At 60.8% G+C, this 57,182-nt stretch carries 57 protein-coding genes and 1 pseudogene (2 of these 58 running past the window's edge); 40 read left to right on the forward strand and 18 right to left on the reverse strand.

What is annotated here, in order from left to right:
- A protein-coding gene (locus D8780_RS03465; protein WP_121644367.1) for a YciE/YciF ferroxidase family protein crosses the window boundary here: on the reverse strand, positions 1–12 show its start. Its footprint begins 483 nt before the window's first position; 12 of the gene's 495 nt are visible here — the first part of the coding sequence; its start codon is at positions 10–12; its stop codon lies beyond the left edge, outside the window.
- 187 nt (positions 13–199) lie between these two features.
- Here D8780_RS03465 and guaA point away from each other — a divergent pair, with 187 nt between their 5' ends.
- Both guaA and D8780_RS03475 read left to right on the forward strand, forming a co-directional pair.
- Positions 200–1,762, forward strand: coding sequence for a glutamine-hydrolyzing GMP synthase (guaA, locus tag D8780_RS03470; protein WP_121646336.1), 1,563 nt, complete (start codon positions 200–202; stop codon positions 1,760–1,762).
- Positions 1,763–1,778: 16 nt separating this feature from the next.
- Positions 1,779–3,119, forward strand: a complete 1,341-nt coding sequence (locus D8780_RS03475) for a glucoamylase family protein (protein WP_245412245.1) — start codon at positions 1,779–1,781, stop codon at positions 3,117–3,119.
- Between the two features lie 29 nt (positions 3,120–3,148).
- Here D8780_RS03475 and D8780_RS03480 read toward each other — a convergent pair whose 3' ends face one another.
- Positions 3,149–4,090 (reverse strand): LysR family transcriptional regulator, encoded by a 942-nt coding sequence (locus tag D8780_RS03480; protein WP_121644369.1) that lies wholly within the window; start codon positions 4,088–4,090, stop codon positions 3,149–3,151.
- A gap of 95 nt (positions 4,091–4,185) precedes the next feature.
- On the opposite strand from D8780_RS03480, the gene D8780_RS03485 reads away from it, so the two are divergent.
- The 14 genes and pseudogenes from D8780_RS03485 to D8780_RS03550 all read left to right on the forward strand — a co-directional run bounded on the left by D8780_RS03485 (position 4,186) and on the right by D8780_RS03550 (position 18,183).
- Positions 4,186–5,685 (forward strand): CoA-acylating methylmalonate-semialdehyde dehydrogenase, encoded by a 1,500-nt coding sequence (locus tag D8780_RS03485; protein WP_121644370.1) that lies wholly within the window; start codon positions 4,186–4,188, stop codon positions 5,683–5,685.
- 58 nt (positions 5,686–5,743) lie between these two features.
- The gene (locus D8780_RS03490; RefSeq protein ID WP_121644371.1) at positions 5,744–6,886 is read left to right on the forward strand and encodes an acyl-CoA dehydrogenase family protein; all 1,143 of its coding nucleotides are present in this window, start codon (positions 5,744–5,746) and stop codon (positions 6,884–6,886) included.
- Position 6,887: 1 nt separating this feature from the next.
- Positions 6,888–7,943 carry an enoyl-CoA hydratase/isomerase family protein gene (locus D8780_RS03495; protein WP_121644372.1) on the forward strand — a complete coding sequence of 352 codons (1,056 nt, stop codon included), beginning with the start codon at positions 6,888–6,890 and terminating at the stop codon, positions 7,941–7,943.
- The gene (gene mmsB, locus D8780_RS03500) at positions 7,940–8,827 is read left to right on the forward strand and encodes a 3-hydroxyisobutyrate dehydrogenase (RefSeq protein ID WP_121644373.1); all 888 of its coding nucleotides are present in this window, start codon (positions 7,940–7,942) and stop codon (positions 8,825–8,827) included. Before D8780_RS03495 ends, mmsB begins: the two co-directional genes overlap by 4 nt.
- Positions 8,828–9,213: 386 nt before the next feature.
- Positions 9,214–10,857: a BCCT family transporter gene (locus D8780_RS03505; protein WP_121644374.1), complete on the forward strand. Its 1,644-nt coding sequence runs from the start codon at positions 9,214–9,216 to the stop codon at positions 10,855–10,857.
- Between the two features lie 116 nt (positions 10,858–10,973).
- On the forward strand, positions 10,974–11,561 hold the full coding sequence (locus D8780_RS03510; protein WP_121644375.1) for an NnrU family protein: 588 nt from the start codon (positions 10,974–10,976) through the stop codon (positions 11,559–11,561).
- 103 nt (positions 11,562–11,664) lie between these two features.
- Positions 11,665–12,330, forward strand: a pseudogene (locus D8780_RS03515) (tetratricopeptide repeat protein); the annotation flags it as partial.
- Positions 12,331–12,585: 255 nt separating this feature from the next.
- A complete protein-coding gene (gene der / locus D8780_RS03520) occupies positions 12,586–14,013 on the forward strand; it encodes a ribosome biogenesis GTPase Der (RefSeq protein ID WP_121644377.1) in 1,428 nt (475 codons plus the stop codon).
- Positions 14,014–14,094: 81 nt separating this feature from the next.
- Positions 14,095–15,237, forward strand: coding sequence for a cell wall hydrolase (locus tag D8780_RS03525; RefSeq protein ID WP_158598433.1), 1,143 nt, complete (start codon positions 14,095–14,097; stop codon positions 15,235–15,237).
- Between the two features lie 201 nt (positions 15,238–15,438).
- Entirely contained in the window at positions 15,439–15,864 is a 426-nt protein-coding gene (locus tag D8780_RS03530; protein WP_121644379.1) for an AtpZ/AtpI family protein, read from the forward strand.
- 27 nt (positions 15,865–15,891) lie between these two features.
- Positions 15,892–16,656 carry a F0F1 ATP synthase subunit A gene (locus D8780_RS03535; RefSeq protein ID WP_121644380.1) on the forward strand — a complete coding sequence of 255 codons (765 nt, stop codon included), beginning with the start codon at positions 15,892–15,894 and terminating at the stop codon, positions 16,654–16,656.
- 95 nt (positions 16,657–16,751) lie between these two features.
- The gene (locus D8780_RS03540) at positions 16,752–16,976 is read left to right on the forward strand and encodes a F0F1 ATP synthase subunit C (protein ID WP_121644381.1); all 225 of its coding nucleotides are present in this window, start codon (positions 16,752–16,754) and stop codon (positions 16,974–16,976) included.
- Between the two features lie 116 nt (positions 16,977–17,092).
- On the forward strand, positions 17,093–17,692 hold the full coding sequence (locus D8780_RS03545; protein ID WP_121644382.1) for a F0F1 ATP synthase subunit B: 600 nt from the start codon (positions 17,093–17,095) through the stop codon (positions 17,690–17,692).
- Complete coding sequence (locus tag D8780_RS03550; RefSeq protein ID WP_121644383.1) at positions 17,692–18,183, forward strand: F0F1 ATP synthase subunit B family protein; 492 nt, start codon at positions 17,692–17,694, stop codon at positions 18,181–18,183. Before D8780_RS03545 ends, D8780_RS03550 begins: the two co-directional genes overlap by 1 nt.
- Positions 18,184–18,247: 64 nt before the next feature.
- Here D8780_RS03550 and D8780_RS03555 read toward each other — a convergent pair whose 3' ends face one another.
- Positions 18,248–18,949, reverse strand: coding sequence for a ribonuclease HII (locus tag D8780_RS03555; RefSeq protein ID WP_121644384.1), 702 nt, complete (start codon positions 18,947–18,949; stop codon positions 18,248–18,250).
- Positions 18,950–19,104: 155 nt separating this feature from the next.
- The gene (locus tag D8780_RS03560) at positions 19,105–20,259 is read right to left on the reverse strand and encodes a PA0069 family radical SAM protein (RefSeq protein WP_121644385.1); all 1,155 of its coding nucleotides are present in this window, start codon (positions 20,257–20,259) and stop codon (positions 19,105–19,107) included.
- 137 nt (positions 20,260–20,396) lie between these two features.
- Between D8780_RS03560 and D8780_RS03565 the strand changes: the two genes are divergently transcribed.
- On the forward strand, positions 20,397–20,912 hold the full coding sequence (locus tag D8780_RS03565) for a glycosyltransferase (RefSeq protein ID WP_121644386.1): 516 nt from the start codon (positions 20,397–20,399) through the stop codon (positions 20,910–20,912).
- Positions 20,913–20,924: 12 nt separating this feature from the next.
- Here the strand turns inward: D8780_RS03565 and moaB are convergent, their stop codons facing one another.
- The 6 genes from moaB to D8780_RS03595 form a co-directional block, all read right to left on the reverse strand.
- Positions 20,925–21,485, reverse strand: a complete 561-nt coding sequence (moaB, locus tag D8780_RS03570; protein WP_121644387.1) for a molybdenum cofactor biosynthesis protein B — start codon at positions 21,483–21,485, stop codon at positions 20,925–20,927.
- Positions 21,486–21,487: 2 nt separating this feature from the next.
- On the reverse strand, positions 21,488–22,405 hold the full coding sequence (locus D8780_RS03575) for a 4-(cytidine 5'-diphospho)-2-C-methyl-D-erythritol kinase (protein WP_121644388.1): 918 nt from the start codon (positions 22,403–22,405) through the stop codon (positions 21,488–21,490).
- A complete protein-coding gene (locus D8780_RS03580) occupies positions 22,402–22,581 on the reverse strand; it encodes a hypothetical protein (RefSeq protein ID WP_121644389.1) in 180 nt (59 codons plus the stop codon). The genes D8780_RS03575 and D8780_RS03580 overlap by 4 nt, the downstream gene beginning before the upstream one ends.
- Before the next feature lie 56 nt (positions 22,582–22,637).
- Positions 22,638–23,498, reverse strand: a complete 861-nt coding sequence (locus D8780_RS03585; protein WP_121644390.1) for a S49 family peptidase — start codon at positions 23,496–23,498, stop codon at positions 22,638–22,640.
- A gap of 72 nt (positions 23,499–23,570) precedes the next feature.
- A complete protein-coding gene (locus D8780_RS03590) occupies positions 23,571–24,350 on the reverse strand; it encodes a tRNA1(Val) (adenine(37)-N6)-methyltransferase (protein WP_121644391.1) in 780 nt (259 codons plus the stop codon).
- Complete coding sequence (locus D8780_RS03595; RefSeq protein WP_121644392.1) at positions 24,340–24,564, reverse strand: putative signal transducing protein; 225 nt, start codon at positions 24,562–24,564, stop codon at positions 24,340–24,342. The genes D8780_RS03590 and D8780_RS03595 overlap by 11 nt, the downstream gene beginning before the upstream one ends.
- 152 nt (positions 24,565–24,716) lie before the next feature.
- Here D8780_RS03595 and D8780_RS03600 point away from each other — a divergent pair, with 152 nt between their 5' ends.
- From D8780_RS03600 to glyS, 6 genes are all read left to right on the forward strand, one after another.
- Positions 24,717–25,703 (forward strand): polyprenyl synthetase family protein, encoded by a 987-nt coding sequence (locus D8780_RS03600; RefSeq protein WP_121644393.1) that lies wholly within the window; start codon positions 24,717–24,719, stop codon positions 25,701–25,703.
- Positions 25,704–25,803: 100 nt separating this feature from the next.
- Positions 25,804–27,627: a tetratricopeptide repeat protein gene (locus D8780_RS03605; protein ID WP_281004558.1), complete on the forward strand. Its 1,824-nt coding sequence runs from the start codon at positions 25,804–25,806 to the stop codon at positions 27,625–27,627.
- Between the two features lie 96 nt (positions 27,628–27,723).
- Complete coding sequence (locus D8780_RS03610; protein WP_121644395.1) at positions 27,724–28,659, forward strand: glycine--tRNA ligase subunit alpha; 936 nt, start codon at positions 27,724–27,726, stop codon at positions 28,657–28,659.
- Positions 28,660–28,747: 88 nt separating this feature from the next.
- The gene (locus tag D8780_RS03615; RefSeq protein ID WP_121644396.1) at positions 28,748–29,344 is read left to right on the forward strand and encodes a cysteine hydrolase family protein; all 597 of its coding nucleotides are present in this window, start codon (positions 28,748–28,750) and stop codon (positions 29,342–29,344) included.
- A gap of 10 nt (positions 29,345–29,354) precedes the next feature.
- Entirely contained in the window at positions 29,355–29,984 is a 630-nt protein-coding gene (locus D8780_RS03620) for a VOC family protein (RefSeq protein ID WP_199699549.1), read from the forward strand.
- A gap of 222 nt (positions 29,985–30,206) precedes the next feature.
- Positions 30,207–32,546 (forward strand): glycine--tRNA ligase subunit beta, encoded by a 2,340-nt coding sequence (gene glyS, locus D8780_RS03625; protein ID WP_121644397.1) that lies wholly within the window; start codon positions 30,207–30,209, stop codon positions 32,544–32,546.
- A 91-nt stretch (positions 32,547–32,637) separates the two neighbouring features.
- Here glyS and D8780_RS03630 read toward each other — a convergent pair whose 3' ends face one another.
- Positions 32,638–33,333 carry a hypothetical protein gene (locus D8780_RS03630; RefSeq protein ID WP_121644398.1) on the reverse strand — a complete coding sequence of 232 codons (696 nt, stop codon included), beginning with the start codon at positions 33,331–33,333 and terminating at the stop codon, positions 32,638–32,640.
- 122 nt (positions 33,334–33,455) lie between these two features.
- Between D8780_RS03630 and D8780_RS03635 the strand changes: the two genes are divergently transcribed.
- The 3 genes from D8780_RS03635 (at position 33,456) to D8780_RS03645 (ending at position 36,654) form a co-directional block, all read left to right on the forward strand.
- Complete coding sequence (locus D8780_RS03635) at positions 33,456–34,454, forward strand: L-threonylcarbamoyladenylate synthase (protein ID WP_121644399.1); 999 nt, start codon at positions 33,456–33,458, stop codon at positions 34,452–34,454.
- Positions 34,451–35,863, forward strand: a complete 1,413-nt coding sequence (locus tag D8780_RS03640) for an FAD-binding oxidoreductase (protein WP_121644400.1) — start codon at positions 34,451–34,453, stop codon at positions 35,861–35,863. The genes D8780_RS03635 and D8780_RS03640 overlap by 4 nt, the downstream gene beginning before the upstream one ends.
- 215 nt (positions 35,864–36,078) lie before the next feature.
- A complete protein-coding gene (locus tag D8780_RS03645) occupies positions 36,079–36,654 on the forward strand; it encodes a DUF6101 family protein (protein ID WP_245412246.1) in 576 nt (191 codons plus the stop codon).
- A 72-nt stretch (positions 36,655–36,726) separates the two neighbouring features.
- Here the strand turns inward: D8780_RS03645 and ubiA are convergent, their stop codons facing one another.
- Positions 36,727–37,800, reverse strand: a complete 1,074-nt coding sequence (ubiA, locus tag D8780_RS03650; RefSeq protein WP_121644401.1) for a 4-hydroxybenzoate octaprenyltransferase — start codon at positions 37,798–37,800, stop codon at positions 36,727–36,729.
- A gap of 135 nt (positions 37,801–37,935) precedes the next feature.
- On the opposite strand from ubiA, the gene purD reads away from it, so the two are divergent.
- Positions 37,936–39,210: a phosphoribosylamine--glycine ligase gene (gene purD, locus D8780_RS03655; RefSeq protein ID WP_121646339.1), complete on the forward strand. Its 1,275-nt coding sequence runs from the start codon at positions 37,936–37,938 to the stop codon at positions 39,208–39,210.
- Between the two features lie 40 nt (positions 39,211–39,250).
- Here purD and D8780_RS03660 read toward each other — a convergent pair whose 3' ends face one another.
- The gene (locus D8780_RS03660) at positions 39,251–40,843 is read right to left on the reverse strand and encodes a GH25 family lysozyme (protein ID WP_245412247.1); all 1,593 of its coding nucleotides are present in this window, start codon (positions 40,841–40,843) and stop codon (positions 39,251–39,253) included.
- 265 nt (positions 40,844–41,108) lie between these two features.
- Here D8780_RS03660 and D8780_RS03665 point away from each other — a divergent pair, with 265 nt between their 5' ends.
- Positions 41,109–42,932 carry an acyl-CoA dehydrogenase family protein gene (locus D8780_RS03665; protein WP_121644403.1) on the forward strand — a complete coding sequence of 608 codons (1,824 nt, stop codon included), beginning with the start codon at positions 41,109–41,111 and terminating at the stop codon, positions 42,930–42,932.
- Positions 42,933–42,945: 13 nt separating this feature from the next.
- Positions 42,946–43,707, forward strand: coding sequence for a crotonase/enoyl-CoA hydratase family protein (locus D8780_RS03670; protein WP_121644404.1), 762 nt, complete (start codon positions 42,946–42,948; stop codon positions 43,705–43,707).
- Between the two features lie 3 nt (positions 43,708–43,710).
- On the opposite strand, the gene pdxH is transcribed toward D8780_RS03670, so the two are convergent.
- On the reverse strand, positions 43,711–44,325 hold the full coding sequence (gene pdxH / locus D8780_RS03675; protein ID WP_121644405.1) for a pyridoxamine 5'-phosphate oxidase: 615 nt from the start codon (positions 44,323–44,325) through the stop codon (positions 43,711–43,713).
- 69 nt (positions 44,326–44,394) lie between these two features.
- Here pdxH and D8780_RS03680 point away from each other — a divergent pair, with 69 nt between their 5' ends.
- The 11 genes from D8780_RS03680 (at position 44,395) to D8780_RS03730 (ending at position 53,911) form a co-directional block, all read left to right on the forward strand.
- Complete coding sequence (locus D8780_RS03680; protein ID WP_121644406.1) at positions 44,395–44,850, forward strand: RT0821/Lpp0805 family surface protein; 456 nt, start codon at positions 44,395–44,397, stop codon at positions 44,848–44,850.
- 92 nt (positions 44,851–44,942) lie between these two features.
- Positions 44,943–45,920: a DnaJ C-terminal domain-containing protein gene (locus D8780_RS03685; protein ID WP_121644407.1), complete on the forward strand. Its 978-nt coding sequence runs from the start codon at positions 44,943–44,945 to the stop codon at positions 45,918–45,920.
- Between the two features lie 499 nt (positions 45,921–46,419).
- Complete coding sequence (gene fabI, locus D8780_RS03690; RefSeq protein WP_121644408.1) at positions 46,420–47,244, forward strand: enoyl-ACP reductase FabI; 825 nt, start codon at positions 46,420–46,422, stop codon at positions 47,242–47,244.
- Positions 47,245–47,275: 31 nt separating this feature from the next.
- Positions 47,276–47,881 carry a histidine phosphatase family protein gene (locus D8780_RS03695; RefSeq protein WP_121644409.1) on the forward strand — a complete coding sequence of 202 codons (606 nt, stop codon included), beginning with the start codon at positions 47,276–47,278 and terminating at the stop codon, positions 47,879–47,881.
- 81 nt (positions 47,882–47,962) lie between these two features.
- The gene (gene aroC / locus D8780_RS03700; RefSeq protein WP_121644410.1) at positions 47,963–49,069 is read left to right on the forward strand and encodes a chorismate synthase; all 1,107 of its coding nucleotides are present in this window, start codon (positions 47,963–47,965) and stop codon (positions 49,067–49,069) included.
- A gap of 64 nt (positions 49,070–49,133) precedes the next feature.
- Positions 49,134–49,565, forward strand: coding sequence for a pyridoxamine 5'-phosphate oxidase family protein (locus D8780_RS03705; RefSeq protein ID WP_121644411.1), 432 nt, complete (start codon positions 49,134–49,136; stop codon positions 49,563–49,565).
- Positions 49,562–50,566 carry a hypothetical protein gene (locus D8780_RS03710; protein WP_121644412.1) on the forward strand — a complete coding sequence of 335 codons (1,005 nt, stop codon included), beginning with the start codon at positions 49,562–49,564 and terminating at the stop codon, positions 50,564–50,566. Before D8780_RS03705 ends, D8780_RS03710 begins: the two co-directional genes overlap by 4 nt.
- Positions 50,567–50,608: 42 nt before the next feature.
- Positions 50,609–51,544: a histone deacetylase family protein gene (locus D8780_RS03715; RefSeq protein ID WP_121644413.1), complete on the forward strand. Its 936-nt coding sequence runs from the start codon at positions 50,609–50,611 to the stop codon at positions 51,542–51,544.
- A 3-nt stretch (positions 51,545–51,547) separates the two neighbouring features.
- On the forward strand, positions 51,548–51,799 hold the full coding sequence (locus tag D8780_RS03720) for an exodeoxyribonuclease VII small subunit (RefSeq protein ID WP_281004559.1): 252 nt from the start codon (positions 51,548–51,550) through the stop codon (positions 51,797–51,799).
- Between the two features lie 94 nt (positions 51,800–51,893).
- Positions 51,894–52,649, forward strand: coding sequence for a TlyA family RNA methyltransferase (locus D8780_RS03725; RefSeq protein WP_121644414.1), 756 nt, complete (start codon positions 51,894–51,896; stop codon positions 52,647–52,649).
- Positions 52,646–53,911: a class I SAM-dependent RNA methyltransferase gene (locus D8780_RS03730; RefSeq protein WP_121644415.1), complete on the forward strand. Its 1,266-nt coding sequence runs from the start codon at positions 52,646–52,648 to the stop codon at positions 53,909–53,911. The genes D8780_RS03725 and D8780_RS03730 overlap by 4 nt, the downstream gene beginning before the upstream one ends.
- A gap of 3 nt (positions 53,912–53,914) precedes the next feature.
- On the opposite strand, the gene D8780_RS03735 is transcribed toward D8780_RS03730, so the two are convergent.
- The 4 genes from D8780_RS03735 to D8780_RS03750 form a co-directional block, all read right to left on the reverse strand.
- Positions 53,915–54,631: an NAD-dependent deacylase gene (locus tag D8780_RS03735; RefSeq protein WP_121644416.1), complete on the reverse strand. Its 717-nt coding sequence runs from the start codon at positions 54,629–54,631 to the stop codon at positions 53,915–53,917.
- A 93-nt stretch (positions 54,632–54,724) separates the two neighbouring features.
- Positions 54,725–55,297 carry a type 1 glutamine amidotransferase domain-containing protein gene (locus D8780_RS03740; protein WP_121644417.1) on the reverse strand — a complete coding sequence of 191 codons (573 nt, stop codon included), beginning with the start codon at positions 55,295–55,297 and terminating at the stop codon, positions 54,725–54,727.
- Positions 55,298–55,402: 105 nt separating this feature from the next.
- Positions 55,403–56,827, reverse strand: a complete 1,425-nt coding sequence (tldD, locus tag D8780_RS03745; RefSeq protein WP_121644418.1) for a metalloprotease TldD — start codon at positions 56,825–56,827, stop codon at positions 55,403–55,405.
- A 99-nt stretch (positions 56,828–56,926) separates the two neighbouring features.
- On the reverse strand, positions 56,927–57,182 hold the final stretch of the coding sequence (locus D8780_RS03750; RefSeq protein WP_199699550.1) for an invasion associated locus B family protein. It continues 266 nt past the right edge of the window; the window shows 256 of its 522 coding nt (coding positions 267–522); its start codon lies beyond the right edge, outside the window; the stop codon is at positions 56,927–56,929.

Consider the following 57,182-nt stretch of genomic DNA (forward strand, 5'->3'; position numbering starts at 1 on the left):
GGAAATCGACATGGGGGCATACCTTTCAATGGATCTGGCAGCGCCTCTCACGGCCCGCCGCGGTGGTAACGGGCAGAAGGGCAAACATTTCCCTTTCCGGCGGATTGATTTATGTCACTCCCGCGCAAAGCCGGGGATGGTGCGGAAGACGGCGCTCTATTGCGTTGCACCTTGCTCCCCGATCGGATACGGCCTTGCCATGACAGAGACAGCCCATCCCGATACCGTCCTCATTATCGATTTCGGCAGCCAGGTGACGCAGCTGATTGCAAGGCGCGTGCGTGAAGCCGGCGTCTATTCCGAGATCGTGCCGTTTCAGAGCGCCGAAGAAGGCTTTCGCCGGCTGAAACCCAAGGCCGTCATCCTTTCGGGCGGCCCGGCCTCGGCTGCGGAAGCCGATAGCCCACGTGCACCTGATGCGATTTTCGAAGCCGGCGTGCCGGTCCTTGGCATCTGCTACGGCCAGCAGACGCTCTGCGTGCAATTGGGCGGCGCGGTGGAGGGCGGTCATCACCGCGAGTTCGGCCGCGCTTTCGTTGAGGTTTTGAAGCCTTCGCCTCTCTTTGAAGGCGTCTGGGAGACCGGTCAGAAGCATCAGGTCTGGATGAGCCACGGCGACCGCGTCACGCGTCTGCCGGAGGGGTTTGAGGTCATCGCAGCTTCGCCCAACGCGCCGCTCGCGGCGACGGCCGATGAGGCGCGCAACTATTACGCCGTCCAGTTCCACCCCGAAGTGGTGCATACGCCCGATGGCGCACGGCTCCTTTCCAACTTCGTTCACAAGATCGCCGGATTGAAGGGCGACTGGACCATGGCCGCTTACAGGGATCAGGCAATTGCCGCGATCCGGGAGCAGGTCGGCGACGGCAAGGTTATCTGCGGTCTGTCCGGCGGCGTCGATTCATCCGTCGCCGCGCTTCTCATCCATGAAGCCATCGGCGACCAGCTGACCTGCATTCTAGTCGACCACGGCCTGCTGCGAAAGGACGAAGCGGCGCAAGTCGTCGAGATGTTCCGCGGCCACTACAATATTCCGCTGGTTCATGTGGATGCGTCGGACACGTTCATTGGCGCGCTGGAAGGCGAAGCCGACCCGGAAAAAAAGCGCAAGACCATCGGCAAGCTCTTCATCGATGTCTTCGAAGCCGAAGCGAAGAAGGTCGGCGGAGCGGACTTCCTGGCGCAGGGTACGCTCTATCCGGATGTGATCGAAAGCGTCTCGTTCACCGGCGGGCCTTCCGTCACGATCAAGAGCCATCACAATGTTGGCGGTTTGCCCGAGCGCATGAACATGAAGCTGGTCGAGCCGCTGCGCGAACTCTTCAAGGATGAGGTCCGTGAGCTTGGCAAGGAGCTGGGTCTGCCTGAGAGCTTCATCGGCCGCCATCCCTTCCCGGGACCGGGCCTTGCCATTCGCCTGCCGGGCGGCGTGACGCGCGACAAGATCCGCATTCTGCAGGAGGCCGACGCGATCTATCTCGACGAGATCCGCAAGGCCGGCCTTTACGACGCGATCTGGCAGGCTTTCGCGGTTCTGCTGCCGGTGCAGACCGTCGGCGTCATGGGAGACGGCCGCACTTATGAATTCGTCTGTGCGCTGCGCGCCGTGACCTCGGTCGATGGCATGACAGCCGATTTCTATCCGTTCGACATGGAATTTCTCGGCAATGCCGCGACGCGCATCATCAACGAGGTGCGCGGCATCAACCGGGTCGTCTATGACGTGACTTCCAAGCCCCCCGGCACGATTGAGTGGGAGTGAAGAACGAGCCTTAGCAATGGCGAAAAACTCCTCCCTCGGCCTGATGGAGCGTTCGGGTAGTTGCTCGATTTCACGGGAGGTAATGGAGGAGCGAGTTGATCGCCTGCAACGCGCGGCGTTTACGTATTTTCTGGATTATGGAGACGAAACGACTGGCCTCGTGCTGGATCAGTCTGCCAATCCCGAGATTTGCTCCATCGCCTCCGTGGGCTTCTTTCTCACCTGTCTGCCCGTTGCGGTGGAGCGCGGATGGATCGGTCGACGCGAGGCGGCTCGCCGCGCAGCAAAAATCATTCAGTTTTTCCGAGAGGCCCCGCAGGGGGCGGCGCCTGACGCGACGGGCCATCACGGTTTCTTCTATCATTTTCTTGATGTGAAGACCGGAAAGCGCGCCTGGAAATCCGAACTCTCGACGATTGATACCGCGCTTCTGCTCGCCGGGGTCGAGACGGCACGTGTCTATTTCGACGGAAATGACAGCGACGAGCGCGTCATTCGCAACGCCGGACTGGAGCTGATCGAAAATGTCGAATGGAGATGGATGGTCGACAAGGAAGGCTTTGTAAACAAGGCCTGGAAGCCGAAGCGGGGATTTTTCGGCGGCGATTGGGAGCATTACAGCGAAGCGCAGATCATGTACGTCCTGGCTGCCGCTTCGGAGGAGTACTCCATTCCCGCAGCGAGCTACCATCGGATGACCGAGCGCTATGACTGGCGCAAAACATACGGCCTCGACTGGATCGCGGCGGCCCCGCTCTTCATTCATCTCTTTTCGCAGGTCTGGATCGATTTTCGTGCATTGAACGATGGACACTGTGGGCCGGCCGATCTCGACTATTTTGAAAACACCCGTCGCGCGATTGCGATTCAGCGCGCTTACGCAGACCAAAACCCAAAGGGCTGGCTCGGTTATGAGCAGGACGTATGGGGCTTGTCGGCCTGTGCCGGACCGAGGGGACGCCAGCGCACCCTCGATGGGCGGCGCTGTTGGTTTCGGGGCTATGAAGCGCGGGGTGTGCCCGATGGGCCAGACGATGGCACGCTGGTGCCCTGGGGGCCGCTGGCCTGCTACGCCCACGAGCCAGAAGCCGCTCTCGCCGGCACTGCGGCGGTTCTCGCGCGATATCCGGCTGTGCTTAAGGAAGACCGGTTCGTTGGCAGCTTCAATCCATCTCTGCCAGGCGAAGGGGCCGATTACTGGACCTGCGACAGCCTGTTCGGCATCGATCAGGGCCTGCTCGTGACGATGATCGAAAATGGACGAACCGGCCTTGTCTGGAAGCTGGCTCAGCGTTCTGACGTTTTCATCAATGGGCTGCGTAGCCTTGGCTTTTCCGGCGGATGGCTCAAGGCCTGATGCACCTTCGGGCGAGTCAGCCCTTCCGCTCAGGATCGGGGATCCGAAAACGGTTCGCACGCTTCCCCCGAGCCCTTTGACCAGAAAATATCGCGGTTTGCTTTGACGAGATCGGAAATGAAGCTCATGACGGTCTGGATCCGGGCTGACTCCCGCGCATCGACATGAGCCATGATCCAGAAGGTCCGGACGATCTCGATCGCCTCCGGTAGCACCCGTACGAGATCGGGCGAGGAGCGCGCCATGAAGTCGGGAAGAATGCAAAGTCCCGCGCCGCTTCGCGTTGCCGCCAATTGGGCAAACAGGTTCGAACTGGAAAGCCGAGGGACAAGGCTTTCGCCGACATCCTTCACGTAGTCCAGCTTCGGCGTGAAGACGAGTTCCGGGATATAGCCGATCAGGGGGTGGGACGAGAGGTCTTCCCGCCGTGCGATCGTTGGTGCTTCGGCGAGATAGGAGCGCGCGGCATAGACATGCAGCGTGTAGTCAACGAGCTTTCGCGAAAACAGACGCCCCTTGTCGGGCCGTTCCAAGCCGATCGCGATGTCGGCCTCGCGCTTCGAAAGGCTGAAAATTCGTGGCATTGCCACGATTTGCAGCTCCAATTGCGGATGCCGTCGGCTGAGTTCGCCGAGATGCGGCGCAAGGAAAAAGGCGCCGAACCCGTCCGGTGCGCCGATCCGCACCGCGCCGCTCAACGCATATTTTTCACCGGCAATATCGTTATGGATGGCGGCTGCCGCGCTTTCCATCGTTTCGGTCTGGAAGAGGAGCCTTTCACCCGCATCGGTCAGGGAATAGCCGCGCGGTGAACGGTTGAAAAGGTCGGCGCCGAGCGTCTCCTCAAGGGTCCGGATATGGCGGCTGACCGTCGCATGGTCCGTGCCCATGCGTTGTGCGGCCGCGGTCAGACGCCCTGTGCGGGCGACGGCAAGGAAATAGCGAAGATCGTTCCAGTCGAAGCTTCTCATGGATGAGCATTATTGCACAATGGAATGGCGCTCAAGCCTATGGCTTTGCGTGAACAATCGCATAGACTGCGCGCAAAATTCCTGAGGAGGACTGCATGTACGAGATCGGTCATTTCATCGGTGGCGAGCGGGTCGCTGGAAAAAGCGGCCGCACGGCCGACATCTTCAACCCGGCCACCGGCGAGGTGCAGGGCAAGGTTGCGCTGGCCAATGCCGACGAGCTGGAAGCCGCCATCGCCAATGCCAAAGAGGCTCAGCCGGCCTGGGCGGCAACCAACCCGCAGAAGCGCGCGCGCGTTCTGATGAACTTTGTGCAGCTGCTTCACCGGGATATGGACAAGCTTGCCGAAGCGCTGTCACGCGAGCATGGCAAGACGCTCCCCGACGCGCGTGGCGATGTGGTCCGCGGTCTGGAAGTGGCGGAGTACTGCATCGGCGCGCCACAGTTGCTCAAGGGTGAATTCAGCGAGGGTGCGGGCCCGGGCATCGATATTCATTCGGTACGTCAGCCGCTCGGCATCGCAGCCGGCATCACACCGTTCAATTTTCCAGCCATGATTCCGATGTGGAAGTTCTGCCCGGCCATTGCAGCCGGTAATGCCTTCATTCTGAAGCCGTCGGAGCGTGATCCGTCCGTGCCGATGATGCTCGCCGAACTGATGATCGAAGCGGGCCTGCCCGCCGGCATTCTCAATGTCGTCAATGGCGACAAGAGCGCGGTCGATGGCATTCTGGATCACGAGGATATCCAGGCGGTTGGTTTCGTCGGCTCCACGCCGATTGCCGAATATGTCTATACGCGCGGTTGCGCCAACGGAAAGCGCGTCCAGTGTTTCGGCGGTGCGAAGAACCACATGCTGATCATGCCCGACGCCGATCTGGACCAGGCCGTCGATGCGTTGGTCGGCGCCGGCTATGGTGCGGCCGGTGAACGCTGCATGGCCATTTCGGTCGCGGTGCCGGTCGGGCAGGAAACGGCCGACAGGCTGATGGAAAAGCTGACGCCGCGCGTCGAAAATCTCAAGATTGCGCCCTATACGGCGGGCGACGATGCCGACTTCGGTCCGCTGGTCACCAAGGAAGCGAAGGCACGTGTGCGTGGTTACGTCGACAAGGGCGTCGAGGAAGGTGCGAAGCTGGTCGTCGACGGTCGCGATTTCACGATGCAGGGCTATGAGGACGGCTACTTCATAGGTGGTTGCCTGTTCGACAACGTCACCAAGGACATGACGATCTATAAGGAGGAGATCTTCGGTCCGGTGCTCTCGGTCGTGCGCGCCAACGACTATGAAGAAGCTCTCGATCTCGCCATGAGCCACGAATACGGCAACGGCGTCGCGATCTACACCCGCGATGGCGATGCGGCCCGCGATTTCTCCTCGCGCATCAATGTCGGCATGGTCGGGGTCAATGTGCCGATCCCGGTACCGCTGGCTTACTACACGTTCGGAGGGTGGAAGCGCTCCGGTTTCGGAGATCTCAACCAGCACGGTCCGGATGCGTTCCGCTTCTATACCAAGACCAAGACCATCACGTCCCGCTGGCCTTCGGGCATCAAGGACGGAGCGGAATTTGTCATTCCGACCATGAGCTGAGGAAGGCTTGAAACTGCGCCAATGCCGGACTTGCCGGCATTGGTTGGGAGGAAAATCGATGCATTTTGAACTGAATGAAGAGCAGCGGGCCATTCAGGAGATGGCGCTTTCCTTCGCCGCCGAGCGTCTGGCGCCGAAGGCTGTCGAATGGGATCAAACGTCTCATTTCCCGGAGGAGGTGGTCCGCTCGGTCGGTGAACTGGGATTGGGCGGCATATATGTGAGCGAGGATGTCGGCGGATCCGGTCTCGGCCGGCTCGATGCGGCACTCATCTTCGAGGCATTGGCCACGGGTTGCCCGACGATCGGCTCGTTCATTTCCATCCATAATATGTGCGCCTGGATGCTCGATAGCTTCGGCACGGAAGAGCAACGCCAGAAATGGGTGCCAAAGCTTTGCGCGATGGAACTCATCTGCTCCTACTGCCTGACAGAGCCTGGCGCCGGGTCCGATGCCGCTTCGCTGAAAACGCGGGCGCAGGCCGATGGTGACGCCTGGGTGTTGAACGGCACCAAATCCTTCATTTCCGGTGGCGGCTTTTCCGATCTTTACATCGCCATGGTGCGAACCGGCGGTGACGGCCCGAAGGGCGTCTCGGCGGTTCTGGTCGAGGACGGGACGGAGGGGCTTTCTTTCGGCGGTCAGGAACGCAAGATGGGCTGGAAAGCCCAGCCCACTTCGGAAGTGCGTTTCGACGATTGCCGAATTTCCGGCGACCATCTGATCGGCGAGGAGGGCAAGGGCTTCCGCTATGCGATGGCCGGGCTCGATGGCGGGCGCATCAACATCGCGGCCGGCGCGCTGGGTGGCGCTCAGACGGCGCTGAACAAGGCCATCGAATATGCGAAAGACCGCAAGGCCTTCGGTCAGCCGATCGCTGGCTTCCAGTCCCTCCAGTTCAAGCTGGCCGACATGGAGACTGAACTGCAAGCCGCACGTATCTTTCTTTATCAGGCGGCAGCCAAACTCGACGCCAAGACGCCGGACGCGACCAAGCATTGCGCCATGGCCAAGCGCTTCGTGACCGACGTCGCCTTCCGTGTGGCCAACGAGGCTCTCCAAATCCACGGCGGTTATGGCTATCTGGCCGATTTCGGGCTGGAAAAAATCGTCCGCGACCTTCGCGTCCATCAGATTCTCGAAGGCACCAACGAGATCATGCGATTGATCGTCTCGCGCAACCTTCTCGAGGAGCGCTGAGGTGAGCGGAAACGAGATCGAAATCCGCAAGGTCGGATCGACCGGCCGGATCACGCTCAACCGGCCGAAGGCGCTGAACGCTCTCACCTATGAGCAGGCGCTGGCCATTGAGGAGGCGCTGGACGCATGGCAGGCGCAGGGCGACATCAAGCGGATCGTCATCGATGCGATGGGAGAGAAGGCGTTCTGCGCGGGCGGCGATCTCTCCGAACTCTACCGGCGTGGCGTTGAGGGCGATTACGCTTATGGCCGCCGCTTCTGGGCGGATGAATATCGCCTCAATGCAAAGATCGCCAATTGCGCGATACCCTACATCGCCTTCATGGACGGCATCACCATGGGGGGCGGTGTCGGCATATCGGCACATGGATCGCACCGCGTCGTCACGGATCGTTCGATGATTGCGATGCCGGAATGCGGCATTGGTTTGGTACCGGATGTCGGCGGCACGCTTCTTCTGGCCAGAGCGGCCGGCCATCTTGGCGAGTTCCTCGCCTTGACGGGTTGGCGCATGACGGGGGCCGATGCGATCCGCGCCGGTTTTGCCGATCTTTACATCGATAGCGCGGATGTACCGGCCGCAATCGCTGCATTGGAAGAGGGCGACGATCTGGAGCCTCTTTCCGCCAATTCATCAAAGACCGATGAAGCGCCCTTGAGCGCAAATCAGAATGCGATCGATCAGCATTTCCAGCATAAGTCCGCAAAAGAATGCCTTGCATCGCTTGAAGCGGACCCGTCCGAATTCGCGCAAGAAGCCGCAGCGATGATGCGCAAGGCGTGCCCGCTATCGGTCGCGTGCGCCTTTGAAATGATCCGGAAGGCTCGGGACTTTTCCCGTATCGAGGAAGCGCTCGCGCTGGAATATCGCTTCACCTACCGTTCCATGTCGGACGGCGATTTTCTTGAAGGTGTTCGCGCCCTGATCATCGAAAAGGATCGGCAACCCAAATGGCGCATCGAGCGGCTGGGAGATGTCGGCGCTGATCATATCGAGACGATGCTGGCCGGCCTGGGCAGCGATGAACTGACGCTGGAGAAGAGGACAAAAGCATGAGCAGGATCGCTTTCATCGGCCTTGGTAATATGGGCTTGCCGATGGCTATAAATCTGAAGAAGGCGGGCCACGACGTCCATGCTTTCGATATGGTCGCGGAGGCCATGGAGAAGGCCTCGGACGCTGGAATGGTTGCCGCTTCGAGCGTGACGGAGGCCGTCACCGACGCCGAGATCATCGTCACGATGCTGCCGAACGGTTCCATTGTTTTGAAGGTTTTCGAGGAGATTGTGCCGGCGGCCGACAAGGGTACTGTCCTGATCGACTGCTCCACGATCGATGTCGAAAGCGCCCGGAAGGCCCATGAAATGGCCTCTAAGGCGGGACTTCTGCCACTTGATGCGCCGGTTTCCGGCGGCACGGGCGGCGCCTCTGCCGGAACGCTGACATTCATGGTTGGCGGATCGCAAGAGGCGTTCGAGAAAGCGACGCCCGTGCTCGACATCATGGGCGGCAAACTCGTCCATTGTGGTGAGGGTGGGGCGGGCCAGGCCGCCAAGATCTGCAACAACATGCTGCTGGGCATCTCGATGATCGGCGCGTGCGAAGCCTTTGCTCTCGCCGAGAAGCTCGGTCTGCCGGCCCAGTCGGCGTTCGACGTCATCTCGACATCGTCCGGCTTCTGCTGGTCGGTCAACAAATACTGCCCCGTCCCGGGCATTGGGCCGGAGAGTCCCGCCGATAACGATTACAAGCCGGGTTTCGCTGCTGATCTGATGGTGAAGGATCTCGGGCTTTCACAACAGGCAGCCGAGAACGCCGGTCAGATGACGCCGATGGGCGAGTACGCGCTCAAACTCTATCAGACCTTCCTGGAGGAAGGGGGGAGCGGCAAGGACTTCTCGGGCATTATCGAATATCTGAAGAGCGCCGATCGAAAATAGAGTGTCCGCCTTATGCCGAACCTTGTGTGGCGACCACGCCGGTTGCCGCACTTATTACATTCGCGAGTTTCTGCCGTTGCGGTACGCAGTGCGCCATCCACAGGCCAAGCCGCGCTGCGACGATGATCGTGAGGGGCTGTCGGCGACGATTTGCCAGTACGGAAGTCTTTCTGCAAAGCCGTGCTTGACATGGCCTTGAGGTGTCAGCGCCGGTCGTCTCATAGCTTCCAACCAGAAGGCGCGGTCCACGCGCGGACCGTGCTGATGGCCGCTCTCTATGAAGTGATGGCCGCGCCGCCTTTGACAAGCCATGGCCACTTTGTGCAATTTGGCCATTCTGTGGCGCTTTCAGCAAGCCAATAATCAACAATAAAGGGGGCAGTCATATGACTGAAACTAACACGCCACCTGATACGATCAGGGTCTCCGAACATGAGCCGGGCGACCACAACGTCGAAATTCTGGGGTTGGACGTTCATAATCCGGTTTTCTTTGTTTCGGCGTTGGTGATCATCGCATTCGTGCTCTTTTCACTCATTTTCCACGATGCTGCCGAAGCTTTTTTCACCTGGCTGCGGCCGACCCTTACGGAGATGTTTGACTGGCCATTGCTGATGGCGGGCAACCTTTTCGTCGTGTTCAGCCTGGCGCTGGTCGTCACGCCGCTGGGCAATGTTCGTCTTGGCGGTGTCGATGCGAGACCGGACTATGGCTATCTCGGCTGGTTCGCCATGCTGTTTGCCGCTGGAATGGGTATCGGCCTGATGTTCTTCGGCGTGTCGGAGCCTCTCAGCCATTACGCCAGCTCTGTGGGCGGCACCACGCTGGATGGTGGCCTGCGAACCGACTGGGCTCCCCTTGGCGGGGCCGGCGGCGATACCGCCGCGGCGACCGAACTCGCAATGGCCGCGACGATCTTCCACTGGGGTCTGCATCCTTGGTCGATCTATGCCGTGGTCGGTCTGGCGCTGGCCTTTTTCACCTTCAACCGGGGACTCCCGCTTACACTTCGCTCGGCCTTCTATCCGCTGCTGGGTGAGCGCGTCTGGGGCTGGCCGGGACACGTCATCGATATCCTGGCGGTGTTCGCGACGCTCTTCGGTCTGGCCACGTCGCTCGGTTTCGGCGCCGAGCAGGCAATTGCCGGCATCAACTTCCTTTATGACGGCATTCCGACCAGTGAGACCGCACGTTCTCTGTTGATTGTCGGTATCACCAGCATCGCCCTGATATCGGTCGTGGCCGGGCTGGATAGCGGTGTGAAGCGGCTTTCGGAAATCAACATGATCTTGGCGCTTCTGCTGTTCCTGTTCATCCTTCTGGCGGGACCGACCGGCGTCATTGCGGAAGGTTTCGTTTCGAACAGCGTTTCCTACGTCAGCCACCTGATCCCGCTTTCCAATCCCTTCGGTCGTGAAGATACCAACTTCATGCAGGGATGGACGGCATTCTATTGGGCGTGGTGGATCAGCTGGTCGCCCTTTGTCGGCATGTTCATCGCGCGTGTTTCGCGTGGACGGACGGTGCGTGAGTTCATCACATGCGTCATTCTGGTACCGACGGCTGTCTGCATTCTCTGGATGAGCACCTTCGGCGGTGCGGCCATTTACGAGGTTGTCGCCAATGGTCAGCAGCAGATCGTCGACGCCGCACAGCCTCTGAAGCTGTTTGTGATGGCGCAGGCCTATCCGCTGACCGGCCTGATCTCCTTCGTCGGGATCGTCCTCGTGATCGTCTTCTTCGTGACCTCGTCGGACTCCGGTTCGTTGGTGATCGACACGATCACCGCAGGCGGCAAGATCGATGCGCCCGTCGCGCAGCGCATCTTCTGGGCCGTGTTCGAAGGTCTGGTGGCCATCGTGCTGATGCTTGGCGGCGGCCTCGTGGCGCTGCAGGCGGCCGCGGTCGCGACGGGCATTCCGTTCGCCATCGTGCTCATCGCGATGATGTTCTGTGTGTGGAAAGGCCTCCGCAATGAGCGCAAGCTGATGCGTGGCGAAATTCCCAAAGGCATGACGATCATCGAATAGAAAGATCGTCATTGAAACGAGATTGATGCGCGGCCTTCGGGCCGCGCATCTTTTATAGGCGGCTGCGATATGCCATGGCATGAATTCAGTCTGCAAATGTTCAACGGATCATCAAAATGCTTGTCTTGATCGTCGGTCTTGTCGTTTTCCTGGGCATTCACTCAGTGCGGATATTCGCGCCGGGCTGGGCTCGTGATCGGCAGGCGAAAATGGGTGAGGGCGCGTATAAGGGCGTCTATTCCGTCGTCTCGGTGATCGGTTTCGTTCTGATCGTCTGGGGATACGGGCTGGCCCGGCAGGACCCGACGATCATATGGAATCCGCCTGTCGGGATGCGCCACGCAGCGGCAGGGCTGATGATCTTCGCCTTCATCGCGCTGGGAATTTACGCATTGCCGGCGGGACGTTTGAAGCCGATGCTCAAGCACCCGATGCTGGTCGCCATCAAGATCTGGGCGCTCGCCCATCTTCTGGCCAATGGCGATCTCGCCTCCATCATCCTTTTCGGGTCGTTTCTCGCCTGGGCTGTCGCAGATCGCATTGCTGTCAAGCGCCGGCTGGGCACGGGCGGTGGCGCCGGTGTTCCCGCGCCCGGACCGGTCAGCCGGGATGTCGGCGCGCTGGTGGTCGGGATCGCGCTCTACGTGGTGACGCTGTTCTGGCTGCATGAGTGGCTGATCGGTGTTTCGCCGATGCCGGCATGAATTGCGCCGTGTCTGCCCCCTTACATCGCAGCCGATTTGCGGTAGAAGCGCCCGCTAGGCAGGCCGTGTCGATGGCGCGGAAATCACATTGGGCAGGACGACAATGAGCGACGACAGCTTCTTTCGCGAGGTAAACGAGGAACTGCGCCAGGACCGGGCGCGGGCACTTTGGGACCGCTACGGAAAGATTCTGATCGGCGCGATCGTCCTCGTCATTGCAGCGACGGCGGCCATCGTCTTCTGGCGTGACTATCAGGACAAGCAGGCCGCGGCCTCCGGCGACCGTTTTCTCGCTGCCCTCGAAAAGGCCGAGGGCGGCGACCGCGACGCGGCGCTGGTTGAGCTCGAGGCGTTGCAGGGCGACAGCACCGGCGAATATGCGGAGCTCGCCCGCTTCAAGCGGGCCTCCCTCTTGGCTGATGAAGGTTCGACGGTCGAGGCGGTTCGCCTCTTCGACGAGATTGCGGCCGATGGCGGAGCGCCGCAAACCCTTCGGGATTTCGCTGCGTTGCGCGCCGGCTATCTGCTTGTCGACGAGAACGATTACGATGCTGTCGCACAGCGCGTCGAGTATCTGGCGACCGAAAGCAATGCGCTGCGCTTCTCGGCACGGGAAGCGCTTGGTCTCGCAGCATGGAAAGCCGGCCGGGCGGATCAGGCACGGGAGCTTTTCGGCGAAATCGTCGATGACCTCGGTACGCCGGAGAATCTTCGTCGCCGCGCGACCATGATGAGCGATCTCATTGCCGCAGGCGCCACCGCGGAGGGCGGCAGCGTCGAAGGGAATGCGCCGGTCGATAACGCCGGCGAGGCTGCTGCCGGCGACGGAAGCTCGACCGCCCCGTCTTCACCTGCTGAAGGTGATGAGACCGCGCCGGTCGACGACACCCCTTCTGGCGACGAGGTGCAGCCGCAGCAAAACGAGGGCGGGGACGACGCCACAGCCGGAGAGACGACCGCCGACCAGCCGGCTGAAGCCGATCCGGCTGGCAATGATGGCTCAGGCTGAAGGACGGAACTTTCCATGCGCTTCACAGCCGCCATTATCGGCCGCCCGAATGTCGGCAAGTCGACATTGTTCAACCGCCTTGTCGGTCAAAAGCTGGCGCTGGTCGACGATACGCCGGGCGTCACGCGTGACCGGCGTGTGCATGATGCCAAGCTCTACGATCTCTATTTTTCGGTGATCGACACAGCCGGTCTCGAAGAGGCTTCCGAAGCTTCGCTCGAGGGCCGCATGCGCGAGCAGACCGAAACGGCGATGGATGAGGCCGATCTCATCTTCTTTCTCTATGACGCGAAAGCCGGTGTAACGCCGACGGACAAGATGTTCGCGAATGTGGCGCGCCGAACCGGAAAGCCGGTTATTCTCGTGGCCAACAAGGCGGAATCGCGTCTGGCGGATGCGGGTATGGCCGAGGCATGGGAACTGGGCATCGGCGATCCGGTTCCGATCTCAGCCGAACATGGCCTGGGCCTTCCCGACCTTCACGAAGCGATCATCGAGACTTTGGGCGAAGAGGTTGCCTTTGCCGAGCGGGATGCGCGGGAAGCCGAGGCCGATGCGCCCGCCATCTCGGTTCCGATAGCCGATCCGGACGCGGAAGATCAGCCTGCCTATGACGCGACAAAGCCGATTCGCATGGCTGTGGTGGGGCGCCCGAACGCCGGCAAATCGACGCTCATCAATGCATGGCTTGGCGAAGAGCGGCTCTTGACGGGTCCGGAAGCCGGGATCACGCGCGATTCCATTTCCGTGGAATTCGAAGTCGAGAACCGGACCCTTCGCGTTTACGATACGGCAGGCATGCGGCGCCGGTCTCGCGTGCAGGAGAAGCTGGAGAAACTGTCCGTCTCCGATGGGCTGCGCGCCATGCGCTTTGCGGAAGTCGTCGTGATCGTGCTTGATGCCACGATCGCGCTTGAGAAGCAGGATCTTCAAATCGTCGACCTGATCGCGCGGGAGGGCCGTGCGCCGGTTATCGCGTTCAACAAATGGGATCTGATCGAGAACAAGCAGGAGCGACTGGCCGAGTTGCGCGAAAGAACCGAGCGGCTTCTTCCCCAGCTTCGCGGTGTTCGTGCCGTGCCGGTCAGCGCCGAGACGGAGCGCGGTCTCGACAAGCTTTTTGACGCGATCTTCCGTACTCACCGTACATGGAACATGCGGATTTCGACGGGACGGCTCAATCGCTGGCTGGAAGGGATCGTCGCTCATCATCCGCCGCCAGCCGTCTCCGGCCGTCGCCTCAAAATTCGCTATATCACCCAGGCCAAGACGCGCCCGCCGGGTTTTGTGCTCTCCGTCTCGCGGCCTGATGCTCTGCCAGAGAGCTACCAGCGCTATCTGATTAATGGTCTTCGCGACACGTTCGGCATGGAAGGCGTGCCGATTCGGCTGAACTTGCGCACCACCGACAATCCCTTTGCCAATCGTGCCCGCAAGCGGTGAAACCGGCAGGCTGTTAACCAGCGATTTAGGTTAATCGATCATCATTTCCCCAGTTGCTAATGCGTTGTGGGAATGTGTGCTGTGTCAAAAAGAAACACCGAACGTGGCGTCACCTTGGCGTCTCTTGCGCTCGTTGGTCTGATGTCCGGCACATTTTACTTTGCGATGAGCGACGAAATCGCTGTTCAGGACACGCGCGCCATCATGGCCTCGATGACCGAAAAGCGATGGTCTGCAGCTCTGGAACAGCGCCAGCCCGATACGGTCGCGCAGGCAAGCTACGCCTTTTCGGGCAAGGATGATCTGACCACGGCTTCGATCACCTCCTCGGACGGAAAGGTGCGGGTGGAGCTTCCCGCCAAGAAGATGGAGCGCGCGACGACTCCTGACGAAGACCGGGTCAATCGTGCTGAGAAGCGGGGACGCCTCGTCCATGTGGCTCCACGCGGCTTGCCGGAGCGTTTCAAGGCCGGCTCGCTCTATGGGGAGCAGTCGATGATGCTTCGCCCCGCGATCGACAGCAAGAACGTTGCGCTTCGCGAGCCGATGCCGATGGCAAAGGCTCTCGAACTGGCCGAAGCCTTCCGCTTCTCTCCGGGCGTCGACCCCGAGAACGGTCAGGCAGGCAGCGGAACGATGCTGGCTGCGGCTGACGGAACCGAAGGCATGGTGCAGGCCACCGCCTTTGCACCGACAGAAGCGAAATCATCGCCCTTCGATGCGGTTCTCGGCAAGGCCGGCAAGGGGTTCATTCCTCATCTCGGCCGAAACGACCATAAATGGGCTGCGAACCCGCTTCCGGAATCTTCTTATAACGCCACCCAGCAACGCTGCCTTGCGATCGGCATCTATTTCGAGGCCCGCGGCGAGCCGGAGAAGGGGCAGGCGGCTGTTTCGCAGGTTATCCTCAACCGCGTGAAGAACCCGACCTTTCCCAACACGATCTGCGGTGTCGTCTATCAGAACAAGAACTGGCGCAACCGCTGTCAGTTCTCATTCGCCTGCGATGGCCGGCGCGACAAGGTGCGGAGCCGTTCTGCGTGGGTGACGGCGGAAGCCATCGCCAAAAAGACGACCTATGGAGAGATCTGGCTTCCCGAGGTCGGCTCGTCCACACACTACCACGCCACCTATGTGAAACCGCGATGGGCGCGCCATATGGACCGGCTTCAGCGTATCGGACGGCACATCTTCTACCGGACGAAAGACGGCGGTTGGGGCTGAAACCTCCCGACAGTGGCCACGCCGGCCTCGGTCAAATGTCTAATGGCCTAGGGCTTACCAGTATAAGCCGCTGGATTTAAACATAAATCATGCACCATTCACATGGCCCTTCTCTGGCTTGACGGGGTAGGACGCCGAAACTATGGTGCGCGCGAAATCGGGGGCAGGCAGTCTCCGGTCATCCCTTGTCATGGAGACGGCATGTCCGACCCGCAGGAGACTGCTGGAAAGACTGGCACGGCGAAGACGGAAGGGCCTAAGACCAGCGAGGGGACGCTCGACGATCGTCTCGCCCGGTTGAACGACAGGCTCGACGCCAAGGCTGCGCATGCCGGTTCCGATGGCGAGAACATTCGCGGCAAGTCCGGCATGGGCCAGGCACTGCGTTTGTCGAGTGAGTTCATCGCCGCTGTTTTGGTCGGTGCAGGGCTTGGTTGGGCGTTCGATTACGCTTTCGACACCAGCCCGTTCGGGATGATCGGTTTCCTGTTGCTTGGCTTTGTCGCAGGCGTGCTGAACGTCATGCGGGCAACCGGGCAGGTGGCCGATTTCGGCGAGCCTGTTCAGGGCGAACATTTGAAGTCGAACTTCACTGTCGGCACGGACGACAGTGACAAGTCCGCCTAAGGGCGCGAGAACGGAGAAGAGAACAGCGTGGCTACCGAGTCAACGACGGTCGATCCGATCCACCAATTCGCAATCCAGCCGATCATTCCGATTCGTGTTGGTGATTACGATCTTTCCTTCACCAATGCTTCGCTCTTCATGCTCGCGACCGTCGTCGTCGCAAGCCTGTTCCTCTACCTGACCACCTCGTCGCGTGGATTGCTGCCGAGCCGCATGCAGTCCGTGACCGAGATGACCTATGAATTCGTCGCGTCGATGCTGCGTGATGCGGCGGGAACGGGCGGTATGCGGTTCTTCCCGTTCGTCTTCTCGCTTTTCGTCTTCGTGCTGGTCGCCAACCTGCTTGGCATGATCCCCTTCTTCTTTACAGTCACCGCGCAGATCATCGTCACCTTTGCCCTGTCGATGCTGGTGATCCTCACCGTCGTTGTTTACGGCTTCATGAAGCACGGCGTAGGCTTCCTGAAACTCTTCGTTCCCGAAGGCGTGCCGATGGTGCTGGTGCCTCTGGTGGTCGCGATCGAGATCATCTCGTTTCTCTCGCGTCCGGTCAGCCTTTCGGTTCGTCTCTTCGCAAACATGCTCGCCGGCCACATCACGCTGAAGGTCTTCGCAGGCTTCATCATCTCATTGGGCTCGATGGGAGCGATCGGTATCGCCGGTGCGATCCTGCCGCTCTTCATGGTGGTCGCCCTGACGGGACTGGAATTCCTGGTGGCCTTCCTTCAGGCCTATGTGTTCGCCGTCCTGACCTGCATGTATCTCAACGACGCGTTGCACCCCAGCCACTGACGGCGAGCCTCGCGACAACACCAAACCGGTGGCGCCCCCGAGGCGCTGCCAAACTTCCAGCAAGACGCACACGTCCATTTAAGGAGCTAAAGAAAATGGAAGCAGAAGCTGCACGTTACATTGGCGCTGGTATTGCATGCCTCGGCATGGGCGGCGCAGGCATCGGCCTGGGCACGATCTTCGGTCAGTACCTCGCTGGCGCCCTGCGCAATCCTTCCGCAGCTGACGGCCAGTTCGGCCGCCTCATCTTCGGCTTTGCCGTGACCGAAGCGCTCGGCATCTTTTCGCTGCTGATCGCGCTTCTGGCCCTTTTCGGCTAAGAAACAGTTCAGGCTCCTTGCGCCGTACGGTCTCGTCAAAGGCCGTACGGCAAAGTTGCCTAGGGTTCGCGTTCGCGCGGATCGTCTGAGACCTCCCAACGAGACGGGACGGAACCATGTTCGTATCACCGGCCTTTGCGCAAATTGAGGGCGAAAGCTCTGGCGTGACGGAAGGGGAAACCCACACCGAAGTCGGCCATGACGCCGGCGGTCATTCGGATGTCTTTCCGCCTTTCGATCCGACCTATTATCCGTCGCAGCTTCTCTGGCTGGCGATCACGTTCGGACTTTTCTATCTGATCCTGAAGAGTGTCATCCTGCCGCGCATTGCCGGCACGCTGGAGACGCGCCGCGACCGCATCGCACAGGATCTCGACCAGGCGGCGCGCATGCGCGAAGAGGCCAATGAGGCCACGACCGCCTATGAGCAGGAACTGGCGGAAGCACGCGCCAAGGCCAACAAGCTTTCCAACGACGCCCAAGAAAAGGCAAAGGCCGAAGCCGACGCCGAGCGAGCTCGCGTGGAGCAGGAGCTCGACGCCAAGCTGGCCGAAGCGGAAACCCGAATCGCCGCGATCCGTGCGGAAGCCATGCAGGACGTCGGTGAGATCGCAAAGGATACGGCCACGGCCATCGTCACAGCGATCATGGGCTCTGCCGATGAGGCCAAGGTTTCAAACGCGGTCGAAAATGTCCGCAAGGAGGAGGCGGCCTGATGGACGCAACGACGCAAGCCACCTGGTGGGTCTTCGCCTCACTCATTCTGTTCTTGGCATTGCTGGGCTATGTCGGCGTGCACAAGATGCTCGCAAAGGCGCTGGACAGCCGCGCCGAGCGCATCCGCAACGAGCTCGATGAAGCGCGCGAACTTCGTGAAGAGGCACAGGGCGTCCTGGCCGAATTGCAGCGCAAGCGTCGTGAGGCTGAAGAAGAGGCCGAACAGATCGTTGCCGCCGCGAAGCGTGAGGCCGAGACGATCCGCAAGGACGCAGCCGAGAAGTCGGCCGAATATGTCGAGCGCCGCACGACCAGCGCGGAGCAGAAGATCGCTCAGGCCGAAAGTGATGCGATTGGCGCGGTTCGCAACCGTGCGATTGAAATCGCCACGGCTGCCGCACGGCAGGTGATCGCCGAGACGGTCGGTCCGGAGAAGCAGCAGCAGATCATCGACGAGAGCCTTCGCACGATCCGCACAAAGCTGAACTAATATCTTGAATCCATAGACCGGGTTCAGGAAAAAGCGCCGGCATCGGCGCTTTTTTTATGCGCGCTCAGATGTGGAACTCATCTTTCTTCGGTGCTTCCGGTGGTGGCAGCCGCAGCATGCCGAAGCTGAGGCGGTGCAGGCGAGGCACAGGCCCATGGGCCGTGATCGCCGAGCGATGAACGCGTGTTCCGTAACCCGCATGCGCTGAAAATCCATAGGTCGGATGCTGCTCGCAACAGCGCGCCAGCATGTGATCACGCGTCACCTTCGCCACAATCGACGCGGCTGCGATGGAGAGACTTCGTTGGTCTCCCTTGATCATGATGCGCGTTTCGCAGGGCGCCCCCGCCGGGTGCTTGTCGCCATCGATCAGAGCAATGCAGGGCGGATCGATATGGCCGCATATTGCACGGCGCATGGCCAGCAGGCTGGCCTGCAGAATATTGATCCGATCGATGGTCTCCGCACCGACCGCGCAGACCGAGACCGAAACGGCCTTCTTCATGATCAGCGTGTAGAGCTCTTCGCGGCGCGCAGCGCTGAGGCGCTTGGAATCATTGAGACCTTTCGGCAGGCGCCTCGGATCGAGAATGACAGAGGCTGCAACAACCGGACCCGCAAGAGGGCCACGCCCGGCCTCATCCACCCCTGAAACGAGGCGCGCACCGCCGCGATAGCACGCGCGCTCCGTCCTGAAATCAGGCGCGGCAGGCGGCATATCCAGCGGAAGGGCAGCCGTTCGAGAATCGGGACGCGGACGAGGCATAGGCGGGCGACCATCGCACCGCTCCCGATTCTCTTCAAGCCCCGCCGAAGGACGCATGGCGGGACCCGGCTTCCAAAGGCGGCCATGAATAAAACCGCCCTTGGGAAGGGGTACGCACGGTGAGGGTGCCGCGCGTACCCCGATCTCAGGATTGTCTAGAGCAGCATGAGCTGTTCATTCTCCGCCCGAGGCGGCTGAAACAGGTCCGTCCGCAGAACCTTTTTTTCCTGATTCAGTCCGAGACGCTTTGCCGCGATCTCGAAACGACGGCCGATCTGCCAGGCATACGGCCCGGAGCCCTTCATGCGCTTGCCCCATTCGGCATCGTAATCGCGGCCACCTCGCATCGAACGGACCAGCGACAGCACATGCCGATAGCGGTCGGGGTGCTCGCGCAGCAGCCAGTCCTTGACGATGGGCGCGACCTCGAGTGGAAGCCTGAGGATGATGTAACCCGCTTCGGTCGCTCCAGCTGCCGAAGCGGAATCGAGAATACGCTCGATCTCATGATCGGTCAGGCCGGGCACGACCGGAGCCACCATCACCGATGTCGGAATGCCGGCGGAGGAGAGGGCGCGAATCGCTTCGAGTCGTCTGCTTGGTGTGGATGTGCGCGGCTCCATCGAACGCGCTGTCCGGCGATCCAATGTCGTGACCGATATTGCCACCTTGGCCAGCCCCTTCTCGGCCATGCGAGACAGAATATCGATATCGCGCATAACGAGAGCACTTTTGGTCACGATGCCGACCGGATGATTGGCCGCTTCGAGAACTTCCAGAATATGGCGCATGATCCGCCATTCTTTCTCGACGGGCTGATAGGGATCGGTATTGGTGCCGATCGCTATGGTTCTCGGCTCATAATTCTTGTTCGCAAGCTCGGCAGCCAGCAGGCGCGGCGCGTCGGGCTTGGCGAAGAGCCGGCTTTCGAACTCCAGCCCAGGCGACAGACCCATATAGGCGTGACTGGGCCGCGCGAAACAGTAGACGCAGCCATGCTCGCAACCCCTGTAGGGGTTGATGGAGCGGTCAAAGGAAATATCGGGCGAATCGTTTCGCGTGATGACCTTGCGCGGTCGCTCGACCTGCACTTCCGTCCTGAAGGGCGGCAGGTCCTCCATCGTCTGCCAGCCATCGTCGAAGCCTTCACGGCTTACAGGCTCGAAACGGCCGGACGTATTGATGCCGGCGCCTCTTCCGCGTCGCCTGGAATGGTCGATGCGAAGACCAGATCCATCGATGATGGCATTGGCCAAGGCGCTACGGCCCGCACTGAACGCGCCGCGGTCCGCTTGTGAAATGGGCTCCATAGGCGAATCTCCGTTCGCTTAACGTTCTTCTAGACGTAAGCTATCAGAGAAATAGAACATATCAAGAACAAAAAGGTTCCAGGCTTTGGATGCTGCTGGTGGGCTTGCACTTCTCTGACCCTGCGGTAGAGGAAGGGATGCTCAGTGTATTGATCCAGACCCATAATGACGAAGAAGCGCTAGCACGTACGCTCGGCTCGCTGATCTCGGCGGCCGTCGACGGCACCGTCCGCGAAGTGATCGTCTGCGATACCGGCTCAAGTGATCACACTCGCAAGGTCGCGGAGATGACGGGTTGCACCTTTCTGAGCGGCTGCGATGCCCTTTCCGCGGTGCGTAGGGCCAAGGCGGAGTGGCTCCTGCTGCTGGAGCCCGGTAGTCGGCCCGCAGGCGAATGGCGTGAAAGCGTCGGCGAGCATATGGCGGCGAATGTGAAAGCGGCGCGCTTCCGGCTTTCAAAGATATCCCGACCACCCTTTCTGAGCCGTGTGCGCCGGCAAAGCCCGCTCTATGCCGGATTGCTCATTACCAAAAGGCAGGCATTGGCCCTGTGCAAGCCGCATCAGCCGCTGGAGAGCATCGGACGCGGCCTGGCGAGTCGGCGTCTCGATGTGGATTTGCATCCCGCCGGGCGGAACACGTCCAAAAGATAGGGATTGCCTTTATCAGACGCTCTTTCGCCCGCCCTCGCGCTTTAGATGTTCGTCGAGGCGCGGCATGATCTCCACGAAATTGCATGGCATGTGCCGGTAGTCGAACTGCGCTTGCAAAATGCCGTCCCAGGCGTCCTTGCAGGCGCCCGTGGAGCCGGGAATCGAAAAGACAAAGGTCTGATTGATCAGCCCTGCGCTGGCGCGGGACTGGATGGTCGAAGTGCCGATCTTCTCGTAGGAAATGCGATGAAAGATCGCCGAGAAGCCATCCATCGCCTTGTCATAAAGCGGCTCGAGCGCATCGGGGGTGATATCGCGGCCGGTAAAGCCGGTGCCGCCCGTGAAGATGATCGCATCGATTTCGTCGCGCAACGACCACTCGCCGGCAATCCGCTGAATGTCGGAAACCTCGTCGCGCACGATCTCGCGCGCGTGTTGGGTATGGCCGGCCGTGGCGATCCGTTCGGCCAGCAGGTCTCCGGACCGGTCATTACCGAGCGTCCGGGTGTCGGAAACAGTGACGATGCCAAAGCCCACCGGAATGAAGGGGCGCCTGTCGTCGATGCGGCTCATTGTCATGTGATGGCTCCTCGGCCCTCAATGGTTTGTGTTGCCTCGACATACCAGTGAGGCTGGCGATGGCGAATGGCGTCGGCTGCGTCTTCCGCTACGGCGAGTGAAGGAAAAATCGCAAAGCAAGTTGCCCCGGAGCCTGTCATCCGCGCGAAAAGCGGTGCCTGACTTTCGAGTTCGGCTAGCGTGTCAGAGATGGACGGAGCCACCGCTATCGCAGCCGCCTCCAGATCGTTGCGCGTGCGGGAGAGCCAGCCGATGACCTGGTCGTACCCAGTTATCGCGGGCAGGGGTGGAAGAGGGGGATTGTCCGGCTTTTCCATTTTTCCGAAAACGTCGGCCGTCGAAACTTTTTCTCCGGAATTGACGAGAACGATCGCCAGAGAGGGCCAGCCTTCCACGGGTGTCAGTCTCTCGCCGATGCCGGCAGCGATAACCGTACGCGATTGAAGACACATCGGAATGTCTGCGCCGAGCGAAAGCGCGAATTTGGCCAAGCCGCCGTTGTCCGCATCAAGCGGAAGGTCCCATAGTTCGCTCAGGGCAAGAAGCGTTGCGGCGGCATCCGCGGACCCACCACCGAGGCCGGCGGCAACGGGAAGGTGCTTCTCCAGCCGGATTGCGACCGGCGGGCAGGCATCATCACCGAAATGGCTTCGCAGGAGGTCTCGCGCGCGCGGTTCCAGATTGTCGTTCCGCGCCGGCAGTGGGTCCCTGCCGGGCCCAACAACCTCGTAGCTGTCCGAAGCGGCGGGAACAATTGTCAGCCGGTCACCGGCGGACGCAAAGACAGCAAGCGTTTCGAGCATGTGAAAGCCATCGTCGCGACGGCCTGTCACATGCAGAGCAAGGTTGATTTTCGCAGGCGCAAGGATGCTTGCGGAGCCGCGGGGCGGCTCAGCATTCTGGAAGGGTGTCACTGTTTCAGGCGGTACTCACCGGTTTCGGGATCGCGAACCAGCGTGCCACGTGACTCGTCCGTCTTGTCTTCCGTATCGCGAAGCGTGCGTCCGACCCGGTCGCTTTCGTTCTGATACATCCTGTAGGCAGCGGCCGCGGCGACGCCCGCCAGAGCGGCAATGATCAGTTGCGGCATGCTCGTCTCCCGCCATGTTCGGTACCCGCTATCTTATGGCCGGATCGTGGCAAAAATTAAAGGCCGAATCGCTGCCAGAGAAGACGCTCCTGAGCTGTCTCGAAGAGGCCGTTCGCCAAAGCCGAGCCGGCCTGCGAGAAATCGTTGCGGAATGGCGAGATACGGCGTCCGAAAAGCCCACCAGATGGGGTGATCGGCTTCAGTTTGACCGAGTCACCATACTTTTCGCGTAAGACGGACCGGACGTCGCCGAGACCATCCACGAGACCGCGCGTCAGTGCGCCCTGTCCGGTCCAGAAGGCCCCGGTAAAGAGCTCGGGATCATCCGAAAGCTTCGTGCTGCGGCGCTCTTTGACCATCTCCTTGAAGACTTCGTGGATCTCGGCCTGAAGAGCCTTGATGCGTTCGATATCGTCTTCCTTGGCGGGTCGGAAGGGATCGAGGGTCACCTTGTTCTCGCCGGCGGTGTAGACTCGTCTTTCAATGCCCAGCTTCTCGATGGCTTCCGTGAAGCCGAACCCGGCATAGAGAACGCCGATCGATCCGACGATCGAGCTTGGGTCCGCATAAATCTCGTCTCCGGCAATGGCGATCATGTAGCCGCCCGACGCCGCCGCATCCTCGCAGAAGACGAGGACCGTCTTTTTCTTTTCTTCTGCAAGAGCCCGGATGCGCAGATAGATCTGACGGGATTGAACGGGAGAGCCACCGGGAGAATTGACGGCGATGGCGACCGCCGGCGCGCCTTTGATCGAGAAGGCTTTTTGCAGCAGCGGCGCGGCGGACGCGAATGACAGGCCCTGGCGAAGGGGAGAGCCGGAGGCTGCTGAAATCGCGCCTTGGAGGCGAACGACTGGAATCACCGTCTTGTCGGAGCGGAAACGGGCAGGGACAAGCGATTTCAGAATATTGGCCAAGTGGTTCTCCGTCGGTTCAATCTACGCTCTCATGTAGGAGCGGCTGAGAGTGTTCGCAAAGCGGCAGATTACCTAAAGCGAGAAGAGCCCGGCCTCGCCATTGATGAGGGCGTCGGCTTCTTCGGTGAAGGTGTTTCCCTCACCGTGAAGAATGAGAGGAGGAAAGACGCTGAGGGGTGCACGTGCATTTCTCTGTCCCCTTAGCACCAGGCGAATGGCCGGCGTATTGGCGCGCGGCTGAATAAAGCGAAGAACCAGACCGCCAAACCGGCCTTCCATCGCTTGGAGCGCCTGCTTGAGATGACGTGGCCGACAGATCAGCGCGCACCAGGCGCCGGCCCGTGCCGTGGCGGCTGCCGTTCGCGTCCATTGTTCCAGAAGGTCGGGTGTCATGACATGTGCGTCATGGCGGAGGGGATCCGCTGTGCGCCGGTCCGACGGGTCGTTGAAAGGCGGATTGAGGATGATTGCATCGGCGGAACTGTCGGCGAGGCCCATTTGCCGACGTTGCTCTCCTTTTGCGCCTGCATCGGCTGTGACGAGGGTAGCTCGATCGGCGACGTTCTCGTTTTGGGGTAGAGCGAGCGTTCGCTGTGCATATTCGACCATGACGGGAGCATTCTCCACCAGCATGGCCCGCGCCTGCGGACATCGCGCCAGAACGGCGAGGCCCGCAGCACCGCTCCCGGCGCCCAGATCGATGAGCGTGCCTGTAAAATGGAGCGGAAGGGCGCTTGCCAGAAGCATGGCGTCGAGACCGGCGCGATGGCCTCGCCCCTTGGGTTGGACGAGATAAAATCGGCCGCGATGGAAAGCGTCGAGCGTCGAATCGCCCGGCTCGTCAGTCGTCATCGATCCCAAGCTCGATATTCGCATCGGCCAGAAGACGTCTCGCGCGATCCATGTCGTCAGGCTCGATGAGGACCCGGCGAGGCAGGATCCCGAGCGATCCCTCCATCACCGACATGTTCTGATCTGCGACCATATACCGTATCCCCGCATCGCGAAGCAGCGCTTCGACATAGGAGAGTTCGACGGCATTGTTCGATCGGTACAGAATATCCATAGATCAACCTTTCGCAGACGCGTCTGTTGCGGGCAAGAGCGCTTCGCCATCCTTGCGCTTGGCATGGTCGCTGGATAAGGAACATGCCGAACTGGTCTTGGTCGATCCAATTGGGGTGACAGGTGAGTAATGAAAAGGCGCCGGACGTCGAGATGACGGTCGCTGGCTCGGTCGAGCCGCTTCTGAAGTTGACCGCCGACGCGATGAACGAGGTGAACGAACTGATCCTGTCGAAGGCAGGCTCGGACGTTGAACTGATCCCGGAAATTTCGAACTATCTCGTCACGGCTGGCGGCAAGCGGCTCCGCCCGATGCTGACCATCGCGAGTGCGTCGATCTTTGGCTACCGGGGCGATGACCACGTCAAGCTGGCGACGGCTGTGGAGTTCATGCACACTGCCACATTGCTGCATGACGATGTGGTCGACGAAAGCGATATGCGCCGTTCGCGCGCCACAGCCCGTCGCATCTGGGGCAATCAGGCGTCGGTTCTGGTGGGTGATTTCCTTCTGGGGCAGGCGTTCCGGCTGATGGTCGACGTGGGCTCGCTCGCCGCTCTGGACGTTCTCTCAACCGCGGCTTCCGTAATTGCGGAAGGCGAGGTCTGGCAGCTCTCGGCAGCACGCTCGATGGAAACAACCAAGCGCGATTATGAGGCTGTCATCCGTGCAAAGACGGCGGCGCTGTTCTCTTCGGCGGCCGAGGTGGGGCCGATCATCGCTGGTGCGAACGAACGCGAGCGTCTGGCCTTTCGCCAATATGGCGACGCTCTCGGCATGGCGTTCCAACTCGTCGACGATGCCCTCGATTACGGCGGATCGGCTGCCACACTCGGAAAGAATGTCGGCGACGATTTTCGTGAAGGCAAGGTCACGCTACCCGTGATTTTGGCCTACCAGGGCGGCAATGACGAAGACAGGGCGTTCTGGCGAGCCGCGATCGAGCAGGGACAGAACGATGAAGCGGCACTCGCCTCCGCCATCGAACGACTCGAGCGGACCTCGGCTGTCGAAAAGACCGTCGAGGAAGCGCGCCTGTACGGCGATAAAGCCCGGACCGCGCTCTCGGAATTGCCCGCAGGTCAGTGGCGCGATGCGCTGGACGAGGTCATCTCGTTTTGCATCGGCCGGGTGGTCTGAGAGACGTACGACCCGGCGTCGGGCGCTGTGCTCTCTACCGTAAAATGGCCATGCTTGCCGCGCAGGAATGGCCGGGTTGATTTGGAAGATGGGACAATCGATGACATCTTGGCACAGCCTTCGCCGCAAAGCCTTCCCCTTGCTACTCTCTGCACTCGTTGGAATGGGATGGGCGATGGCCGATCAGACGCATGTTCTGGCGGCGGCGACAGGCAAGGGCGACGACCAGCGTGTGGAAGTCCGCTCTCAGGCAGGCGCCTTTCTGGCTGCCCAGATCGCCTCTGAAGAGGGAGATCTCGACAGGTCCATCGATTATCTGCGCAAGGCGCTCAGTTTCGATCCCGGCGAGACGAAACTGCGTGTCAATCTGATGATGATGCTTCTGGCGCGCGGCAAGTTCGACGAGGCGATCGCCGAAGCCGAACGCCTGAAGGCGGTTCCGGAAGCGGAGCGTTTCGCGCGGCTGACGCTCGGCGTCGAGGCCATGCGCGGCAAGAACTTCAAGCGTGTCTCGTCCATTCTGGACGGTCATGCCGATGGAGATGATCTGGAGCGCCTCACGCAAGGCGTTCTCGGTGCGTGGGCCAAGGCCGGCAATGGAGATGTCGATGGGGCACTCTCCGGTTTGGAGGCGCTCGACGCCCAGCCCTGGTACGATCCGTTTACAACGCTTCACGCGGCCCTGATCGCCGATCTTCATAACCGTCCGGAAGCCGATGATCTGTATCGGTCTCTGCTCGATGACGATCAGGCCGCCGCTGGCGCCCCTGATATCTGGGTTCAGGGTGTCGCGTCCTACGCCAGCTGGCTGATCCGCGATGGCCGCAAGGACTTTGCCCGTTCGGTGATTTCGAGCGGCGAGGCAGTGGCGCCGCAGTTCATCGAATTTGCAGAGCTGCGCAAGAAACTCTCCGCAGGAAAGCGCCCTGAACGGTTCGTGAAATCCGTCCGCGAGGGCGCGGGTATTTATCTTTACGATCTCGGCATGGTTCTCAACCGTCCGGGTAGCGAAGCATTGACCCGGATCTACCTGCAACTGGCGCGCGCGCTCGCACCGCAGAACGGCACGATTCTGGTCCAGCTTGGCTTGACGGAAGAGCGCCTCGACTTCCCCCGCCGCGCAATCGAATATTACGATCAGGTCCCCAACTCGTCGCCGCTTCGCCGCATTGCCGATCTGCAATCCGGTTTGGCGCTTGCCGACGCCGAGGATTACGACTCTGCCGAAAAATCCCTGAAAGACGCGATCGAGCGCGACCCGTCCGAGCCACGCGCCTATCTTGCCTTGGGCGATATCTATGCACGCACCGAGCAGTTCGCGGAGGCCGCCGGACTCTATGATCAGGCGATCAACGCTCTTCAGGAGAGCGGAGAGGAAGCGGACTGGAATTTCTATTATCGCCGGGGCATGGCCTATGAGCGGTTGAAGGAATGGGACAAGGCCGAGCCGGACTTTCGCCGTGCCCTCCAGTTGGAGCCGGATCGCCCCGAAGTTCTCAACTATCTCGGCTATTCCCTGGTCGATCGCAATGAAAAGCTGGACGAAGGGCTGAATCTGATCCGCAAGGCGGTCGATGCGCGGCCGGATGCAGGCTTCATTGTCGATTCGCTGGGGTGGGCCTATTACCGTCTCGGCCGGTATGAGGATGCCGTTCGCGAATTGGAGCGAGCCATCGCACTGATCCCCGAAGATCCGACGGTCAACGATCACCTCGGTGATGCCTATTGGCAGGTCGGCCGCAAACTCGAAGCCCACTATCAGTGGAATGCCGCCCTCGCCGCGGTCGAGGCGATGGAAAAACCGGACGAAAAACTGCGCGCCGCCATTCAGGAAAAGCAGGCCGACGGTCTGCCGGATGAAGCTCCATCGCAGAAGGCGGACGCCTCGGAAGCTACGGCAGAACCAGAAGCAGCCGCCAATTAGTGCTTTGCACTGCGGCTTTCGGTGCGCGGCGCTTGATTACGGGGGGGACCGCCACTAGGGTCCGCGTCGATTTCCAGACAGGCTGACGGACTTCTCGTGACTGCATCACATCTCGATCCGACGCGCTCCTTTCAGGGGCTTATCCTTACGCTGCACGACTATTGGGCTAAGCAGGGCTGCGCGATTTTGCAGCCCTACGACATGGAGGTCGGGGCCGGGACGTTCCATCCGGCGACCACATTGCGCGCGCTTGGTCCGAAGCGCTGGAAAGCGGCCTATGTGCAGCCCTCCCGCCGTCCGAAGGATGGCCGCTATGGCGAGAACCCGAACCGCCTTCAGCATTATTATCAGTATCAGGTGATCCTGAAGCCCAATCCGACCAATTTGCAGGAGCTTTATCTCGGCAGTCTGGAGGCGATCGGCATCGACCCGCTGCTGCACGATATCCGTTTCGTGGAAGATGACTGGGAAAGCCCGACGCTCGGTGCATGGGGCCTGGGCTGGGAATGCTGGTGCGACGGTATGGAAGTCAGCCAGTTCACCTATTTCCAGCAGGTCTGTGGGATCGAATGCGCGCCGGTTGCGGGCGAACTGACCTATGGCCTCGAGCGCATTGCCATGTATGTCCAGAATGTCGACAACGTCTACGATCTCAACTTCAACGGCGGCGAAGGCGACGACAAGGTCACCTACGGCGACGTCTTCCTGCAGGCTGAGCAGGAATATTCACGCTACAATTTCGAGATCGCCAATACCGATGTGCTGCGCCGGCATTTTGAGGATGCGGAAGCCGAATGCGCGGCAATTCTCGCGGCGGGAAGCCCGGAAGGCGAGGGCGGTCTGCATCGCTGCGTCCTGCCGGCCTATGACCAGTGCATCAAGGCCAGTCACGTCTTCAACCTGCTGGATGCACGGGGCGTGATCTCCGTCACCGATCGGCAGAGCTATATTCTGCGTGTCCGCAACCTCGCCCGCCAGTGCGGCGAAGCCTTTCTCAAAACGGAAGCGGGCGGCGCCAATATGCCGGCCTAACGCCCTCCATTCGTGTTTCTGAGACAGCAATCTGCTGGAGCTTGTTCTTTTTAAGCGCCACAGTCGACGCCGAGAGAAGGGAGCACTCATGAACGATACCCCGAAGACGCTGCTACAGCATGTGAACGCGGTCTGGCCCCCGGCCAAGCTGGATGCAGCGGTGTTGATTTCTATCGATGTTCAGAACGAATATGTGACGGGCAAGCTGCCTCTTGCCGGGGTGGAGCAGGCCATCGAACGGGTCGCGGCATTGCTGGAATCAGCGAGGAAGGCCGGTACGCCGATCATCCATATCCAGCACCGTGGCGGAGCCGGTGGCCTTTTCGATCCCGCGACGGATTCTTTCGATATCCACGAGAAGGCCGCACCGGCAGAGGGCGAGGCCGTCGTCGAAAAATCGCTTCCGAACAGTTTTGCCGGAACCGAACTTGCGGAGCGGCTGGAGGCGACGGGCCGGAAGGAACTGATCCTTTGCGGGTTCATGACCCATATGTGCGTTTCGGCAACCGCCCGGTCCGCGCTGGATCACGGCTATCGCTCCACCATCGTTTCTGATGCGTGCGCGACGCGCGATCTTCCGTCGCCTCATGGCGGGATTGTTGCGGCGAAGATGCTCCACGAGGCAGAACTGGCAGCTCTTTCGGATCGTTTCGCCGCCATTGCCCCGACGGCGGATTTCTGCTGATTTCGCAACCGTGACACTGAACTTCCAACTCGATCATCTCGCAATCGCAGCGGCCGATCTCGCATCGGGCGTCGATTTCGTTCGAGAGCGGCTTGGCGTCGATATTCCGGCCGGCGGCGCTCATCCCAAAATGAGTACGCACAATCATCTCATGCGGCTCGGCGAGACCGAGTTTCTGGAAGTCATCGCCGCCGATCCTTCTACGCCGGCCCCTCAGCAGCCGCGCTGGTATGCGATTGATCGCAATGGCGACCGTCCGCCGCGCCTTGCGACCTGGATCTTGAGCACAAACGATATCGAGGCGGCTTGCGCCGTCCTGCCGCGTTCGATCGGCGCGCCGATGACGGTTAGTCGCGGCGCGCTGACCTGGCAGATCACGGTCCCGGACGACGGCTCGATGCCGTTCGAGGGCGCCTTTCCGACCATCATCCAGTGGCCGGACGGCAAGGTTCCGGGTGCCGCGATGGCCGACCGTGGCTGCCGCCTGTCGCAGCTTGTCGTCACTCACCCTCTCGCGGGATATGTCGAAACGCTTCTGAAGCCGCATTTTCAGGATGAACGGATCGTCTTTCGCGAAGGCGTCACGATCAGTCTGGAAGCCGCCATCGAGACACCAAGCGGTCTGCGTCTCGTTTCCTGAGAGCTGGCTCAGGAGACACCGGCATAGCCACAGATGACTTGCATTTGCACGGGCGGCATGGTGCAAGGCAGCCAATTCAATCTCAGTGATCGATCCTATCCATGCCTGACCTTCTTCTCGAACTCCGCTCCGAAGAGATGCTCGCCACGCCGGAGGCCCGGAGACGCCTGGCGACGAGGACCGACAAGCAAGGATCAGCATGCGGGCTGATGGAGTACGCTCATGCCTGACCTTCTTCTCGAACTTCGCTCCGAAGAGATTCCCGCACGCATGCAGCGCAAGGCTGCTGGTGATCTCAAGAAGATGGTCACCGACGCGCTGGTCGATGCGGGCCTGACCTATGAAGGCGCGGCGGAGCATTGGACACCGCGCCGGCTGGCGCTCGATATTCGCGGCCTGACGGCCCGTTCCGCCGATGTGCGCGAGGAGCGCAAAGGTCCGCGCACCGATGCGCCGGAAAAGGCGATTGCAGGATTTTTGCGTGGGGCAGGGCTCGCAAGCATCGATCAGGCGGACGTGAAGACGGACCCGAAAAAGGGTGATTTCTACGTCGCGGTCATCGAGAAGCCGGGGCGTCCGGCAGATGAGATCATCGCCGAAATGATGCCCGGCATCATCCGCTCGTTTCCCTGGCCGAAATCGATGCGCTGGGGTCCGGCCTCGGGTCCGCAGGGCACGATCTATAACAGCATCGAAGGCCGTGGCGGCGAGACCTTGCGCTGGGTTCGTCCGCTTCAGTCGATTCTCTGCACCTTCGGCCCGGAAACCGAGGACCCCGTCGTCGTCGGATTTGAGGTCGACGCGCTCCGCGCCGCCAACACGACCGTCGGTCACCGCTTCCATGCGGGCGGCGAAATCACGGTGCGCCGTTTCGACGATTATGTGAGCAAGCTCGAAAAGGCCAATGTGGTTCTTTCCGCCGAGCGGCGGAAGGATATCATCCTGCACGACGCCAAGGACCTGGCGTTCGCCAACGGTCTCGAACTGGTCGAGGATGAGGGCCTGCTGGAAGAAGTGTCCGGCCTCGTCGAATGGCCGGTCGTCCTGATGGGAGAGTTCGAGAACGAATATCTCGAGATCCCCGATGAGGTCATCCGTCTGACGATCAAGACGAACCAGAAATGCTTCGTCACGCGCGGGCCGGACGGCAAGCTCTCCAACAAATTCATCCTCGTTTCGAATATCGATGCGAAGGATGGCGGCAAGGACATCGCGCACGGCAATGGCAAGGTGGTGCGTGCGCGCCTCGCCGACGCGCTTTATTTCTGGCGCACCGATCAGCAGGATTTACCGGACCTTGCCGATCTGAAAGAGAGCGCGGAGAGCCTTGACCTCGATCTGACAAAGCCGCTCGACCAGCGCATGGCGCGCCTCGATCATCTGAACGTTACCTTCCATGCGAAGCTCGGCACGCAGGGCGAGCGGGTTCGCCGCATCGCCGCGCTGGCGGAAGAACTGGCCCCCATCGTCGGCGCCGATCCGGCAAAGGCGCGCCGCGCCGCGCTTCTTTCCAAGGCCGATCTGCAGACGGAAGTGGTGCAGGAGTTTCCGGAAGTGCAGGGCGCGATGGGCAAGACCTATGCGCTTCTGCAGGGCGAAGACGAGAGTGTCGCAACCGCCATCGAGGATCATTACCGCCCGCAGGGGCCGAGCGATGCCGTGCCGACCGATCCGGTCGCCATTGCCGTGGCACTCGCCGACAAGCTCGACACGCTGACCGGCTTCTGGGCGATCGACGAAAAGCCGACCGGCTCGAAAGATCCTTACGCGCTTAGACGAGCGGCGCTGGGCGTGATCCGGATTGTCGCGGAAAATGACGTTCGTCTAAGCTGGTGGCCTGGCTTCGTGGTTGCGGGACGACGCATCATGGCACAGATGTTGAAGACAGCATATCGAGAGAAGGTTTCCCTGCCGATCAGCGATTTGCAATCAAAATTTGTAGAGACGTTGGGAGAATTGAGCGCTGTTTCACAGCGAGCCACTTCTGTTCTTGAAGACCAAAACCTAAATGTGGCTCCTCAAGATTGGGAAGTCGAACGCGCAAACGACCTCCTCTCCTTCTTCCACGACCGTCTGAAGGTCTACCTCCGTGATCAAGGTGCGCGGCACGATCTGATCGATGCCGTCATCACACCGGAGAGCGACGATCTCCTGCTGATCATTCGCCGCGTTCAGGCCCTCGGCAATTTCCTTGGCACCGAGGAAGGTCAGAACCTCCTCGCCGGCACCAAGCGCGCAACGAATATCCTCGCCAAGGCAGAGCATGAAGGCCTGTCATTCGATCAGGCTGTCGATCCGTCGCTCTTCGAGCAGGATGAAGAGCGGGCGCTGTTCGAGGCGCTGGAAACACAAGAAAAAGCGGCGGCAGCGGCAATCGAAAGCGAAGACTACGAGAAGGCTTTGACCGCCTTGTCCCAGCTTCGCCAGCCGATTGACGCGTTCTTCGATTCGGTGATGGTCAATGCGGAGATCGCGTCCGTGCGCGGCAATCGCCTCGCACTCCTCAGCCGCATTCGCAATGCGACTGGCCAGATGGCGGATTTCTCGAAAATCAGCGGCTGAGGTCGGGTGGTGGCGCAGGGCCTTCGACCGAAAGCCGGGCCGCACATTACGGGAAGGCCAGGGCAGATCGTCGCTGCAGAGTGATATCGGTCTAGAGGCGCATCTCCAGATCGGAGAATTCTGGTGGCGTAGGACCGTCCGCCGCCGCGGCTTCGCTGTCGGCTGTGGCGGGATCGTTTTCTTCCGGCACTTCGACGATCTCGGGTGCGGGGTCTTGCTCCGGGTTCTCGCGGTTTGAGTTTGCAGGCTCTTCCACTTCGGACGCGGCTGCCGCAGCGTCGCCGCGAATGATCTCGACCCCGCTTTCGCTGGACGTGTCGCCCTCGTCGGCAGCCCCGGCCTGATCCTCGGTTTCGCCGTCCGGCAGGGCGGCAGTCGTCTGCGCGTCGACACCACCAGCGGGCATCTCCGGCGATTGAGCCATCCGCTCGGCTTCTTTCTCTGCTTCCGCAGCGGCCATCAAGGCGCGGCGCTGCTTGGCGCGCTGCTGGGCAAGCACGGGGCCGAGCGCGTTTTCCGACGGAATACCGATGACATCGTCCAGGCTGCCGGCCTGCTGCATGTCCGGGTCTTCGTAGAGATCGCTTGGCATGATTGGCCGCAGCGTTTCGGGCTGTTGCGGCTCCGGTTCAGCCGGCTTCCATCCTTCAGGCTTGACCAGCGTGATGGATGGAGACTGATATTCATACACGTATCCGCCCGGCCCGTTTTCCGTCTGCGCATGAGAGACGGTCACGCCCCACAGGGCCGTGGTCGAGACTGTGGCGATGGCAAGGCGATGGAACATGGCACTTTTCCTCATGGTGCCGTTGTGCCATGCCCACCCTTTCATCGAGGTTGGCAAACCGGGTTAACAGGCGGTTAAGACCGTGCGTTGCGTAGCGCAGAAGTTGAGGATAGGCCGTTCGTATGGACACATCTGACGACCAGAGCAGACCAGTTATCCTGCGGGAAGATGCGCCGGGCAGCGTTGAACGGGCCTGCCATGCGCTGGATGCCGGCGAACTCGTGGCCCTGCCGACGGAAACGGTCTACGGCCTGGCAGCCGACGCCGCCAATGGAGAGGCTGTCGCGGCGATCTTTGCCGCCAAGGGGCGGCCTCGCTTCAATCCTCTGATCGCTCATGTCGATGGCTGGGAAATGGCCGATCGCCTTGCGATGTTCGATCCTCTTTCGGCAAGTCTCGCCAGTGCGTTCTGGCCGGGCGCGCTGACATTGGTTCTCCCCCGGCGGGATGATGCCCCCATTCATGATCTGGTCACTGCTGGCCAGCCGACCATCGCGATAAGGCAGCCACGCGGCTTCGCGGCAAAAGTCATCGCCGCGCTGGGTCGCCCCCTCGCGGCACCGAGCGCCAACCGGTCGGGCCGGATATCCGGAACGGATGCGGCGACGGTCGCCGATGACCTCGGCGCTTCGCTCGCCCTCGTTATTGACGGCGGTGCGCCGCCCGTCGGCGTTGAATCCACGATCGTCAAGGTAGAAGACGGCGCGATCACGATTCTTAGGCCGGGCGGGGTGACGGCAGACGAACTGGCAAATTTCGGAGAAGTGCGCCGCGCCGGCGATGGTGCCGCCATCGAAGCGCCCGGCATGCTGAAATCACATTATGCGCCCGGTGCGGCCATGCGGCTGGATATTGACGAAGTTCGGGACGGCGAGGCGCTTCTGGCTTTCGGGCCGGACCGGGTGCCGGGCGCGGAACATGCTGTTGCGGTGGAGAATCTGAGTGACGTCGGTGATCTTCGGCAGGCGGCGGCGCGCCTCTTTGCCGCAATGCGGGTGCTTGATGGCGCCGGCGCGGCGACGATAGCCGTTGAGCCGATCCCTGAGACCGGTCTGGGGGAGGCGATACGCGACCGCCTCGCCCGTGCCGCCGCACCGAGGCAGGAGGATAGCCGGGCATGAGCGTTACGCGGGAGCTGATCGAACGTTTTGCGACCGTTGTGGGCGACAAGAATGCGCTGCGTGACGAAGCGGACACCGCCGCTTACGGTCATGAACTGCGCAAGCTCTTTAAAGGAAGAACGCCTCTCGTCCTGCGGCCCGGTTCCGTCGGTGAGGTTGCCGCGATCCTCAAGCTGGCAACGGAAATGGGCACGCCGGTCGTGCCGCAGGGCGGCAATACGGGCCTTGTCGGAGGCCAGACACCAGATGATAGCGGCACCCAAATCGTTCTGTCACTTTCCCGCCTGGCGGCCATACGGGAACTTGATGAGGACGCCGGCACAATGACCGTGGAAGCCGGGGCAATCCTCCAGACCGTTCAGGAGAGGGCGGCCGACAAGGGCTTTCTCTTCCCTCTTTCCATCGCCAGCCAGGGCTCGGCCCAGATCGGCGGCATCCTTTCCACCAATGCCGGCGGGGTCAATGTGCTGGCCTATGGCAATGCGCGCGATCTTTGCCTCGGCGTCGAAGTGGTTCTTCCGACCGGCGAGGTGATGCACGACCTGAAAAAGCTGCGTAAGGACAATACGGGCTATGATCTGAAAAGCCTCTTCATCGGTGCGGAGGGAACGCTCGGCGTTATCACCGCGGCGGTTCTGAAGCTGGTTCCGCAGCCCCGGGGCCGGCAGGTTGCATGGGCTGGTGTCAGCGATCCCGCTGCCGCCTTGCATCTCCTCCGCCGTTCCACGGCTGCTGCTGGCGGATCGCTGAGCGCTTTCGAACTGATGGCTGACAGCGCGGTGCGACTGGCCGAAAAGCATATGTCCGGCGTTCGAGTGCCGATCCAGAGCGACACGCCCTGGCATGTGCTGATCGAGATATCCTCTGGCAGGAGTGAAGAGGAAGCGCGGTCACTGGCCGAAGAAATCCTTGGCGCTGCGCTTGAGGACGACGTTGTCTCCGACGCCGCGCTGGCCGCATCGATCGCGCAGGGCGCATCATTTTGGCAGGTCCGCGAGACGATCCCCGACGCGCAGCGTGTCGAGGGCGCTTCGATCAAGCACGATATCTCGGTCCCGCTTTCTGACATTCCGGCTTTTATAGAAGAAGCCGGGCGTGTGGTGGCGCGTGAGGTACCCGAAGGCCGGCTTATGTGTTTCGGCCATATGGGTGACGGCAATCTGCACTTTAACGTGCAAGGACCCGCGGGAGCGGGCGAGGAATTTCTCGCCAAATGGAAGGCGCTGAACACCGCCGTTCATGCGGTGGTACGCCGCTATGAGGGCTCCTTCGCGGCGGAACACGGCATTGGCAAATTGAAGCGGGACGAGCTCGGCGAGACCGCCGATCCTGTCAGCCTCGAAATCATGCGTCGGATCAAGCGGACGCTCGATCCCGCGAAAATCATGAACCCCGGCAAGCTGATCTGACCGGCGTCTATCGTTAAGGTGTTCTTTCCAGGGACTGTCCTGTTTGGTTTTCTGTAACCCTGTGGTTCGCTTAGGTTTTGTTCACCGTTCCTCTTAAGAGGCTTTCGGTCTTCCTTCCCGTATCTTCTGCCCATCGACGCCGCAAAAGACGGTGCGCACGAACTTCCGGGCAGTTGCCCGACGATTGGATCGGAAGTCTTACAGGGAACGCCAATATGAAGAACATCGCCGATCGGATGATCGCACAAAGGGAAGAGATCGCCAGCCTCCGGCTCGATCCTTTTCATCTGCCCCAGACCGTGAGCTGCGGTTACGACGAAAATGGTGAGCCGGTCAGCTTCACCGTGTACGAAAAGGGTGTCGTCGCAAGGCGCGTTCTGGAAAAGAGCGGCCTGCCGCTTTCCATGATGATCGGCCTGACGGCGTTTCGTGGCGTTGCCGCAGAAGCCCGGGAACTTGAAGGCGGCCGGATCGACGTGACGCTGAAGCTGCTCCACGACGACCCGAACCTGACAATCCCGCTGCTCATCGCCGACAATCTCGACGACGTTGCCGCTGATTGGCATTTGTGGTCAGAAAAGCTCGGGCTTCCTATGCTTCTCATCGAATCCGACGGCGTGGCGCGCACGCTTGAGGAGAGCCTTGGCGCGGTGAAGAAATCGCAGCCGAGCCAGCGCCGCGCGGGTCGTTCCACCCGTGCGCGTCGGCCGCGATTTCTTGCCCGCCGCCGAACGGGTTCGATGGGTGTCCGACTTCTGGTCGATGGTCAGGAAATCATAGCGCGCGGCTGAGCGATCGCGCTTTCAAGAGCATTCCGGCGGGCGGTTCCATGATCGGAGCCGCCCGTTTCCCATTCATTTCGGTCAGATGTAGGGCGAGAGTGCTGCCCATCCCCATCCACCGAGAAGGCCGAAGAACACCAGCCAGCCGATCCGCTTGTTGCTCCTGAAAAGAGCGAGGCACTGGTCCGGATCGTCGATATCCAGCGTACGGATCTGCCGTGCCATATGGAGGCCTGCGGCGACGAGCCCCGCGAAGGCCGGTAAGGGGACCTTAGCAAGGGAAAAGGCAAGCGCAAAGAAAACAAGCGCACCGGAATACAGCCAGATCAGCGCCCAACCGGTCCGGTCGCCAAAGAGACGCGCCGTGGAGCGCACGCCAACGAGGGCATCGTCTTCCTTGTCCTGATGGGCGTAGATCGTGTCGTAGCCGATCGTCCAGAGCACCGCGCCGGCGTAAAGCGCGAGCGGCGGCCAGTCGAGCGAGCCGTGCCAGACCTGCCAGCCCATCAGCGCACCCCATGAAAACGCGAGGCCGAGCACGCTCTGCGGCCAGTTGGTGATGCGCTTGGCGAAGGGATAGATCGCGACGATGACAAGCGATGCGATGCCGGTGAGGATCGTTGCGAGCGCCCACCCTGATGGCACTCCAAGAACAAGAAGCGGCAGAAAGGCAAATCCCATAAGCACGGCCAGCCCCAATAAGGCCTGCGCGATTATGAAGGATAAAGCCTGTTTTCCGCTAACCTGGCCGGAGGGAAGCGGGCGGGACCGCGTGCGGGCAACCTGCGCGTCGATTTTCCGGTCGATCAGATCGTTCCAGGTGCAACCCGCGCCGCGCATGGCGATGGCGCCGATCATGAAAAGAAGAAGCTCGGCGACGAAGAGAACGACAATGGCGGGCGGGGAGAGTGCAGAGTAGGTCTCTCCTGTTTTCGAAGCGGCTCCCCAGAAAGGGCTGGAGACGTTCTGTGCGCTCGCAGCCATGGCAAGGCTCCACCAGCAGGGCCACAGCAAGAGCCACCAGCCGATCGGACGGTCCCAACGCGCGAGCTGGGCGTAAGGCCAGGCCGAGGGCCGCAGAAGCCTGTAGACCCAGTGTCCGGAAGGAGCATCGGCAACACGGCCCTGACGGCCAAAATCCTGAACCTTATCCATGCCGGCAGATTGCAGCGCGGGGGCGGACGGTCAAGCCATCTCTAAGGGAAAGCAGACGCGCACGCTTGATTCGCCGGCTGGCCCGCCATAGGGCAAATGGAAAGACGAATAGCGCGGAAAGAGGTCATGACCGGAATCAATACGCTTCTTATCGGCTCGGGCGGACGCGAACACGCCTTGGCGTGGAAAATCGCGCAGTCGGACCGATTGGGCAAATTCTTCGCCGTACCCGGCAATCCCGGTATCGCCGACCACGCTGAATGCGTGCAACTGGACGTCTCCGACCACGCGCAAATCGTTGCCTTCTGTAAGGATGAATCCATCGATCTTGTCGTGGTTGGACCTGAAGCGCCCTTGGTCGCCGGGCTCGCGGATGATCTGCGCGCGGCAGGCATTCCCTGCTTCGGCGCTTCGAAGGACGCCGCGCAGCTGGAAGGTTCGAAAGCCTTCACCAAGGAAATCTGCGACCTGAAAAATATTCCCACGGCCGGCTGGGCGCGTTTCAACAATGCGCCGAAAGCGAAAGCCTACCTCCGTTCCAAGGGCGCTCCGATCGTCATCAAGGCCGATGGCCTGGCAGCCGGCAAGGGCGTGACGGTCGCCGAAACGGTCGATCAGGCCTGCGCCGCCGTCGACGACTGTTTCGAAGGCCTTTTTGGTTCGGCTGGTGCGGAGGTCGTCGTCGAGGACTTCCTGTCGGGCGAGGAAGCATCCTTCTTCTGCCTTTGCGATGGCAGAACGGCCGTAGCGCTTGCCGGTGCCCAAGATCACAAGCGCGTCGGTGATGGCGACGTCGGTCCCAACACCGGCGGCATGGGAGCCTACTCACCCGCTCCGGTTTTGACCGACAAACATATCGAAACCGTCATGACGCGGATCATTCAGCCGACGCTGGACGGGATGGCGGAACGCGGCACGCCCTTCACCGGTGTGCTCTATGCGGGGCTCATGATTGACGAAGAAGGTCCGAAACTCATCGAATATAATGTCCGCTTCGGAGATCCTGAATGCCAGGTGCTGATGGTTCGTCTGAAGAGCGATCTGCTGCCGGTTCTACATGCCGCAGCGCTGGGGCGCCTAGCCGAATGCGAAGAGCTGGAATGGACGGAGCAGCCGGCTCTCACCGTAGTCATGGCCGCCGAGGGCTATCCCGGCACACCGAAAAAGGGCGGTGCGATAGCAGGACTCAACGAAGCGGCCGGCGAAGGCGTGACGATCTTCCATGCCGGAACGGCGCTGAAATCCGGTCAACTGGTCGCTAGTGGGGGACGCGTTCTGAACGTAACCGCCAATGGCGCGACGCTCGAGCAGGCACGTGAGCGCGCTTATGGCGCAATCGAAAGGATCGATTGGCCGGACGGGTTCTACCGGAGCGATATTGCCTGGCGGGCCTTGAAACGCGAAGGATGAACCTCCGCGTTTCTTTCCGTAACATCTAGAACCGAGAAAATCAGCGGATGCGTTTTTGCTTGGCAGTGGCGTCGTTCTCGACATTCCAGCCAAGAAGCGGCAGCGATGGCCGTTCAGGCGTATTATCGATGATCGCCTGAATCCGTTCGAAGAAGCCGATTTCGCTTTCTTCCCGCTTTTCCGTCTTGGGCGCTACCTTGGTCGTGACTTTCTTTTTCAGCTGGGTTCTCTCTGCAGAGAGAAGAGAGGCGCGCGTCATCCGCTTGTTGCTGACAAGTTTGCTATGATCGACCGCGGCGGTTTTCTTTCCGCTATCGATCGATTTCAGCGCGATCGTCGCCTCGTCTGCGGTGGCCCTGTCCTCTTTATCGGAAGCTGTAGCCTTCGATGCCTTCTTTTCGGAAGGGCCTTCGGCCGCATTTGTGGACTTGGCAGGGGTGAAGGCCGAGACGGTCAGGTCAGATTTGGTCTGCACCGGTCCTATTGTCTTGCCGGACACGAAATTGGCGAGCGCCTGACCTGCCGTCCGTTTTGAGCTTGAACGACCGGCAAATGCCATCATTTCGCCAGCGGATTTCGACGTCGTCACGGCGCCGGCAGCGTCCGCTAAAACATTATCCGCTTCGGCCTCGTCCAGCGCTGCGACCGATACGGCTTCGCCGGAGTCGCGCGGCGAGCGCATGGGAGTCGGCATCGCGATGAAGCCTTCGTCCGCCGTGGCCACTTCGACCATTTCTCCGGCGGCAGCCAACTGGCCTTCATCTGTGTCCTCGTTTTCGGCGACGAGAATTTCGTCAGGCACGCGTTGCGGCGCCAGCTCGCCGAAGGGCCATGCCTTTTGCAGGGCAGCCTTATTCATCGGCGCGACGTTCACATCGATGTCCTCGGCGGTGCCGAGCGGACGGTAAGGGCATGATGATTTGCCCTTGCAATTGATGTGGCTCGCGAACTGCCAAAGAGCGTAATTTTCCCAGTTGCCGAGCGGAAAGACCCCTTCGATCTCGGTACGGTAGCGGGCGTACCAGATCTGCAGGCGGGAAAGGATCGGATACTCATCGGCGCGCTGGGCGATGAATTCCGATGTGCTGCCATTGGTGTAGAGCACCGGCCAGCGGCCGGTTCGCGCCTTGATCCGCTTGGCGAAAATCTCGGCGTCTTCCAGGCTCATAAATTTTTCAGGATCGTTATCCTCGATGTCGATCGCGATCAGCTCGTCATCCTGCGGATCGGCAAATTGAAGGAAATGATCGGCCTGTTCTTCCGGGTTGCCCGGCCGGCCCAGATGATAGGAGCCCCAGACATAGCCGAGGCTCTTCGCCATGGTCTTGCGTGTATGGTAGAGTTCCTTGGTGACGGAGTACCGCTTCCATGCCAACCGGCAATGGTCGTATTCCATGCCCGAGCCCTTGCACCGGTATTGCGGCGGCAGGCCGTCGGAGGCCTTGTTGATGAAGCCGCCCACGCGCTCGTCGGAGGAAAGCGCATCCCAGTCGATCGGGTTGTATTCATAGGCGTCGATGACCAGAGCGCGGTCGTCGCGCTTCCATGGTTCATTGGCCGTTTCAGCCGATGCCGGCAATGCCATCATGGCTGCCAGAATTGCGCCGCCGATTCGTAGAGTGAGTGTCTTCATGCCGTCCCGCACGCAGCATCCCCTCGTTTTGTTTGTCTGTTTGGCTTCCGACATCCCACGGAAGCGTTGCCCACGCTGCAACTTATGGCGGGGCAATGGGGCTTGGGTTTGACGGAAATGGGCCGGCAACTGCCACATTTGGTGTCCGCCGGGATCATACGTCCGGTTGTGGAACACGCCTGAAGCTGGACATGGATGGTCCTCTGCATCACTTGTGCTGGCAAATATAAAGGCAAAAGCCCGGACAGATGATGGGAGGCACAGCATGTACCGCGCCCCGGTTTCAGAAATTTCTCATACGCTCAAGCACACGGTGGATTTCTCAGCGGCCATGGAGAAGGGCCGATTCGGGGAGGAGGTTTCGGAGGATCTGGTCGATGCGATTCTCGACGAGGCTGCGCGCTTTGCCAATGAAGAGATGACACCCCTCGGACCCAATGGCGACCGCGACGGTGTGAGTGTGAAGGATGGCACGGTCACCACGGCAGAGGGATGGGCCGATCTTTATCGCCGCTGGATCGAAGGCGGCTGGAACGCGATTACCGGACCGGAAGATTTTGGCGGGCAGGGCCTGCCGATGGCACTCGGCCTGGCTGTCGCCGAAATGTGGAACAGCGCATCGGTCGCGTTCTCACTCTGTCCCACATTGACCATGGGCGCGGTCGAGGCGTTGGAGGCCCACGGCACTGACGAACTGAAAGCGATCTATCTCGAAAAGCTGGTGTCCGGCGAGTGGACCGGCACCATGAATCTGACCGAGCCGCAAGCGGGTTCCGACCTGGCTGCTTTGAAGGCCAAGGCCGAGCCTGCCGGCGACGGCACCTATCGTATCTTCGGCCAGAAAATCTACATCACCTACGGCGAGCACGACTTCACCGACAATATCGTGCATCTGGTGCTGGCGCGATTGCCCGACGCACCCGCGGGAACGCGTGGCATTTCGCTTTTCCTGGTGCCGAAATTCATTCCGAACGAGGACGGCACGCCCGGCACACGCAACGATGTCTACTGCCACAGTGTCGAGCACAAGCTCGGTATTCATGGCTCACCGACCTGCACGATGATCTATGGCGACGGCAAATTCGGCGATGAGGCCGGCGCCATCGGCTGGCTCATCGGCGAGGAAAATCGCGGTCTGAATTGCATGTTCACGATGATGAACAATGCCAGGCTTCTGGTTGGTCTTGAAGGTGTGGCCATTGCCGAAGCGGCCTACCAGAAGGCGCTCGCCTATGCGGAGGAGCGGCGACAGGGCAAGGCACCTGGCTGGGATGGCCAGGGCATGGCGCCGATCGTGCTGCATCCTGACGTCCGGCGTAATCTGCTGACCATGAAAGCGCTGACCGGCGCGGCACGCGCTATTTGCTACGCCTGCGGTATAGCCATCGATCTTAGTCACGATCCGCACGGCGTTTCTGCGCGAGGGGCCGCATCTGGCGCGGAAGGAGAGGCGGACGATACGAGCAAATGGTCCGCCCGCGCCAATCTTCTGACGCCGATTGCCAAGGCCTTCTCCACCGATGTGGGTGTCGATGTCGCCAATGTGGGCATCCAGGTTCATGGCGGCATGGGTTATGTGGAGGAAACCGGTGCGGCGCGTCTACTGCGCGATGCGCGGATTGCACCCATCTATGAAGGTACCAACGGCATCCAGGCGATCGATCTGGTCATGCGCAAGCTGCCGCTAGCCGACGGCCGGGCCGTCCATGACTACATCGTCGAACTGCGGCAGATTGCCGAGAAGGCAGGACAGTCCAATACGCAGGCGCTTGGCGCGACCGGCGAACGCCTCACTCGGGCGCTGGACGACCTCGACGAAGTGACGACATGGTTGCAGGAGCGCCTTCAGGCCGGCGAACATGACATCGCGCTGGCAGGCGCGACCCCTTATCTTCGCCAGTTCGGGCTGACGGCCGGCGGTTGTTATCTTGCCAAGGGTGCGATGGCGGGAAGCGGTGAAGGTCAGGCGGCTCTCGCTCGCTTCTTTGCTGAAAACGTGCTCTCCGAGACCGCTTCCCTTAAAGACCGTGTCATGACGGGCGCGCCGAGTTTGAGTGCCGCCGCCGAGCACGCTCTGGTCACCGGCTGATCGGGGGAAGATTATGAGCGAACACATCAAGGTGAGCCGCGAGGGCGCGGTCAGCGTCATTCGCATGGATCGCATCGAGAAGAAGAACGCGCTGACCCGCGATATGTATGCCGCCATGGCGACGGCCATTCGGGACGCCGATGCCGACGATGCGGTCCGCGTTCACCTGCTGATGGGTGGGGAAGGCGTCTTCTCGGCGGGGAACGACCTTGGCGACTTCATGGCGATCGCCACGGGGGGCGAGCATGGCGGTGAGGTCTTCGAATTCATGGACGCCATGATTCGGGCCAGAAAGCCGGTCGTATCCGGTGTCGACGGCATCGCTGTCGGTATCGGTACGACGATTCACTTCAACTGTGATCTGACGATTGCCACTGCGCGGTCCAGCTTTACGACACCGTTCCTCGACCTCGGGTTGACCCCGGAATTTGCATCTTCGAAGCAGGCGCCGGCAATCATGGGCCATCAGCGCGCCTTTGCGCTTTTGGCGCTGGGCGAGCCGCTAAGCGGCGAGGAGGCGCGTGACGCAGGCCTTGTCTGGAAAATCGTCGAGCCTGAGCGGCTCGAGGTGGAAGCGTTGGCCACGGCCGAGCGTCTGTCGCGCAAGCCGCCGGAAGCTCTTGCGATCGCCCGTGATTTACTGATGGGCGATCGCGACGCCCGCCTGGCGCTTTGCAGGAGTGAAGGTGAGCTGTTTGGCGAGCGCCTCAGAAGCGATGAAGCGCGCCAGGCTTTTCAGGCTTTCATGACTCGCAGCAGGCCCTCAAAGAGCTAGCCCTTACGGATAGAGGCGCGTTTTCCGCCACGTTTCGCTTTCGCGATCGAACCGCATGCGATCATGCAGGCGAAACGGCCGGTCGTGCCAGAACTCGATCTGCACCGGCGTCAGGCGAAAGCCGGACCAGTGCGGCGGACGGGACGGTTCTTCGCCCTCGAATTTGCGCTCATAAGCGGCGACGGCATTTTCCAGCGTCTCTCGATCGGGCAGGGGGCGAGACTGTTGGCTGGCCCAGGCGCCGATTCGGCTGCCCCGAGGGCGCGAGGCATAATACTCGTCGGCTTCGTCTTCAGCCACCGGAGCGATAGTGCCGCGAATACGCACCTGACGCCGCAGGGACTTCCAGTGAAAGCAAAGAGCGGCGCGATGCTGAGCGAGAAGCTGCTGGCCTTTCTGACTTTCGAAATTGGTGTAGAAAACGAAGCCTTCTTCGTCCAAACCTTTCAGCAGAACCACCCGGACATCGGGCATGCCGAATTCGTCGACGGTCGCCAGTGACATGGCATTGGCGTCGTTGATTTCCGTCTTCTCCGCATCGGCCAGCCAGAGGCGAAAGAGCTCGAACGGATCGGAATGTTCGGTAAAGTCACCAGCCGTTAACTCTGTCGGTTCCAAAATGAGACGTCCTGTTATTGCGTTCGGAGAGGCAGTTTGCCCGCTAGCCGTCAATTAAGGCAGCGCGAGATGAAGCGCCAGTCACGGTGTGTCCCGGTGACAACGCTGGCGTTTATTGCGTGGGGCCTGGCCGGCTGCGGTGGTGGGGTCAATCTCGCCAAGATCGATGACGATCCAACGCTGATAACAGGTTCGATTGCCCCGTCAGAAGCCAAGACGAAGGCCGCGCCCGATCCCTTTGGCAGTGCGGTCGAGGACGAACTCCAAAGCGATCGCGAAGCGATTATCGGCATGGTGACGGCTGCGGATCTCTCGACCCACGGGGAAGAGGGGCTGGCCTGGCGAAATGCCAAAACCGGGGCCTCCGGTCAGATTGACAGCATTCGTGAAAAGACCGAGGGCGGTGTGACATGTCGTCAGTTTACCGTCAGCCGCCAGACTTATCAGGGCGTAGCGCTCTGGACGGGTGAGGCCTGCCGCGGCGCGCTGGATGAATGGATGGCCACTCGCTTTCAGCGTGTATGACCCTTTTAAACGCGTTTAGACTGGAAGTATGGGACGTAAGTTACCATATTCACGGTAACTGAAACTCTGCATTTTCCGTGGATTGAACAGCGATGGCCCGCGACCCCTATACAGTGCTCGGCGTCGCCAAGACGGCGTCGGACAAGGAAATCAAGAGCGCGTTTCGTAAGCTCGCCAAGAAGTATCATCCTGATGCGAACAAGGATGATCCGAAAGCGCGTGAGCGCTTTTCAGAGGCGAGCCAAGCCTATGATATCGTGGGCGATACCGAAAAGCGCAAGCAATATGATGCCGGTGAAATCGACGCCGAAGGCAAGCCTGCCTTTGCCGGGTTTGCCGGCGGTGGCGGCGGCGATCCGTTTGGCGGTTTCCGCCGGGGACAGTCAGGGCCGGGAAGTTCGCATTTCGAGTTTCGCAGCGGCCCTGGTGGCGGAGGCGGCTTTACGGACGATATTTTTTCCGAACTTTTCGGCCGGGCCGCTCGCGGCGGAGCAGGCGATCGTGGCGGCTCCCGGCGGCAATCATCTTCCGGCTTTTCGCCGAAGGGCTCGGACATCCAGGCGACGCTTGATGTCACCTTGGAGCAGATTCTCGGCGCCGAAAAGGTGACGGCTGTCTTTTCGGACGGCCGAAAGCTCGCGGTCAAACTGCCTGAACATGTGGAGGACGGCCAGACCATTCGCCTGCGCGGCCAGGGTGCCGCTTCCCCCATGGGCGGAGAGCCGGGTGATGCGCTCATCACGATTCGCTTCATCCCACATGCCCGGTACCGCATTGATGGTTCAAATCTGCATATGGATCAGCCGATCGATCTTCGGCAGGCCGTATTCGGCGGCAAGGTTGCCGTGGATTTGCCAAAGGGTGGACGCGTCGCGCTGACCGTTCCGAAATGGTCGTCCTCTGACAAGGTCCTGCGCATTCCGGGAAAGGGCCTGGGTCGGAAGAATGGCGGCTCCGGCGACCTTCTGGTTCACCTTCGTATCATGTTGCCGGAAGGCGGTGACGCCGCGCTCGAGCAGTTTCTCCGGCACGAAACCGCGGAGCAGTCGGCCAGGGAAGGAAGCATCTGAGCGATGCGCTTGGATGCATCATTGCCACCAGCTGCATGATGTGATGTCCAGCGCTCGGCTTCAGCCCATTACCAGGGTATTCACCCTCCAAACCCGTACGCGGTGGAGGTCGCTCGGGATATAAACAAGCGACGTCAGCGGCGAAAAACGGCAGCAGCATTCAAGGAAAGCTTTTCACCGGTTTTAACTTGGGAAGCGATATACTTTTCCACGCTTCGGATACGCTCACGCATCCTGCAAAGCCGTAATGACAATTGTGTTGATAAGCACGATCGACGATGCCTGTGCGTCGCTGATGGAAGCCGGGGTATGCACGGGTGGGAGTCGTTCTAACGCGTGTTCCCAGTTATATTTTACGGACCGTGGTCCATAAACGGCTGGAATTCTTGGCCGTCATTTGAAAAAGGCGGGCGGAGCGGTGAACTTGAACGCCCATGATGCTTGTGCGATAGCGACGCGGAGTGTTTCCGCTCAGCGCATGCGTCTGGAGAGTTCATATATGGCTGATACTACTGGGCTGTTGGCAGGCAAGAAAGGCCTGATCATGGGTCTCGCCAACAAAAAGTCGATCGCTTGGGGTATTGCGAAATCGCTCCGGGACGCAGGAGCCGAAATTGCTCTGACATGGCAGGGCGATGCGTTGAAGAAACGCGTCGAACCGCTTGGTCAGGAACTCGATGCGCTGCTGGTTGCCGATTGCGACGTCACCGATCCGGATTCCATCGATGCGGCATTTTCCACGCTCGAAGAGAAGTTGGGCAAGATCGATTTTCTCGTTCATGCGATCGCGTTTTCGGACAAGAGCGAACTGGACGGCAAATATCTGCAGACGAGTCGCGAGAACTTCCTGCGCACCATGGATGTGTCGGTCTACTCCTTCACGGCTGTTGCGCGCCGCGCCGAAGCGATCATGAATGATGGTGGCTCGATGCTGACGCTGACCTATTACGGCGCCGAGAAGGTCATGCCGCATTACAACGTTATGGGTGTAGCCAAGGCCGCTCTGGAAGCATCCGTGCGCTATATCGCGGTCGATCTCGGTGATCGCGGCATTCGCTGCAATGCCATCTCGGCTGGTCCGATTCGCACCCTGGCGGCGTCGGGCATCGGCGATTTTCGCTACATCCTGAAATGGAACGAACTGAATTCGCCCTTGAAGCGTAACACCACCATCGAGGAGGTCGGTGATTCCGCGCTCTATCTTCTTTCCGATCTCGGTCGGGGCATGACCGGCGAGGTGCTGCATGTCGATAGCGGCTACCACGTCGTCGGCATGAAATCCGTCGACGCGCCAGACATCGCGGTGGCGACTGGCGACAACTGAGAGAAGAGTTTCAACCGCATAAGGGGCGTCCGTGCCGGATTCCGCGCCGATTTATCTCATTCGCCACGGTCAAACCGACTGGAACGCCGAGAGCCGGCTTCAGGGCCAGACCGACCGTCCGCTCAACGAGACCGGGAAGGCGCAGGCGCTGGCCAATGGCAGGTCGCTCGGCAATCACCTTGGCGAGACGGTTGGAGCTTACATCTTCGTCTCTTCGCCCATGTTGCGGACCTGCCAGACCATGCGCTTGCTTCGGCAGGGCATGGGGTTGCCCGAGGATGATTTTCGCACCGACCCGCGCTTGAAGGAACTCAGCTTCGGGGCGTGGGAAGGTTCAACCTTCGAAGAACTGGAACGTCGCGAGCCGGGCGTCACGGTGCGCCGTGACGCCGACAAGTGGAACTACCTTCCGCCGGGAGAGGGCGCCGAAAGTTATCAGAATCTGCTCGGTCGGGTGCGTCCTTTCTTCGACGAGCGTTTCTCTGAGGATCGTCCCACGGTCTGCGTTGCGCATGGCGGCATTCTGCGATGCGCATTCCGGCTGTTCGGTGGCCTGAGCGAGGATGACGCGGCTGCGATGGCTGTTCCCCAGGACCGCGTTGCCCGGATCGTGAACCGCGCGATCGGCTGGCTCTAGCGGTTTCGGTGCCTTGCCGGCGCCAAGGCAAGCGTCTAGGAGAAGCCCGTTCCGGCTGAGGCAGTAGGGAAGGGCGCGGTGATGAGCTACAACAGTTTCGGCCATCTTTTCAGGGTCACGACCTGGGGCGAAAGCCATGGGCCATCTCTCGGCTGCGTCATTGACGGTTGCCCCCCGGGAATCGATTTCACCCCTGCCGATATCCAGCACGAACTGGACCGACGCAAACCCGGCAAGAGCCGTTTTGTCACCCAGCGCCGCGAGGCCGATGAGGTGAAGATCCTTTCCGGTGTGATGGAGAAGTCGGGCCCCGACGGAGACGGATTGGTCACCACCGGGACGCCCATCTCGATGATGATCGAGAATACCGATCAGCGTTCCAAGGATTACGGGCAGATCGCGGAGCAATACCGGCCGGGTCACGCCGATTACACCTACGACGTCAAATATGGCTTGCGGGATTACCGGGGCGGCGGCCGCTCCTCCGCTCGTGAGACCGCGGCGCGCGTTGCCGCTGGTGCCCTTGCGCGCAAGGTTGTGCCCGGCCTCAGGGTGCGGGGTGCGATTGTCGCTATCGGTGAAAAGAATATCGACCGCGGCAATTGGGATTGGGATCTCGTCGAACGCGAGGACAATCCCTTCTTCACGCCTGACGAAGCCTCGATACCGGTCTTCGAGGCGTATCTCGATGAGATCCGCAAGTCGCATGATAGTGTCGGCGCGATCATCGAAATCGTTGCCGATGGCGTGCCTGCCGGGCTTGGCGCGCCGATCTACGCCAAGCTGGATACAGAGATTGCGGCCGGCCTGATGAGCATCAACGCCGTGAAGGGCGTCGAAATCGGTGAAGGCTTCGACGCTGCCCGTCTCACCGGCGTCGAAAATGCTGACGAAATGCGGATGGGTTCAGACGGCAGGCCGACCTTCCTCTCCAACAAGGCGGGCGGAATTTTAGGCGGTATTGCAACCGGAGAGCCGATCGTCGCGCGTTTCGCCGTCAAGCCGACCTCGTCCATCCTATCGCCTCGCCGCAGTGTCGACCGCCAGGGCAACGAGGTCGAGGTGGTGACAAAGGGTCGGCACGATCCCTGCGTCGGCATCCGCGCGGTACCGATCGGAGAAGCTATGGTCGCCTGCGCAATCGCCGACGCCTTTTTGATGCATCGCGGACAGACCGGCCGAATCTAGGGCGGCAGCCGTCGAACTCTGGCCCGATCCGTGCGTTATCGTGGACGCGACACGGAGATCACAAATGACACAGAAATCATTATTCGACCTGGCTGGCCGCATGGCCAAGATCGATATCTGCATGTTGTGCAGCAAGACCGCTGGCAATCGGATCGGCGCGCGACCGATGAGCAACAATTCCGATGTCGAGTATGACGGCACGTCTTATTTCTTCACGCTGGACGACAGTCGCATGGTCTCCGACATCGAGAACGACGGTCAGGTCTGTCTCACATTTCAGGGCGAAAACTGGTTTTCGCTGGCGCTCGAGGGAAAGGCCAAAATCAGCAGGGATCGTGAAACATTCGCCGAGCATTGGGTACCGGATCTCGATCGCTGGTTTCCGAAGGGCGTCGATACCGAGGGCCTTGTCCTGATCGAGGTTTCCGCCGAGCGGCTCGCCTATTGGGATGGCGAAGAAAATGGCGAACTTGTTCTGGAGGACCGGTCGGTTTGATCGGATATAAGGCCAAAACAGTCTTCGATCTCTGCCGGGCCATGGCTCTCGTAATGATATTAGGCGGTGCGGCTGCCCATGCCGCGAATGCCGAATCCGAGCCCGACGGCGAACTGGCGGTCGAACGCGTTCCGTTGCCGTCTTCTGCGAAGGATGTCTTGCTGCTGGCTGATGGCGCCTTCTTGCTGACCGACGATGGCTATTTGCGGCTGGCGCCTTGTGAGGCGACAGCCGTCTGTGCCGAACCTGTCGGAGGTGTCGAATTACCCCGTCCGACGCCGGGCGGTGGGATGCCGGATGGCACCATCGCGGAGCGCGACGGCGGCGATCTGACGGAGGCCTGGTATGCTGGGCCGACCCGTCGCTACGATCACGGCATACTGGGCGATGAATTCGAAGCGTCTGCCCTCATTGCCAGAAGCAGTGAAGGCGAGACGTTTCGGGCCGAACTGCCCTCCGATTCGGTATTTGAGGATCTGACACCCCGTCTGGTGGATCTGGATGGCGATGGGCGAACCGAAATCGTCACGATCATCAGTGATGGCGATGCGGGCTCGCGACTGTCGGTATGGGGCCTTGTCGGCGATAGTCTGGCGGAACGCGCCGCCAGCGCGCCCGCCGGCCAGGCCAGACGTTGGCTGAACCCGCTGCCTGTTGAAGACGACAATTCCATCATGTCTGTCATGACCCCGCATTTGGGCGGGCCTTTGTTGGAATGGCAATTCGAGGATGGGGAACTTTCCGAGCCCCGGCAGTTGGGAGGCGACATCGCCTTTTCCAATCATGCCATTGGCAGCCGAGATCAGTCGCTCGCCGTCCGCGAGGGCGAAAAATGGGCGGTTCCGGAGAAGGGGCTCAAGGTCCTGATCTTGGGAGACGGGCCTGCTGTGACCCATCGTTTGCCGCTGGATTTCACGATTGGCGACGACATCGCTCTTGTCGGCAATGCCATCGTAATGCGATCAGTAGAGGGCGAGCTCTACGCGGTGCGACGTCCTTGACCGACGCAATGGCCGTCTCGTCTGAAAAGGGGACAAAGAAACATGACCACACGCCTCTATCATCATTCGATCTTTCAGGAGCATCTGACCGGACCGGGGCATCCGGAACGACCGGAGAGACTGGCCGCCGTCGAGCAAGCGCTCACCCATGAAGCCTTTCAGAACCTGATCCGTGTAGAGGCACCCGTCGGTCCTGAAGAGGCGATCCTGATGGCCCATCCAGAGGGCCATCTCGAGGCTGTCCGTGCCGCAATCCCGCGTGAAGGCTCCGAAGAACTTTACCGCTTCGATGCCGACACGGTGGCCAGCCCGAAAAGCTGGGAAGCTGCGCTGCGCGCGATCGGCGCAGGCTTGAGCGCTGTGGATGACGTGATGGCCGGTGAGATGGACAACGCTTTCATCGCCGCCCGGCCACCCGGCCACCACGCCGAAAAGACCAAGGCGATGGGATTTTGCTTTTTCAACACGGCGGCGATCGGCGCACTGCATGCCTTGAAGAAGGGGGCAGATCGCGTCGCAGTGGTCGATTTCGATGTTCATCACGGCAATGGCACTCAGGACATTGCCTGGGACAATCCGAACTTCCTTTATTGTTCGACGCATGAAATGCCGCTCTATCCCGGCACCGGCGCGAAAGATGAAACCGGGGCGCACGACAATATCGTCAACGCGCCGCTTTCGGCGGGGGATGATGGCGATGCATTCCGGGCCGCATTCAATGAGCGGGTGCTGCCGGCCATCGTGAAATTCAGGCCCGACCTTCTGATTATCTCCGCGGGATTCGACGCGCACCATCGCGATCCGCTTTCCAACATCAATCTGGTGGAAGACGATTTCGACTGGGCGACCGGTAAGCTGCTCGACGTGGCAGGAGCGGTCTGCGACCATCGTGTCGTCAGTTACCTCGAAGGCGGATACGATCTTATGGGCTTGGCGTCGGGCGCCGGCACCCATATTCGCCGCCTGATGGAGGGTTGATAAGTGGTTGAAAACGAGCATCCGCCTGTCGAGACATTATCTTTCGAGGCCGCAATGGCCGAGCTGGAAAAGATCGTGACGGCTCTGGAGGAGGGCAATGTCGCGCTTGAGCGCTCGATCGCCCTTTATGAGAGGGGCGAAGCGCTGAAGGTGCGTTGCGATACTCTCCTCAAAAGTGCGGAAGACAAGGTCGAGAAGATCCGCCTGTCGCGAGAGGGTGAACCTGTCGGAACAGAGCCACTCGACCCGGAGTGACGATGCCGTCTCAACGTCCGTTCGATCTCGCCAATTGAGTGCATGACGCGTCATTGCACTTGATAAGCGCGCCGGTTCAGTGCACCCCTCTGTCATGGGTTTTGTGGAAGCGCGAAAGAGACTGGATCAGATCCTCCTCGAGCGCGGCGTCTTTGACAGCCGTTCACGCGCTCGCGATGCGATCTTGCGCGGCACCGTTCAGGTCGACGGCCGACCGGCGGAAAAGCCCGGACAATCGGTCTCAACCGCGTGTGAAATCCGGGTCGACGATCCGGCCCTCCATTATGTTTCGCGGGCCGCGCTGAAGCTGGATCATGCCATCGAATCGTTTGGTCTGAGCGTGCAGGGAGCGAAAGCTCTCGATGTCGGTGCTTCGACCGGAGGATTCACGCAGGTGCTGCTTGAAGAGGGCGCGGAGCATGTCGTCGCCCTCGACGTTGGCCACGATCAGTTGCATCAGAGTCTCCGCGACGATCCCCGCGTGACGGTCATGGAGCGGTTCAATGCCCGCGACCTGAAATCGGACGATTTGCCTTATCGGCCGGATGTGATCGTCTCGGACGTTTCCTTCGTCTCCTTGCGACTGGCGCTGAAGCCCGCCCTTGAGTTGGCGCCATTTGGCGCGCGCTGCGTCCTTCTCGTGAAGCCACAGTTCGAACTTTCGCCGGAGATGATCGGAAAGGGCGGCATCGTGCGCAATGTCGCGGTCGCCGAAGCCGTCGCCCACGATCTTCGAATGTGGCTCGACCGGCTGAAGGGCTGGCGTTCACTGGGCGTCGTTCCGAGTCCCATTCTCGGCGGCGAAGGCAATCGCGAATTTCTTCTTGCCGGCGTGAGGAACACCGAGTGAGCGCTGCCGCTGCCGTCAGGTGGACGATACGGCAGATCGGCAATAAGGGCGACGGCATTGCCGGCGACGAGGCCGGGAATACTGCCTTCATTCCGTTCACACTGCCGGGCGAGACCGTCAGCGCCGCTGTTACGAACGGGCGCGGCGAATCCATCGCCATTCTGCAACCCTCATCCGAACGGGTCGAGCCGCCCTGTCCGCATTTCGGCGATTGCGGCGGCTGCGCGCTACAGCATTGGGAGCGGCGAGCCTACTCCACGTGGAAACGTGAGAAGCTGGTCGATGCGCTGAAGAGCCGCGGCATCGATATTGAAGTTGCGCCGCTCATCGACTGTCCCGAGCAGGCACGCCGCCGCGTGACGTTCGGCGTTCGTCGGACGGAGGCGGGCCTGCTGCTCGGCTTTCACGCCGCGCTCTCCAACCGCATCGTGCCGATTGAGACCTGTATCATTGCCGACCCAGCGATCGTCGCGTCACTTCCGGCTCTTCGTCTATTGGGTGAGGCGGTTGCGACCGGCACGGCGCCGTTTTCCATGACGGTAACAACGACGGAAACCGGCCTCGACGTGGCCCTTTCCGGACTTTCCGCGCCAGATGAAAAAGTCCGCCATGCGGTGGTCGCGCTAGCGCTGGAGTTGCGGTTCGCGAGGGTCTCTTGGAATGGAGAAATTCTCGTCGAGCCGGTGAAGCCGGACATCGTTTTCGGGACGGCGAAGGTCACGCCGCCCCCTGGTGCCTTTTTACAGGCTGTCCCAAGTGCCGAAGAGGCAATGGCCTCTCTTGTGGTGGAGCATGTCAAAGGGGCCAAGATGGTCGCCGACCTTTTCGCGGGATGCGGTACCTTCGCACTTCGGATGGCGCGCAAAGCCAATGTGCACGCGGTTGAGGGCGAAGCCGCGCCACTCGCTGCCCTGCAAAGCGGCTTCCGATTTGGAGAAAAGCTTAGGCAGGTGACGGTCGAAAAACGCGATCTGTTCGACCGGCCGCTGACCTGGAAAGAGCTAAAGTCATTCGACGCGGTGGTCTTCGATCCACCCCGCGCCGGTGCGGAGGATCAGTGCCGGCAATTGGCGAAAAGCGATGTGCCGAGGCTCGCTGCCGTTTCCTGCAACCCGGTTACGCTCGCGCGTGATCTCTCCATCCTGTTGGATGGCGGCTATACGCTCAAGTCGATCACGCCGATCGACCAGTTCCTCTGGAGCCCGCATCTCGAAGTGTTGGCTCTTCTGGAAAAGCCGGGCAAGTCGCGTCGGCGCCGCTGACTCTCAAAAATGGTAGCTGCCGGTCAAAAGCTCATCCACGAAAATGGGCAGCAGCTCGCCGGCCTTGCCGTGGCGGGTGTCTTCAAAATCGGAGACACCGAGCGAAGGCTCCAGATTGATCTCGATCGTGTGAGCGCCGTGTTGACCGGCTTCCTGAACGAATTGCGCAGCCGGATAAACGTTGCCGCTGGTCCCCACTGACAGAAAAAGATCGCAGTGCCGTAGCAGGTCGTAGATACGATCCATCTGATAAGGCATCTCGCCGAACCAGACGACATCCGGTCGAAGAGTGCCGACCTGTCCGCATTTCGGGCAGGCTTCCTCAAGCGAAAGATCGCTCTCATGGGGAAACGACTTCTTGCATGCGCAACACAGGGCCTTTTTGAGTTCGCCATGCATGTGGATGACTTTTTGTGACCCCGCTCGCTCGTGCAGATCATCTATGTTCTGTGTGACGATCATGACGGAACCTTCAAATTCGCGCTCCAGGCGAGCCAGCGCGAAATGCGCAGGGTTGGGTTCGACCAGCGGCAGCTGCGCCCGCCTCGCATTGTAGAAACTCTGGACACGAACCGGATCGGCGGCGAAGCCTTCGGGCGTCGCCACGTCCTCCAGCCGGACCTGGCTCCAGATGCCGCCTTCATCGCGAAAGGTATCGACGCCGCTCTCGGCGGAAATTCCTGCTCCTGTCAGGACGACGATGTTGCGACTGCCGCTCATTGCGATCTCTTTCTTTTCTTTGAGTTATGTCGGACGCAAGAAAACGGGGCGATCAATGATCGCCCCGTTCTTTCTCGTCAATGGTAGATCGGCTCAGGCCGCGCTGCGGCTCTGGGCGTCATGCTTTCCTTCGCAGAACTCTTCCACTGCCTTGGCGCAGAATGCGTCGAGGTCATTGGGATTGCGGGAGGTCACAAGGCCTTCGTCGACGACGACTTCTTCATCCACCCATTCCGCGCCGGCATTGCGCAGATCGGTCTTGATGGAATGGAAGGATGTGACCTTACGGCCGTTCAGGACATCCGCTTCGGCAAGGGTCCATGGCGCGTGGCAGATGGCCGCGACCGGCTTTTTCTGCTCGAAGAATTTACGGATGAACGCCACCGCCGTTTCGTCAGCGCGTAGACGGTCCGCTCCAACCGAGCCGCCAGGGATGATCAGGCCGTTGAAATCATCGGCAGAGACCTCATCGAAGGTCTTGTCGATCTTGTACTCGCCGCCCGGGTCCAGATCGCTATTGACGGTTTTTGCCGTCCCGCTTTCCAGGCTGATAACGGTCACCTCGGCGCCCTCGGCCTCGACGGCCTGTCTGGGCTGAACGAATTCCGGCTCTTCGGTTCCGCGCGGCGCAATGAGCACGGCGATCTTCTTGCCTTGCAGTTTCATGGGATTCTCCCTTCGTTTCGTGTTGAGGGAGAAACGGGCTCGTGGCGCGCGACGTTCCGATAAATTCAGATCAATTGCGATGAACAGTGCGGCACTGCTGCAATCTCAGGCGGACTTCGCCTCGGTTCCGCCAATCGTCATGTTGCGCATCAGAAGATGAGGCTGACCCACGCCGACCGGAACGCCCTGTCCGGCCTTGCCGCACATGCCGATACCGCTATCGAGTTTTGAATCATTGCCGATCATGTCGATCCGCCGCATCGCTTCCGGTCCGTTGCCAATCAGCATCGCACCGCGAACCGGGTGGGTCACCTTGCCATCTTCGATTCGGTAGGCTTCGGTGCAACCGAACACGAACTTGCCGGAGGTGATATCCACCTGGCCTCCGCCGAAAGAGACGGCATAGATACCGTCCTTCACCGAAGCGATGATTTCGGCGGGATCGCGGTCGCCGCTCTCCATGATCGTATTGGTCATGCGGGGCATGGGCGCATGGGCATAGCTTTCGCGGCGGCCATTGCCGGTGGAGCGGCCTTCCATGAGCCGACCGTTCAGGCGATCCTGCATGTAGCCGACCAGAACGCCATCCTCGATCAGAACGGTGCGCTGCGTCGGCGTACCTTCATCATCGATCGTCAGGGAGCCGCGCCGGTCGGCGATCGAGCCATCGTCCACCACCGTTACACCGGGACTGGCCACTTGCTTGCCCATCAGATCGGAAAACGCGCTTGTCTTCTTGCGATTGAAATCGCCTTCGAGGCCGTGGCCGACCGCTTCATGAAGCATCACGCCCGGCCAGCCGGCCCCGAGAACCACATCGAAACTTCCGGCCGGGGCAGGGCGCGCTTCCAGATTGACCAGCGCCTGGCGGAGTGCATCCTCCGCCGCCGCCTGCCAATTCTGCTCTGCGATGAACGCGCCGAACGCACTGCGGCCGCCCATTCCCGCACTGCCCGTCTCCTGTCGATCGCCTTCACCAACGATCACGGAGATATTGACCCGAACCAGCGGGCGAACGTCTCGTACCAGATGACCATCGGCACGCAGGATCTCCACATGCTGCCAGGATCCGACAAGAGACGCGCTGACCTGACGGACACGCGGATCGCGATTGCGCAGATAGGCGTCGATCGTCTGCAGAAGCTGCGCTTTTTCATCGAAGCCCGGCGAAAGGATCGGATTGCCGTCGCCATAAAGTTTCCGGTTGGTGCCTGCCGGAGATTCGTCGACAGTGCCGGAATACCCGGCGGTGACGGCCTTGACGGTGGAGGCGGCATTGCGCAGCGCGCGCGCCGACATATCAGAGGAATGTGCATAACCGGTGGCTTCGCCTGCCACACCGCGAAGGCCGAAGCCACGATCGGTCGAAAAGCTGCCCGTCTTCAGCTTACCATCGTCAAATGCCAGCGCTTCGCTCTCCATATACTCCAGGAAGAGCTCGCCATCGTCGCCTTGGCCGACAGCTTCCGCTACGATGGAACGCACCTCTTCCGGCGATATGTCGAACTGCTCGACGAGGCTCTCGGTCATGACGCTTCCTTCGTGTTTTACCGATGGTTTGTGCACGCGCATATAGGATGAGCGCGCGCCTGCGTCAGCGTCACGATCGGAAAAGTGCCGTCATTTGCGTCAGTTTGCGCTCAGCGCCTCGTAGGCTTCTGCAAAGCTGTCGAGCTCGATCGGAACCCCGATCCCCTCTTCCGGCGTCTTGAAGACGACGAAGGTGGCGCTGTCGCCTTCCTTGAGTGTCTCCAGAAGCTGGTCGTTGAGAACGACCTGGGCGTAGCACCCGTCCGCAAGGCAGGATGTGAACTGGGCGTTGCCGATATTCTTCTCGTCGACCAGAAGGCCAAGGCCGTTGGGCAAGACGACGCCGAGCGGCACG

Origin of the sequence: Notoacmeibacter ruber (genome assembly GCF_003668555.1) — a bacterium.
Lineage (GTDB): Bacteria > Pseudomonadota > Alphaproteobacteria > Rhizobiales > Rhizobiaceae > Notoacmeibacter > Notoacmeibacter ruber.

Coding starts and splice junctions, on each gene's coding strand:
- guaA (WP_121646336.1), top strand. CDS start 200: ATGACAGAGACAGCCCATCCCGATACCGTCCTCATTATCGATTTCGGC.
- D8780_RS03475 (WP_245412245.1), top strand. CDS start 1,779: ATGGCGAAAAACTCCTCCCTCGGCCTGATGGAGCGTTCGGGTAGTTGC.
- D8780_RS03480 (WP_121644369.1), bottom strand. CDS start 4,090: ATGAGAAGCTTCGACTGGAACGATCTTCGCTATTTCCTTGCCGTCGCC.
- D8780_RS03485 (WP_121644370.1), top strand. CDS start 4,186: ATGTACGAGATCGGTCATTTCATCGGTGGCGAGCGGGTCGCTGGAAAA.
- D8780_RS03490 (WP_121644371.1), top strand. CDS start 5,744: ATGCATTTTGAACTGAATGAAGAGCAGCGGGCCATTCAGGAGATGGCG.
- mmsB (WP_121644373.1), top strand. CDS start 7,940: ATGAGCAGGATCGCTTTCATCGGCCTTGGTAATATGGGCTTGCCGATG.
- D8780_RS03505 (WP_121644374.1), top strand. CDS start 9,214: ATGACTGAAACTAACACGCCACCTGATACGATCAGGGTCTCCGAACAT.
- D8780_RS03510 (WP_121644375.1), top strand. CDS start 10,974: ATGCTTGTCTTGATCGTCGGTCTTGTCGTTTTCCTGGGCATTCACTCA.
- der (WP_121644377.1), top strand. CDS start 12,586: ATGCGCTTCACAGCCGCCATTATCGGCCGCCCGAATGTCGGCAAGTCG.
- D8780_RS03530 (WP_121644379.1), top strand. CDS start 15,439: ATGTCCGACCCGCAGGAGACTGCTGGAAAGACTGGCACGGCGAAGACG.
- D8780_RS03540 (WP_121644381.1), top strand. CDS start 16,752: ATGGAAGCAGAAGCTGCACGTTACATTGGCGCTGGTATTGCATGCCTC.
- D8780_RS03545 (WP_121644382.1), top strand. CDS start 17,093: ATGTTCGTATCACCGGCCTTTGCGCAAATTGAGGGCGAAAGCTCTGGC.
- D8780_RS03550 (WP_121644383.1), top strand. CDS start 17,692: ATGGACGCAACGACGCAAGCCACCTGGTGGGTCTTCGCCTCACTCATT.
- D8780_RS03555 (WP_121644384.1), bottom strand. CDS start 18,949: ATGCCTCGTCCGCGTCCCGATTCTCGAACGGCTGCCCTTCCGCTGGAT.
- D8780_RS03560 (WP_121644385.1), bottom strand. CDS start 20,259: ATGGAGCCCATTTCACAAGCGGACCGCGGCGCGTTCAGTGCGGGCCGT.
- D8780_RS03565 (WP_121644386.1), top strand. CDS start 20,397: ATGCTCAGTGTATTGATCCAGACCCATAATGACGAAGAAGCGCTAGCA.
- moaB (WP_121644387.1), bottom strand. CDS start 21,485: ATGAGCCGCATCGACGACAGGCGCCCCTTCATTCCGGTGGGCTTTGGC.
- D8780_RS03580 (WP_121644389.1), bottom strand. CDS start 22,581: ATGCCGCAACTGATCATTGCCGCTCTGGCGGGCGTCGCCGCGGCCGCT.
- D8780_RS03590 (WP_121644391.1), bottom strand. CDS start 24,350: ATGACGACTGACGAGCCGGGCGATTCGACGCTCGACGCTTTCCATCGC.
- D8780_RS03595 (WP_121644392.1), bottom strand. CDS start 24,564: ATGGATATTCTGTACCGATCGAACAATGCCGTCGAACTCTCCTATGTC.
- D8780_RS03600 (WP_121644393.1), top strand. CDS start 24,717: ATGACGGTCGCTGGCTCGGTCGAGCCGCTTCTGAAGTTGACCGCCGAC.
- D8780_RS03605 (WP_281004558.1), top strand. CDS start 25,804: ATGACATCTTGGCACAGCCTTCGCCGCAAAGCCTTCCCCTTGCTACTC.
- D8780_RS03615 (WP_121644396.1), top strand. CDS start 28,748: ATGAACGATACCCCGAAGACGCTGCTACAGCATGTGAACGCGGTCTGG.
- glyS (WP_121644397.1), top strand. CDS start 30,207: ATGCCTGACCTTCTTCTCGAACTTCGCTCCGAAGAGATTCCCGCACGC.
- D8780_RS03630 (WP_121644398.1), bottom strand. CDS start 33,333: ATGTTCCATCGCCTTGCCATCGCCACAGTCTCGACCACGGCCCTGTGG.
- D8780_RS03635 (WP_121644399.1), top strand. CDS start 33,456: ATGGACACATCTGACGACCAGAGCAGACCAGTTATCCTGCGGGAAGAT.
- D8780_RS03640 (WP_121644400.1), top strand. CDS start 34,451: ATGAGCGTTACGCGGGAGCTGATCGAACGTTTTGCGACCGTTGTGGGC.
- D8780_RS03645 (WP_245412246.1), top strand. CDS start 36,079: ATGAAGAACATCGCCGATCGGATGATCGCACAAAGGGAAGAGATCGCC.
- ubiA (WP_121644401.1), bottom strand. CDS start 37,800: ATGGATAAGGTTCAGGATTTTGGCCGTCAGGGCCGTGTTGCCGATGCT.
- D8780_RS03660 (WP_245412247.1), bottom strand. CDS start 40,843: ATGAAGACACTCACTCTACGAATCGGCGGCGCAATTCTGGCAGCCATG.
- D8780_RS03665 (WP_121644403.1), top strand. CDS start 41,109: ATGTACCGCGCCCCGGTTTCAGAAATTTCTCATACGCTCAAGCACACG.
- D8780_RS03670 (WP_121644404.1), top strand. CDS start 42,946: ATGAGCGAACACATCAAGGTGAGCCGCGAGGGCGCGGTCAGCGTCATT.
- D8780_RS03680 (WP_121644406.1), top strand. CDS start 44,395: ATGAAGCGCCAGTCACGGTGTGTCCCGGTGACAACGCTGGCGTTTATT.
- D8780_RS03685 (WP_121644407.1), top strand. CDS start 44,943: ATGGCCCGCGACCCCTATACAGTGCTCGGCGTCGCCAAGACGGCGTCG.
- fabI (WP_121644408.1), top strand. CDS start 46,420: ATGGCTGATACTACTGGGCTGTTGGCAGGCAAGAAAGGCCTGATCATG.
- aroC (WP_121644410.1), top strand. CDS start 47,963: ATGAGCTACAACAGTTTCGGCCATCTTTTCAGGGTCACGACCTGGGGC.
- D8780_RS03705 (WP_121644411.1), top strand. CDS start 49,134: ATGACACAGAAATCATTATTCGACCTGGCTGGCCGCATGGCCAAGATC.
- D8780_RS03715 (WP_121644413.1), top strand. CDS start 50,609: ATGACCACACGCCTCTATCATCATTCGATCTTTCAGGAGCATCTGACC.
- D8780_RS03725 (WP_121644414.1), top strand. CDS start 51,894: ATGGGTTTTGTGGAAGCGCGAAAGAGACTGGATCAGATCCTCCTCGAG.
- D8780_RS03735 (WP_121644416.1), bottom strand. CDS start 54,631: ATGAGCGGCAGTCGCAACATCGTCGTCCTGACAGGAGCAGGAATTTCC.
- D8780_RS03740 (WP_121644417.1), bottom strand. CDS start 55,297: ATGAAACTGCAAGGCAAGAAGATCGCCGTGCTCATTGCGCCGCGCGGA.
- tldD (WP_121644418.1), bottom strand. CDS start 56,827: ATGACCGAGAGCCTCGTCGAGCAGTTCGACATATCGCCGGAAGAGGTG.